Annotated in this window: 50 protein-coding genes and 1 pseudogene (1 of these 51 only partly in view); 19 read left to right on the forward strand and 32 right to left on the reverse strand. The window is 67.2% G+C overall.

The features are described from left to right. The 3 genes from AC1D3B_RS30585 to AC1D3B_RS30595 all read right to left on the reverse strand — a co-directional run. A partial coding sequence (locus tag AC1D3B_RS30585) for a DUF2950 family protein (RefSeq protein WP_478194435.1) occupies positions 1-233 on the reverse strand: 233 nt, incomplete at its 3' end. A gap of 12 nt (positions 234-245) precedes the next feature. Continuing rightward, positions 246-1,697 (reverse strand): DUF3300 domain-containing protein, encoded by a 1,452-nt coding sequence (locus tag AC1D3B_RS30590; protein ID WP_478194436.1) that lies wholly within the window; start codon positions 1,695-1,697, stop codon positions 246-248. Positions 1,698-1,808: 111 nt separating this feature from the next. Then, complete coding sequence (locus AC1D3B_RS30595; RefSeq protein ID WP_478194437.1) at positions 1,809-2,657, reverse strand: hypothetical protein; 849 nt, start codon at positions 2,655-2,657, stop codon at positions 1,809-1,811. Positions 2,658-2,793: 136 nt separating this feature from the next. Between AC1D3B_RS30595 and AC1D3B_RS30600 the strand changes: the two genes are divergently transcribed. Beyond that, positions 2,794-3,936, forward strand: a complete 1,143-nt coding sequence (locus AC1D3B_RS30600; RefSeq protein ID WP_478194438.1) for an NAD(P)/FAD-dependent oxidoreductase — start codon at positions 2,794-2,796, stop codon at positions 3,934-3,936. A 55-nt stretch (positions 3,937-3,991) separates the two neighbouring features. Here AC1D3B_RS30600 and AC1D3B_RS30605 read toward each other — a convergent pair whose 3' ends face one another. After that, on the reverse strand, positions 3,992-4,180 hold the full coding sequence (locus AC1D3B_RS30605) for a hypothetical protein (protein ID WP_478194439.1): 189 nt from the start codon (positions 4,178-4,180) through the stop codon (positions 3,992-3,994). Positions 4,181-4,354: 174 nt separating this feature from the next. Between AC1D3B_RS30605 and AC1D3B_RS30610 the strand changes: the two genes are divergently transcribed. Then, a complete protein-coding gene (locus AC1D3B_RS30610) occupies positions 4,355-4,582 on the forward strand; it encodes a hypothetical protein (protein ID WP_478194440.1) in 228 nt (75 codons plus the stop codon). 22 nt (positions 4,583-4,604) lie between these two features. On the opposite strand, the gene AC1D3B_RS30615 is transcribed toward AC1D3B_RS30610, so the two are convergent. Further along, positions 4,605-5,672 (reverse strand): lipocalin family protein, encoded by a 1,068-nt coding sequence (locus tag AC1D3B_RS30615; protein WP_478194441.1) that lies wholly within the window; start codon positions 5,670-5,672, stop codon positions 4,605-4,607. A gap of 229 nt (positions 5,673-5,901) precedes the next feature. Beyond that, entirely contained in the window at positions 5,902-6,285 is a 384-nt protein-coding gene (locus AC1D3B_RS30620) for a hypothetical protein (RefSeq protein WP_478194442.1), read from the reverse strand. Positions 6,286-6,375: 90 nt separating this feature from the next. Between AC1D3B_RS30620 and AC1D3B_RS30625 the strand changes: the two genes are divergently transcribed. The 3 genes from AC1D3B_RS30625 to AC1D3B_RS30635 are packed head-to-tail and all read left to right on the forward strand — an operon-like array spanning position 6,376 to position 8,643. Next, entirely contained in the window at positions 6,376-7,257 is an 882-nt protein-coding gene (locus AC1D3B_RS30625) for a S1C family serine protease (protein WP_478194443.1), read from the forward strand. 26 nt (positions 7,258-7,283) lie between these two features. Continuing rightward, positions 7,284-7,631: a response regulator transcription factor gene (locus tag AC1D3B_RS30630; RefSeq protein ID WP_478194444.1), complete on the forward strand. Its 348-nt coding sequence runs from the start codon at positions 7,284-7,286 to the stop codon at positions 7,629-7,631. A gap of 7 nt (positions 7,632-7,638) precedes the next feature. Next, positions 7,639-8,643, forward strand: coding sequence for a S1C family serine protease (locus AC1D3B_RS30635; protein ID WP_478194445.1), 1,005 nt, complete (start codon positions 7,639-7,641; stop codon positions 8,641-8,643). On the opposite strand, the gene AC1D3B_RS30640 is transcribed toward AC1D3B_RS30635, so the two are convergent. The 4 genes from AC1D3B_RS30640 to imuA form a co-directional block, all read right to left on the reverse strand. Further along, positions 8,629-9,798: an aromatic ring-hydroxylating oxygenase subunit alpha gene (locus AC1D3B_RS30640; RefSeq protein WP_478194446.1), complete on the reverse strand. Its 1,170-nt coding sequence runs from the start codon at positions 9,796-9,798 to the stop codon at positions 8,629-8,631. The genes AC1D3B_RS30635 and AC1D3B_RS30640 overlap by 15 nt on opposite strands. Before the next feature lie 131 nt (positions 9,799-9,929). Continuing rightward, on the reverse strand, positions 9,930-13,301 hold the full coding sequence (locus AC1D3B_RS30645) for an error-prone DNA polymerase (RefSeq protein WP_478194447.1): 3,372 nt from the start codon (positions 13,299-13,301) through the stop codon (positions 9,930-9,932). After that, on the reverse strand, positions 13,294-14,703 hold the full coding sequence (locus AC1D3B_RS30650) for a Y-family DNA polymerase (RefSeq protein ID WP_478194448.1): 1,410 nt from the start codon (positions 14,701-14,703) through the stop codon (positions 13,294-13,296). Before AC1D3B_RS30650 ends, AC1D3B_RS30645 begins: the two co-directional genes overlap by 8 nt. Continuing rightward, the gene (gene imuA / locus AC1D3B_RS30655) at positions 14,669-15,478 is read right to left on the reverse strand and encodes a translesion DNA synthesis-associated protein ImuA (RefSeq protein WP_478194449.1); all 810 of its coding nucleotides are present in this window, start codon (positions 15,476-15,478) and stop codon (positions 14,669-14,671) included. Before imuA ends, AC1D3B_RS30650 begins: the two co-directional genes overlap by 35 nt. 301 nt (positions 15,479-15,779) lie before the next feature. On the opposite strand from imuA, the gene AC1D3B_RS30660 reads away from it, so the two are divergent. After that, entirely contained in the window at positions 15,780-16,601 is an 822-nt protein-coding gene (locus tag AC1D3B_RS30660; RefSeq protein WP_478194450.1) for an aldo/keto reductase, read from the forward strand. Between the two features lie 11 nt (positions 16,602-16,612). Here the strand turns inward: AC1D3B_RS30660 and AC1D3B_RS30665 are convergent, their stop codons facing one another. The 6 genes and pseudogenes from AC1D3B_RS30665 to AC1D3B_RS30690 form a co-directional block, all read right to left on the reverse strand. Beyond that, positions 16,613-17,590 (reverse strand): Bug family tripartite tricarboxylate transporter substrate binding protein, encoded by a 978-nt coding sequence (locus AC1D3B_RS30665; protein ID WP_478194451.1) that lies wholly within the window; start codon positions 17,588-17,590, stop codon positions 16,613-16,615. A gap of 37 nt (positions 17,591-17,627) precedes the next feature. Further along, complete coding sequence (gene ilvD / locus AC1D3B_RS30670) at positions 17,628-19,346, reverse strand: dihydroxy-acid dehydratase (RefSeq protein ID WP_478194452.1); 1,719 nt, start codon at positions 19,344-19,346, stop codon at positions 17,628-17,630. A 113-nt stretch (positions 19,347-19,459) separates the two neighbouring features. Further along, a pseudogene (locus tag AC1D3B_RS30675) lies at positions 19,460-19,891 on the reverse strand (aconitase X swivel domain-containing protein); the annotation flags it as partial. Then, positions 19,888-21,180, reverse strand: a complete 1,293-nt coding sequence (locus AC1D3B_RS30680; protein WP_478194453.1) for an aconitase X — start codon at positions 21,178-21,180, stop codon at positions 19,888-19,890. The gene AC1D3B_RS30680 and the pseudogene AC1D3B_RS30675, both read right to left, overlap by 4 nt. Next, positions 21,164-22,018, reverse strand: coding sequence for an IclR family transcriptional regulator (locus AC1D3B_RS30685; RefSeq protein ID WP_478194454.1), 855 nt, complete (start codon positions 22,016-22,018; stop codon positions 21,164-21,166). The genes AC1D3B_RS30680 and AC1D3B_RS30685 overlap by 17 nt, the downstream gene beginning before the upstream one ends. Positions 22,019-22,093: 75 nt before the next feature. Then, positions 22,094-23,554 (reverse strand): FAD-dependent oxidoreductase, encoded by a 1,461-nt coding sequence (locus tag AC1D3B_RS30690; protein ID WP_478194455.1) that lies wholly within the window; start codon positions 23,552-23,554, stop codon positions 22,094-22,096. A gap of 152 nt (positions 23,555-23,706) precedes the next feature. On the opposite strand from AC1D3B_RS30690, the gene AC1D3B_RS30695 reads away from it, so the two are divergent. After that, positions 23,707-24,699 (forward strand): Bug family tripartite tricarboxylate transporter substrate binding protein, encoded by a 993-nt coding sequence (locus AC1D3B_RS30695; protein ID WP_478194456.1) that lies wholly within the window; start codon positions 23,707-23,709, stop codon positions 24,697-24,699. A 35-nt stretch (positions 24,700-24,734) separates the two neighbouring features. Then, the gene (locus AC1D3B_RS30700) at positions 24,735-25,736 is read left to right on the forward strand and encodes a Bug family tripartite tricarboxylate transporter substrate binding protein (RefSeq protein WP_478194494.1); all 1,002 of its coding nucleotides are present in this window, start codon (positions 24,735-24,737) and stop codon (positions 25,734-25,736) included. A gap of 12 nt (positions 25,737-25,748) precedes the next feature. On the opposite strand, the gene AC1D3B_RS30705 is transcribed toward AC1D3B_RS30700, so the two are convergent. Then, positions 25,749-26,627 carry an alpha/beta fold hydrolase gene (locus AC1D3B_RS30705; protein ID WP_478194457.1) on the reverse strand — a complete coding sequence of 293 codons (879 nt, stop codon included), beginning with the start codon at positions 26,625-26,627 and terminating at the stop codon, positions 25,749-25,751. A 26-nt stretch (positions 26,628-26,653) separates the two neighbouring features. Beyond that, positions 26,654-27,478: a DODA-type extradiol aromatic ring-opening family dioxygenase gene (locus AC1D3B_RS30710; RefSeq protein ID WP_478194458.1), complete on the reverse strand. Its 825-nt coding sequence runs from the start codon at positions 27,476-27,478 to the stop codon at positions 26,654-26,656. A gap of 113 nt (positions 27,479-27,591) precedes the next feature. On the opposite strand from AC1D3B_RS30710, the gene AC1D3B_RS30715 reads away from it, so the two are divergent. The 4 genes from AC1D3B_RS30715 (at position 27,592) to AC1D3B_RS30730 (ending at position 33,381) form a co-directional block, all read left to right on the forward strand. Then, positions 27,592-29,463, forward strand: a complete 1,872-nt coding sequence (locus AC1D3B_RS30715; RefSeq protein ID WP_478194459.1) for an ABC transporter ATP-binding protein — start codon at positions 27,592-27,594, stop codon at positions 29,461-29,463. A gap of 340 nt (positions 29,464-29,803) precedes the next feature. Beyond that, the gene (locus tag AC1D3B_RS30720) at positions 29,804-31,174 is read left to right on the forward strand and encodes a DUF2868 domain-containing protein (protein ID WP_478194460.1); all 1,371 of its coding nucleotides are present in this window, start codon (positions 29,804-29,806) and stop codon (positions 31,172-31,174) included. Between the two features lie 2 nt (positions 31,175-31,176). Continuing rightward, positions 31,177-32,601: a GTPase/DUF3482 domain-containing protein gene (locus AC1D3B_RS30725; RefSeq protein WP_478194461.1), complete on the forward strand. Its 1,425-nt coding sequence runs from the start codon at positions 31,177-31,179 to the stop codon at positions 32,599-32,601. Between the two features lie 36 nt (positions 32,602-32,637). Then, entirely contained in the window at positions 32,638-33,381 is a 744-nt protein-coding gene (locus tag AC1D3B_RS30730) for a glutamine amidotransferase (RefSeq protein WP_478194462.1), read from the forward strand. Between the two features lie 267 nt (positions 33,382-33,648). Here AC1D3B_RS30730 and AC1D3B_RS30735 read toward each other — a convergent pair whose 3' ends face one another. Together AC1D3B_RS30735 and AC1D3B_RS30740 are read right to left on the reverse strand one after the other, a co-directional pair. Next, complete coding sequence (locus AC1D3B_RS30735) at positions 33,649-34,323, reverse strand: DsbA family oxidoreductase (protein WP_478194495.1); 675 nt, start codon at positions 34,321-34,323, stop codon at positions 33,649-33,651. A gap of 50 nt (positions 34,324-34,373) precedes the next feature. Next, the gene (locus AC1D3B_RS30740; RefSeq protein WP_478194463.1) at positions 34,374-35,327 is read right to left on the reverse strand and encodes a LysR family transcriptional regulator; all 954 of its coding nucleotides are present in this window, start codon (positions 35,325-35,327) and stop codon (positions 34,374-34,376) included. 149 nt (positions 35,328-35,476) lie between these two features. On the opposite strand from AC1D3B_RS30740, the gene AC1D3B_RS30745 reads away from it, so the two are divergent. Both AC1D3B_RS30745 and uraD read left to right on the forward strand, forming a co-directional pair. Then, positions 35,477-36,811, forward strand: coding sequence for an MFS transporter (locus AC1D3B_RS30745; protein WP_478194464.1), 1,335 nt, complete (start codon positions 35,477-35,479; stop codon positions 36,809-36,811). Further along, positions 36,808-37,350 (forward strand): 2-oxo-4-hydroxy-4-carboxy-5-ureidoimidazoline decarboxylase, encoded by a 543-nt coding sequence (uraD, locus tag AC1D3B_RS30750; RefSeq protein WP_478194465.1) that lies wholly within the window; start codon positions 36,808-36,810, stop codon positions 37,348-37,350. The genes AC1D3B_RS30745 and uraD overlap by 4 nt, the downstream gene beginning before the upstream one ends. Positions 37,351-37,374: 24 nt before the next feature. Here uraD and AC1D3B_RS30755 read toward each other — a convergent pair whose 3' ends face one another. The 9 genes from AC1D3B_RS30755 to AC1D3B_RS30795 are packed head-to-tail and all read right to left on the reverse strand — an operon-like array spanning position 37,375 to position 46,542. Next, positions 37,375-38,139, reverse strand: a complete 765-nt coding sequence (locus AC1D3B_RS30755) for an alpha/beta fold hydrolase (RefSeq protein ID WP_478194466.1) — start codon at positions 38,137-38,139, stop codon at positions 37,375-37,377. After that, positions 38,136-39,344, reverse strand: a complete 1,209-nt coding sequence (locus AC1D3B_RS30760; RefSeq protein ID WP_478194467.1) for a multidrug effflux MFS transporter — start codon at positions 39,342-39,344, stop codon at positions 38,136-38,138. Before AC1D3B_RS30760 ends, AC1D3B_RS30755 begins: the two co-directional genes overlap by 4 nt. Beyond that, complete coding sequence (locus AC1D3B_RS30765) at positions 39,341-39,763, reverse strand: carboxymuconolactone decarboxylase family protein (RefSeq protein WP_478194468.1); 423 nt, start codon at positions 39,761-39,763, stop codon at positions 39,341-39,343. Before AC1D3B_RS30765 ends, AC1D3B_RS30760 begins: the two co-directional genes overlap by 4 nt. Further along, positions 39,760-40,971 carry a 3-carboxy-cis,cis-muconate cycloisomerase gene (pcaB, locus tag AC1D3B_RS30770; protein WP_478194469.1) on the reverse strand — a complete coding sequence of 404 codons (1,212 nt, stop codon included), beginning with the start codon at positions 40,969-40,971 and terminating at the stop codon, positions 39,760-39,762. The genes AC1D3B_RS30765 and pcaB overlap by 4 nt, the downstream gene beginning before the upstream one ends. Before the next feature lie 8 nt (positions 40,972-40,979). Continuing rightward, positions 40,980-41,813, reverse strand: a complete 834-nt coding sequence (locus AC1D3B_RS30775; protein WP_478194470.1) for a shikimate dehydrogenase family protein — start codon at positions 41,811-41,813, stop codon at positions 40,980-40,982. Further along, the gene (locus tag AC1D3B_RS30780; RefSeq protein ID WP_478194471.1) at positions 41,810-42,697 is read right to left on the reverse strand and encodes a sugar phosphate isomerase/epimerase family protein; all 888 of its coding nucleotides are present in this window, start codon (positions 42,695-42,697) and stop codon (positions 41,810-41,812) included. The genes AC1D3B_RS30775 and AC1D3B_RS30780 overlap by 4 nt, the downstream gene beginning before the upstream one ends. Positions 42,698-42,722: 25 nt before the next feature. Next, a complete protein-coding gene (locus tag AC1D3B_RS30785) occupies positions 42,723-44,234 on the reverse strand; it encodes a carboxylesterase/lipase family protein (RefSeq protein WP_478194472.1) in 1,512 nt (503 codons plus the stop codon). Next, positions 44,234-45,580, reverse strand: a complete 1,347-nt coding sequence (locus AC1D3B_RS30790; protein ID WP_478194473.1) for an MFS transporter — start codon at positions 45,578-45,580, stop codon at positions 44,234-44,236. The genes AC1D3B_RS30785 and AC1D3B_RS30790 overlap by 1 nt, the downstream gene beginning before the upstream one ends. A 38-nt stretch (positions 45,581-45,618) precedes the next feature. Then, on the reverse strand, positions 45,619-46,542 hold the full coding sequence (locus AC1D3B_RS30795) for a shikimate dehydrogenase family protein (RefSeq protein ID WP_478194474.1): 924 nt from the start codon (positions 46,540-46,542) through the stop codon (positions 45,619-45,621). A gap of 181 nt (positions 46,543-46,723) precedes the next feature. Here AC1D3B_RS30795 and AC1D3B_RS30800 point away from each other — a divergent pair, with 181 nt between their 5' ends. Further along, entirely contained in the window at positions 46,724-47,509 is a 786-nt protein-coding gene (locus AC1D3B_RS30800; protein WP_478194475.1) for an IclR family transcriptional regulator domain-containing protein, read from the forward strand. A 19-nt stretch (positions 47,510-47,528) separates the two neighbouring features. On the opposite strand, the gene AC1D3B_RS30805 is transcribed toward AC1D3B_RS30800, so the two are convergent. The 3 genes from AC1D3B_RS30805 to AC1D3B_RS30815 form a co-directional block, all read right to left on the reverse strand. Continuing rightward, positions 47,529-48,938 carry an MFS transporter gene (locus tag AC1D3B_RS30805; protein ID WP_478194476.1) on the reverse strand — a complete coding sequence of 470 codons (1,410 nt, stop codon included), beginning with the start codon at positions 48,936-48,938 and terminating at the stop codon, positions 47,529-47,531. A gap of 217 nt (positions 48,939-49,155) precedes the next feature. Then, on the reverse strand, positions 49,156-49,845 hold the full coding sequence (locus tag AC1D3B_RS30810) for a hypothetical protein (RefSeq protein WP_478194477.1): 690 nt from the start codon (positions 49,843-49,845) through the stop codon (positions 49,156-49,158). Between the two features lie 23 nt (positions 49,846-49,868). Next, entirely contained in the window at positions 49,869-51,275 is a 1,407-nt protein-coding gene (locus AC1D3B_RS30815) for a selenium-binding protein SBP56-related protein (RefSeq protein ID WP_478194478.1), read from the reverse strand. 305 nt (positions 51,276-51,580) lie between these two features. On the opposite strand from AC1D3B_RS30815, the gene AC1D3B_RS30820 reads away from it, so the two are divergent. From AC1D3B_RS30820 to AC1D3B_RS30835, 4 genes are all read left to right on the forward strand, one after another. Then, positions 51,581-52,822 (forward strand): ROK family protein, encoded by a 1,242-nt coding sequence (locus AC1D3B_RS30820; RefSeq protein ID WP_478194479.1) that lies wholly within the window; start codon positions 51,581-51,583, stop codon positions 52,820-52,822. Then, positions 52,815-54,362, forward strand: coding sequence for a sugar ABC transporter ATP-binding protein (locus AC1D3B_RS30825; protein WP_478194480.1), 1,548 nt, complete (start codon positions 52,815-52,817; stop codon positions 54,360-54,362). Before AC1D3B_RS30820 ends, AC1D3B_RS30825 begins: the two co-directional genes overlap by 8 nt. Before the next feature lie 21 nt (positions 54,363-54,383). Continuing rightward, a complete protein-coding gene (locus tag AC1D3B_RS30830; protein WP_478194481.1) occupies positions 54,384-55,397 on the forward strand; it encodes an ABC transporter permease subunit in 1,014 nt (337 codons plus the stop codon). 149 nt (positions 55,398-55,546) lie between these two features. Next, positions 55,547-56,283, forward strand: partial view of an ABC transporter substrate-binding protein gene (locus AC1D3B_RS30835; RefSeq protein WP_478194482.1) — the 5' portion only. It continues 202 nt past the right edge of the window; 737 of the gene's 939 nt are visible here — the first part of the coding sequence; its start codon is at positions 55,547-55,549; its stop codon lies off the right edge, out of view.

The following is a 56,283-nucleotide window of genomic DNA, read 5'->3' on the forward strand; positions in this document are numbered from 1 at the left end:
TCGGGCACGAAGCGGCGCCAGTCGGGGCCGAGCACGGTTCGCAAGGCGACCACATCGCTGTGCGCAATGGCGTCGACGAAGGCCTGCGCCGCGGCATCGGGTGTCGGATAGGCCTTCTGCGCGAACGAAGATCCCGAGGCCAGCGACAGCGTGATCGCAACGGCAGCCGCACAGGACTTGAAAGTGGCGTGGAGGGACATGGTCCGGCCTTTCTGGTGGTTGGATGGCGTCATGCGAGTCTCCCGTCAGCGTCGGCCACCGCCGCCGCCGCGGCCACCACCGCCGCCGCCGCCCATTCGCGCGCCGCCGCCGCCACCGCCTCCACCGCTCATGCGTGCGCCGCCCCCTCCGGCGCTCGGGCGTGCACCGCCTCCGGAGCTTGCGCGAGCGCCCCCTCCGCCATGGTTCTGTGACATCGATTGGCGGCTGGCATCGCCGCGACTCGCCTGCTGGCGGGCCTGTCCACCGGCGTCGCCTGCACCGCGCAGGGCGTTGTCGCTGCCGCGCGAATTCACCCGGGACAGCCCCTGGTCGGCGCCACCGCGGCCGCCTGGCCCTCCTGCGCCACCCCCCGCGCTGGGTCGATCGCGTTCGCCCGCGCCGCCCGCCCCAGGCCTGCCGCCATCGGCACCGCCCGCGCCTGGCCGGTCCCGGCCCGCGCCGGCTGCGGCGTTCTGCGCACGTTCGCGCGTGGCCGGATCGTTGCGAAGCTGGTTGCGGCCCTGACCCGGATCCATGCCGCGCTGCTGCAACTGCGATTGCGCCTGCTGGCGCTGCGCATCACGTGCCGCAGTGTCGCGTCCGCGGTAGTCGGCGCGCTGGTTGGCGCCGGCCACGTTCTTCCCGAACTGCTGCCGGCTGGCCGAATCCCGGTAAGGCACCCCGCGCCGGTTGGCCGCGTTGTGCTGGAAGTTCGTCTGGCTGGCGTTGAGCTGCCGGCTGGCGTTGACGCTGTTGTAGCGGTTCACGTTCACGTTGACGTTGCCGCCGCCCCAATTTGCATTGCCCCAAAGCGCCGCGGTGGCCGCCACCCCGACGCCGAAAGCGATGCCGGTCGCAAGCGCTGCGCCGGGGTAGTAATAGGGCGCCGGTGGGTAGTAGTACGGCGGGTACGCTGGATAGGGCCATGCGCCGTACACCACGGTCGGGTTGTACGCAGGCACGTAGACCACCTGCGGATTCGTCGGCTCGATCTTGATCACCGTCTGCTGCGTCTGCGGCTCCTGCTCGACGATCACCTTCTGTTGGTCGGAGTTCTTGAGGCTGCCCGTCTTCTGCGCCTGGGCGCGCAGCCGCTGCGCCGAGTCGAGCACATCCTTGGACGAGGCAAGAAAGGCATCACCCAGGTTCTGCACCCAGTCCGGCTGGTCGCCCATCATCTGGAGCACCTGCGGAAACGCGACGAGCGACTGCACGCTCGGGTCCCAGGGCTGGTCGGCCACTGCCTTCAAGGCAGCGTCGCCCCTCTGGTCCGGGTGGGCCTTGGACCATTTGGCCGCATCGGCGACATCCGCCGGATACGTCGCGGCCATCAGCACCTGCGACAGCAGCGAATCGGGGTACAGCGCGATGGGCGCCATCATCTGATCGAGCTGCTCGCGGGAAAAGGTCGGCGCCTGCTGCGCACCGGCCAGCGCGGTGAGCAGCGAGGCGGCGAGCATCAGGGTCCGCGCAAACCGGACGGCGAAGGCACGCATGTCGCATCCTTGTTCAGGGCGGAAACGGCCCTGCAGGGCGCAGCATAGAAGGCCCATCCGCGCCCGGCTATTGCACCTAAGGGCAGCGTCCGGGCGGCTCGGCCCGGAGGATCAGCCCGCCAGCTCTGCGAGCAGGTCCTGGGCTTCCTCGTCGAAACCCGCTACCGGCTGCGCCTTGGCCAATGCCATCCACACCGGGAACGGCAGGCGCGGAAGGGCGCGGTGCACGGCCGATCGCGCCACCACGAGCCGATCTCCCTGCGCGACCAGCACGCCGCATTCCGAGGGGATCTCGTCGGGTTCGCCGACGGGTCTTCCCTTGGCGTCGCAGCCCAGCACGTACCAGCATTCGCCGCCCAGATCCAGATACGCTGCGCGCTTGTCGGGCTTGCGCAGGTCGCTCAACAGGTCCGCCCTGTTGACCTTGACTTCGTGAACGATCGGCTGCGCATAGGCCTCGACGCTGGTGTTGCGAATGGAGAACACATCCGGCCGCGCGATGCACCAGCGAGGCTTGCCGCCCTCTTCCGCGGCCGGCAGCCGTGCGCGCAGGCTCAGCCCGCGCCACGCCACGCGACCTGCGCGCGTCATCTCGCGCGCGACCTGCTCCACGAGCGCCTCGTGCCGCGACAGCACGGCACGATTGACGACCAGGCTGGTCGCGATGTGCGCGATGCCGGCATCGGACACCCGCACCGTCTCATGGCCGTGCCCCGATCGCACGCGCTCCAGCAGGCCGGCCGCCAGCAGGTCGACCTCGATGGCGTCGCAGCAGGGCCAGCCGGCCGATCGATACACCTCGCGCAACCGTCGCGCATGCACGCGTCCCAGTGACGCCGCGCCCGGAGGCGGATCGGCGACCGGTGGCGGCGCGCCGGGTTCGACGAGCGGTGGATCGGACGGCGGCGGGTCCACCGCGGGCGCGGGCGGCGGCGTGGCCGGAGGCGGCGGCGTCGGCAAGTCGGGCGCCGGTGGCGGCGGGCCGATCGGGGGGGGGGGGGGGGGGGGTTAGCGAAAAGAAGACGGCCGCGATGCCCCGAGGGGTGTATCCGCAGGTATTCACTACACTGCGCCGCATTCGAATCCAACAGCCGCCATGACTTCTTCTTCGTCCCCGGTGCAAGCCGACTTCCTCATCATCGGCGGCGGCATTGCCGGCGCTTCCGTCGCGTACTGGCTCGCGCCGCACGGCCGCGTGGTCATGCTGGAGCGCGAGGCACAACCCGGCTACCACTCCACCGGCCGCTCGGCGGCGCTCTTCATGGAGAGCTACGGCACGCCGCAGGTGCGCGCCCTCACGATGGCGAGCCGCGCGTTCCTGCAGCATCCGCCGGCAGGCTTCGCCGAGCATCCGTTGCTGACGCCGCGCGGCGCGATGATGGTGGCCGGCCCCGGACAGTCGGCCCAGCTCGAGGAACACTGGCAGGTGCTGCATGCCATGACGCCCGATGCCCGACGCCTGAGCAGCGAAGAGGCCTGCGCGATCGTGCCCGCGCTGCGGCCGGAGCGACTGATCGGCGCGGTGTACGAACCCGACGCCGCGGACATGGACGTGCATGCCATCCATCAAGGCTATCTGCGCGGCATGCGGCAGGCTGGCGGCAAGCTCGTGTGCGACGCGGAAGTGACCGCCATGGAGCTTGCGGGGGATCGGTGGCGCGTCGACGCAGGCGGCGCGGTGTACGAGGCGCCAGTCGTCCTCAACGCCGCCGGCGCATGGGTCGACGCCATCGCTCGACTGGCCAGCGTGCGCCCGCTGGGCATCGAGCCGCGTCGCCGTTCGGCCTTCATCTTCGCGCCGCCCGAGCACATGGACATCAGCGGCTGGCCGCTGGTGCATGGCGCCGACGAGGACTGGTACATCAAGCCCGACGCCGGCATGCTGCTGGGCTCGCCGGCCAATGCCGATCCGGTGGATCCGCAGGACGTGCAACCCGAGGAAATGGACATCGCCCTCGCGATCCATCGCATCGAGGAAGCGACCACGCTCTCGATCCGCAGGCCCACGCGCACCTGGGCCGGGCTGCGTTCGTTCGTGGCCGACGGCGACCTGGTCGGCGGTTTCGACGACGAGGCACCGGGCTTCTTCTGGATCGCCGCACAGGGCGGCTACGGCATCCAGACCTCGGCGGCGATGGGCGAGACCTGCGCGGCGCTGGCACGTGGCCTGCCCGTGCCTGCGCACCCGGCTTCCTTCGGGATCACGTCGCAGATGCTGGGGCCCGCTCGCCTCCGGTAGCCGCGCCCTCAGGCCCGTGCTTCCAGCACCGAACTGCGGACCGCATCCATCGAAGCTAGAAGAACCCGAGGCCGGCGACCACCATCAAGGTGATGCCGGCCGATACGCTGGCCCAATGCGCCACATTCGCGAAGAGATCCCAATCGCTGTAGCGGTCCTCGGCGCTTTGCACGAAGAACTCGGCGATGGGGTCGACAGTCCCGCTCTCGCCATCGATGTTCGGTCCTTGAACGTCCAGAATCATGGTTGCCACCTCGTGCATCGATGCTAGGGCGGTGGCGAAATCCGTTCGATGAAAACGACAGGCAGCATTGATGCGACCGAAACATCAATCAAAAGCGGTCAGGTAACCCACGCCGGTTGGCTTTCCGAAGCAGAATCCAGATGCATCAGGATGAACCCCAGCTGGAGGGACAAGATGGAACTGGAAGATCTCAACGCGCGGGTCCGGGCGCTCGAGTTGCGAGCCGTCGCCCAGACGGCGGCGATCGCGGTGCTGCTTCAGGAGCAGCCGAACGCGTCGGCCAAGCTGCACCTGGTCGCCGAGCACCTTGTCGACGCGCCGCCGATCCCGATGTCCGACGAGGACCTGGTCAAGGTGGCAGCGTACATACAGGCCATGCTCGGGGGTCCCTGGATCGATTGAGCGCAGGGAGTGGCTTCCCGCTTCACTGCCCTTTCGCCTGCTTCGCACTCAGCCGGTCGTACCCGCTCAACTCGAGGAAGCCTTCCCCCCCGACGTCTCCCGTGGCCTTGACCGCCCCTTCCCAATAGACGTTCCCGCTCGTCCCGCCCGAATCGAATTCGCTGTCGGGCACGAAGGGCTTGATGTCCAGCACGCCCGACGGCAGCTTGACCTTCCACTCGATCGGATACGCGATGCCCGTCCTCGGACTCGTCCACGTGCTGCCGGGCACCAGCGCGACTTGCCCCGGCTGGATCGGGACCGCACCCTTGGCGTTCGAGATCGTGCCCGCGGTCATGACGTTCCGGCGATCCATGTCGAACAACTCGTAGAGCATGACGTCGGACCCGTCCGCCAGGTGCAGTGCGAACCAGTTCCAGCCCAGGGTCAGGACATCGAATTCGCCCCACTGGTGGTCGAACCAGACGTCGCCGCTCACCTGCAGCGGCTTGCCGCCGACGACGATGGTGCCCTGCGCCGGGAGGCGCGGGCGCGAGTAGTAGTAGCTGATCCCGCTCTTGCCGAAGTCGAGCACGCCCGGCGTCTCCGAGCCGGGCGCGCGATGGGCGACGGCCGCGCCCGAATCGCCCAGGTCGAAAGCGATGGAGGCGCCGTCGAAGCTGGCCCGCAGAAGATGGGACGGCGGCGTCGCGGTGACCTGCCACTGCGCCTGCCTGAAATCGAAGCCGTTGACGACACCTGATGCGGGGACGCCGGCGGTGCGGACCTGGTTCACGAAGCGCTTGCCGCTCTGGAGATCGGTCAACGCCGCGTGCATGACGGTGTGCTTGATGAGCCCGTTCGCTACGAAGACGACCAGGTGGAACGCATAGCGCTCGCCCGTCTTCGCACCGAGGATGCCGTTGTAGTACCACCATTCCATCGCGGAGCCATGCGGCGCGTCGTCGGCGGGCAGACGCAGCGGTGGGAGCGCGGCGGTCCGCTCCACCGGCTTCTGGCTTGCCTCGGACGGCGCGGCGAGCGCCGGCACCGGCTCGGGCGGGGAGAGATAGACCAGGCTCGCGACGACGAGCACGCCGACAACCACCATTGCGGCGAAGAATGCCGCCAGGCCCTTCTTCCGCCTCCGCCCCCTGTAGGAGCGCGAGCCGCCAGAGGAAGAACGCCTCTGATTCTTGCGAGAGGGATCATCGGCATCCATGTCTGTACATCCTTCAACCTGGCGGGAGATTCATGCGACCGCGCAATGATGCACCGAAGTGCGCACGGCGACGATGCTAAATGCCGATCATGACGCCACGCACCTCGGCGCGCGGCGCTCAGATGGCGCGCCACGCATCGAGGCAGTGAGCCGCGAGCGCGGTGACCCAGAAGGGCTCACTCGGATCGAAGGCCAACCCGTACAGCGGACTGACTACAAAGCCCGCCTTCTCGAACGCCGACGGATCGTTCGCGCGGACGAAAGATGCCAGCGCGGCGAACGGCACGGCCACGTTGCCGAGGTTCACGACCTCCGCCTCCAGCGTGATCTCTTCCAGCCTGCCGCAGTCCTGAAAGCGGAAGACGACCGATCCATAGTCCATCTCGTTGAGCCCGACGCCGTTTCGGCAGGTCCTCGCGGGCACGCCGCGCAGCTTCACGACCTCCTCCCTGGAGGCCGAGAACGACGTTTGGTCGACACGAACGAAGGGTTCGAGATTCATGGCGTCGGCCAGTATGCACACCCTGCCCATCCGGGCAGTAGCGCCCGCCCCTTGTGCCTTCACACAATGAAGCCATCTAAGGAGCTCCTCATGGCCGACTCGATGTCTTCATCTCTCGAACAACTGTCCACGGCGATGGCCGATGCGGTGGCCGCGGCAGCCGGCAGCGTGGTGGCGGTACACACAGGACGCTCGCGTTCCAGTGGCTTCGCCTGGCGCGACGGACTGGTCGTCACCTGCGACGAGGCCTTGCCCGACGACGCGGAAGTGACGGTCCATCTGCCCGGAGGCGCAAGCACGAGCGCGAAGCTCGTCGGGCGGGATCCCGGCACCGACATCGCGCTGTTGCGCGTGGAAGGGGCATCGCCCTCCCTGATCGTGTTCGATGCGGCACCGGTGCGCACAGGCGCCATCGCGCTCGCTGTCGGCTCGCTGGCTGGCACGCCTGTGGCAGCGGCCGGTGTGGTCTCGGTGTCGGCCCCCGCCTGGCGCAGCCTGCGCGGCGGCGAGATCGATGCGCGGATCGAACTCGGGTTGACACTGCGGCGCCTCGCCGAAGGCGGCCTCGCGCTGGACGCGCAGGGCCGCGCCATCGGCATGAACGTGTTCGGGCCGCGTCGGCGCGTGCTCGTCATCCCGGGCGCGACGGTCGATCGTGTCGCAGCGCAGTTGGCCGCGCATGGCCGGGTGCCGCGAGGCTATCTGGGCGTGGGCCTTCAGCCGGTCAGGATCGAGCCCGAAGGCGTCGGTGCGATGGTCATGGCGATCGACCGCGATGGTCCGGCTGCGACCGCAGGCCTCCACCAAGGTGACGTGATCGTGGCCTGGAACGGTGAGCCGCTTCGCAGCGTGCAGGCGCTCCTGCGGGCGCTGGGTCCGGCCAGCGTTGGCACCGTCATCACGCTGTCTTTGCGGCGCGCGGGGCAATCCGTCGAGGCGAAGATCACCATTGGCGAAAGGCCGGCCGATTGATCAAGCGCGGCGTCACGGAACCGATCGTGATCGCGATCGACATCGCCGATGCGGAACTGTCGGAGCGCCTGCTCGCGTCACTGGCGGACGTGCCCGGCGTGCGTGTCGCGCAACGCGGCGAGCCGGCCGATGTTGCCGTGGTGCCCGCGGACGCAGCGCCTGCCGCCCCTGCCGATACGGCGCTGACCCCGCGCGAGCTCGAAGTGCTGGCGCTGATGGCCGAAGGCGCTTCCAACAAGTCCATCGCGCGTCGGCTGGGCATTTCGATGCATACGGCCAAATTCCACGTCGGCTCGCTGCTCGACAAGCTCGACGCCACCGGCCGCACGGATGCCGTGGCGCAGGCGGTGCGGCAGGGTGTCATCCATCTTTGAGAAAACCATGTTCGACGACTCCACACCCTCCCCCTCCGTCGAAGGCAGCGCGCCTCAACTGAACCAGGACGCCCTCATCGACGCCTATTCGCATGCGGTCGCAACAGTGGCCGACACTGTCGGTCCGGCCGTCGTACGCGTGCAGAGCGGCACGGCCGGCCGGCGTGGCGGCCTGGGCTCCGGCGTGGTCATTGCAGGCGACGGATTGGTGCTCACCAACAGCCATGTCGTCGGCGGCGCGCGGCGCGTGCGCATCGGGCTTGCGGAAGCGGCCGGAGACAAGGAAGCCGAAGTGCTCGGCGACGATTCCGCCACCGATCTCGCGCTGCTGCGCGTGGAGCTTCCACGCGGCGCGGTGACCGCGACGCTCGGGGATTCGAAGATGCTCCGGCGCGGCCACTTGGTGGTGGGCATCGGCAATCCGCTCGGCTTCGAGTCGACCATCACGGCCGGCATCGTCTCGGCGCTGGGTCGATCGCTGCGATCGCAGAGTGGGCACCTGATCGACGATGTGATCCAGACCGACGCCGCGCTCAACCCCGGCAACTCGGGCGGCGCGCTGGTGGCGGCATCCGGCCAGGTGGTGGGCATCAACACGGCCATGATCGCGGGCGCCCAGGGACTCGCGTTCGCGGTGTCGAGCAACACGGCGCGCTTTGTGATCGGCGAGTTCATCGCGCATGGCCGGGTGCGGCGCGCGCATCTTGGCATCGCCGCGCAGACCGTGCCTCTGCCAAGGCGCGTGGCGCTGGCCGTCCATTCGGGCGCCAACGCCGTGCGCGTCGGCGAAGTGCAGCCCAGTGGCGCCGCGGACCTGGCCGGCCTGCGCGTGGGCGACATCCTCATCGCGCTGGACGACGTGGTGGTCGGCGGTGCCGACGACCTCTTGCGCCTGCTCGGATCGGACCGCATCGGGCGTCCGGTGGAAGTGTCGCTGCTGCGCGATGGCCGGCTCGTCACACGGACGGTGACGGCGCAGGAGCGACCCGTGCCGACTTCAACGCGGCGGTAGACCGGGCGCCTGGGCGATCGCCGCCTCGACGTCGCGGTGGAACTTCGCCGAGCACCACTCGGTGGCGCCGAAGTGCAGCACTCGGTTCACGCCGCTGGCCAGCGTGGACTGTGCCGAGACGCCGAGCGCGAAGTCTTCGTCGAGCGCGCTCCAGAACGAATCGATGTTCTTGCGCCAATAGTTCACCGACTTCTCCGTCTTCGGCATCTCGGGAATCAGCGTGCTACCGAGCACCCGTGAGCTGCCGATCCCTTCGGGCAGCACCGTGAAGACATTGGCATGGTCGCCCTCGTGCAGGATGAAAGTGGCCGGAAAGAAGAAATAGATGATGTTCGAATGCGGCCCCACCTGCCATTCGCTCGTCGCCTGGTCGCGCAGGCTCTCGATGCTGCGCTTGGGCAGGAAGATGCGATGGTGCTGGCCGTCGTGATCGGCCATCAGCAGGTTGTCGTAGAACAGCGGCGCGATGCTGTCTCGATGGGCGTACTGGAAGTGGTAGGTCTCCAGGTTGGCTTCGAAGGGAATCTTCCAGTTCGCGGCATTGGGGAATTCGCGCCGGTGAAAGGGAATCCAGCTGTCGTAGCCCCATGAACGCAGATCCGTGCCGAAGCGGCCCAGCCAGGCATCGATGTCGAGCACTGCGTCGTCATGGTTGTTCGCCACGTGCGGAACCACCCAGACGAGGCCCAGCGCCTCGGCCGCGGGCAGGCGCGCCAATGCGCAATCCGAAGCCGGTGCATGCGGGAAATCCTCGCCATGCGGCCGCCCGCGCAACGCACCGTCGAGGCCGTAGGTCCAGCTGTGATATGGACACACAAGCACGCGCTGGCTGGACGCACCCGGTGGCTTCAGCCGCGCGCCGCGATGCCGGCAGGCGTTGATGAAGGCATTGATGCGGCCCTCTCCGTCGCGCACGATCAGGAGAGGCAGGCCTGCGACGTCGACGGCCAGCGAATCGCCCGGTTGCGCGAGCGAAGCGGAGGGGCACAAGGCGAGCGGGTAGCGACGGAAGAGGACTTCCACTTCGCGTTCATAGCGCTCTGGGTCCAGATAGCGCTCGACGGGGCTCGCAGTGGATTCGCCGCGTTCGCTGCCTTTGCTATCGATAAGCGCCATGGCGCGCCGGATCAGCGCGACCTGTTCCGCATGAAGCATGAATAGACCTCGGTTTGTTGCTCGCCTCCGCCGCATCATTCCAGAAATACCGCGGATCCGGCTCCGCCGGTCCGCCGGTATTGCCCCCTGCAAGGGGGTGGAGAGCGACACGAAGTGCGCGAGCCTGGGGGTTAGTGAAAATCCCGACTCTTGTTGACCTCGGCAAGACGTCCGAGCATTGGTGTGAGGTCCCTGAACCCCGTCGCCACCAGATGCCTCACCTCGCCCCCGCTGTCCACGTCCCGCTGCCATGTGCCTTGCACCGCCAGCAGCGTCGACTTGAGCAGCGGCTCGCGCCAGGCTTCGATCACGTGGCTCCAGACGATCACGTTGACGTTGCCGGTCTCGTCCTCGAGCGTGACGAAGATGGTCCCCTTGGCAGTCTGCGGGCGCTGGCGGCCCTTGACGATGCCGCAGGCGCGCACGGTCTGGCCGCTGGGCAGCGAGCGCAGTTGCTCCGCGCTCATCAGGTTCATCCGGGCGAGCCGTGAGCGCAGCAGTGCAAGCGGGTGACGGCGCAGCGTGAGGCCGAGCGAAACATAGTCGCCGAGGATCTCTTCGCCCTCGGGCGCGGCGGGCAGTTGCAAGGCGGGCTCGTGGATCGGCACACCCTTGAGCAAGGCGGGTGCGCGGCGCTGGGCGGTGGCGTCCCACACCTGCTGGCGGCGATGGCCCGAGAGCGACATCAATGCATCGGCGGCGGCCAGTGCGGCCATGTCCTTGGCGTCGAGTTCGGCGCGCAATGCCAGGTCTTCGGCGCTGGTGAAAGGCGACTGCGCGCGTGCGGCGAGCAGTCGCTTGGCGCCAGCCTCGCTGAGGCTACCAACCAGCTTGAGACCCAGGCGCACGGCGGGCTGATTGGGACGGCCCGTGCGCTGGGCGAATTGAGGGCTTGTGCCGGGCGGGGACTGCCCCCATCCCGACCTTCCCCCAACGGGGGAAGGAGAAACTGGTTCGAGGGCGCTCTCCAAGTCACTCGCCGTGACATCGACAGGCCGCACCTCCACGCCATGGCGCCGCGCGTCCTGCACGAGCTGCGACGGGCTGTAGAAGCCCATCGGCTGCGAATCGAGCAGCGCTGCCAGGAAGCAGGCGGGCTCGTGGCGCTTGAGCCAGCTGCTGACGCAGACCAGCAGTGCAAAGCTCGCAGCATGGCTTTCGGGAAAGCCGTAATCGCCGAAGCCGAGGATCTGCTTGAAGATCGATTCGGCAAAAGCGGGCTTGTACCCCTTGCGAAGCATGCCGTCCACGAGCTTGTCGTGGAACTTGCCGAGGCCGCCCTTGCGCTTCCATGCGGCCATGGCGCGGCGCAGTTGATCGGCTTCGTCGGCCGTGAATTGCGCAGCGATCATGGCGATCTGCATCACCTGCTCCTGGAAGATCGGCACGCCCAGCGTGCGCTCCAGGGCAGGCCGCAGCTCATCGTTCTCATAGAGGATGGGGAGCCTCTTGCGCACCCGATCGCGCTGCTTGAGGTAGGGATGGACCATGCCGCCCTGGATGGGCCCCGGCCGCACGATCGCGACCTCGATCACGAGGTCTTCGTAGCTGCGCGGCTTCAGGCGCGGCAGCATCGACATCTGTGCCCTGCTCTCGATCTGGAAGACGCCGACGGTATCGGCATCGCAGATCATGTCGAACACTTCGTGGTCGTCGTTGGGAATCTGGTGCATCTGCAGCGTCGTTCCGCGCCACTGGTTCATGAGTTCGAGCCCGCGTCGGATCGCGCTGAGCATGCCCAGCGCGAGCACATCGACCTTGAGCATGCCCATGGCCTCGAGGTCGTCCTTTTCCCACTGGATGACGGAGCGGTCTTTCATCGAGGCCTTTTCCACCGGCACCAGGCGCGTGAGCCGCGTATGGGTGAGCACGAAGCCGCCGACGTGCTGGCTCAGGTGGCGCGGGAATCCCTTGAGCTCGCAGGTGAGTTCGATCCACTGCTGCAGCTTGAGCGGGTCTTCCTGCACCTCCGCGCGCAGGGCCGCGGCCTGCAGTTGCTCGCCGAGCACGGTCTCGTCGAACCAGTAGTGGTCCTTGGCGAATTCGTCGACCAGCCGCGCATCGACGCCGAGCGCCTTGCCCACGTCGCGCAATGCGCTGCGCGAGCGATAGCAGATCACGACTGCGGCGATGGCGGCGCGCTCGCGGCCGTACTTCTCGTAGATGTACTGGATGACCTCTTCCCGCCGCTGGTGCTCGAAGTCGACATCGATGTCGGGCGGCTCGTGGCGATGACGGCTCAGGAAGCGCTCGAACAGCAGGTGGCCCGTGTCAGGATTGATCGAGGTGATGCCGAGGCAGTAGCACACGGCCGAATTGGCCGACGAGCCGCGGCCCTGGCAGAGGATGTCTTGCGAACGGGCGAAGCGCACGATGTCCTCGACGGTGAGGAAGAACATCTCGTACTCGAGTTCGAGGATCAGTTGCAACTCGCGCTCGAGCAGCCGGGACACCTTCTCCGGGATGCCTTCCGGATATCTCCCCCGTGCGCCTTCCCAGGTCTTGCGCACCAGCGTCTGCGCCGGCGTTTCCCCGTTGCCCACGCTTTCGAGCGGGTACTTGTAGTTCTCCCGGATCACCTCGGGATCGAAGTGGCAGCGCTCCGCCACCCGGAGCGTGTTCGCGAGCATCTCGTGGGTGTAGAGCCCGGCCAGCCGCACGCGCAGCCGCAGGTGCCGCTCGGCATTGGACTGCAGCGCGAAGCCGCATTCGGCCACGGTCTTGCCTTCGCGCACGGCCGTGAGCACATCCTGCAGCGGCTTGCGCGCGCGTGCATGCATGTGCACGTCACCGGCTGCGACGAGTGGTACACCGGCACGCTCGCCCGCCTCGACCAACGCGACGAACCAGAGGTCGTCGTCGAGTTCGTTGAGCATCTCGACCGCGAGCCAGAGGTTGTCGCTGAACAGCGTCTTCGCCGCCGTCAGGTCTTCGTACAGCGTGGCGACATCGACCTCGCCGCCGGGCTGTCGATGGGGCACGAGAAGAATCTGGCAATGCTGCAGCGAGGCGACATCGCTGCCGTCCCAGCTCACGCGGTATTCGCCCTTTGGCAGTTCGGTGGTGCGCGCGGCGGTGATGAACTCGCAGAGGTTGCCCCAGCCTTCGGTGTCGTTCGCGATCACGACGAGCCTGAAGCGCTCGAAGCGGAATTCGCTGCCGAACAGCAGGCGGAAGTCCGGGTTGCGCGGGATCGGCGGCTCCTCGGGATGTTCGCGCTCGTAGGTGTCGAGCTTGGCGGGCAGTTCGCGCAGGCCGACATGTGCGCGGACCACGCCGGCCACCGAGCATTCGTCGGTGATCGCGAGCGCCGCATAGCCGAGCTGGTAGGCGCGTTCGACCAGTTCCTCGGGCGTGGATGCGCCGCGCTGGAAGCTGAAGTTCGTCAGGCAGTGCAGCTCGGCATACCCAGGCAGGCCCGGCACGGGCGGTTGCCGTTTCGGCAACGCATGCATCGGGGCGAGCTTGAGCGCCAGGATCTTCTTGTCGCTGAGTTCAGGCATAGAGGCCTTGCAGGTACCAGCGCACCTCGTCCGATGCAAAAGAGGCTGCCGGGCGCTCGCGGAAGATCCAGACCAGGCCGGCCTCGGGGCTTTCGGCGACGTAGTAGTCGCGCACGGCGGGGCGACCACCGTCTTCCACGCCACCCCACCAGCCGGCCTCGACCCGCTGCGGTCCGATCAGGCGGCGCAGCGGTCCGCGGTAGCACGGGCGCTCGCCATCCATGTCGAGGCGCACCGGCTCCGCCAGTAACCAGGCAGGGTAGATGGCATCACCCCCAGGCTCGCGGACTTCGTGTCGCTCTCCACCCCCTTTCAGGGGGCAACACCGATGGCCCGGCGAAGCCGGTTCCACGGTGTTTCGCGAAGGGGTCTCGCTGCGCTGACCTGGCTTGCTGGCTTGCAAGGCGGGGTGCCATGTTTGTTTGCGTTCGGGGCGGTGATCGGCCTGCGGCTTGGGCATGAGCACCTGCTGGGGGCCGAGCCTCGCGCTGAGTCGTTCGACCATTTCATGGAACCTGTCGCCCTTGCGGTTGTCCTCGGGCAGGAAGCTCGCGCTGGCGCCGGTCCACGGATCGGTTTCGAGCGAGCGCAGCCGCAGCCAGCTCGCGGGTGCGGCGAGCGTGGTGAGCGCCAGTTTCTCGGCCAGCAGGCGGCGCAGGTGCGCCATGTCCTGCGTGGCCTCGGCAGTGCGCACGGTGATGTGCTGGTGCGGCGGCAGGTTTACGCCGTTGAGGCGCTTGAGGTCGAGTGTCCATTGCAGTTCGAGCGCGCGCGCGCCGCGCTGACGGGCGCGCAGCCAGATCTGCAGCGCCGACAGCAGGCGGTTGGCCGACCACATGAGTTCGGGTGCGCCTTCGGCCAGTGCGGGCAGTTCGAGCTTCTGCTCGAACACATCGGGCAGCGTGAGCCAGCGATGGCTTTCGGGGCGCAGGCCGTAGGCCGCATCGAGCGCCGTACGCAGATCCTTGCCGAAGCGCCGCGTGAGACCGCCGCGCGGCAGTGCCGCCACGTCGCCCCAGCTGCGGCAGCCAAGGTGCGCCAGCACCTCGAGGTGATCGCGCGCAGCGCTCAGCGTGTCGAGCGGCAGGCCGGACGGCACATCGGCCGGAGGTTGCTCGCCGCGCGCGAACATCCGCAGCCGCGCGAGCGCGATGAGGCAGGTCGCGCCCTGCGCCTGCTGCACGCGCACCGGTGCGGGATTGAGGCTCAGGATCTGCCGCATCAGGCCCAGCCGGCCGCCCCACAGCCGCTCGCAGGCGGACACCTCGAGCAGCAGCGCCTCGTCGACCCAGGTGACGCGCGGGGTGAACTGCAGCGCCCACCAGCCGAGCGCCTCACCGGAGGGCATGGGCTTTTCGTTCTCCGCCTCAGGCTGCGGCCAGCGCAACGCGATCCAGTGCATGTCGTTTTCCCTGGTGGAGGTCGATGCGCACCACCGTTGCCGCGCTGTCGCTGTCGCTTTCGTGCAGCACGCCTTCCTGTTGCCGGCGCAGCTTGCGCCGTAGCTGGCTCGCCGCCAGCAGCGCGGCCATGCGTTCGCTGCATGCCGGGAGCTGGATGGGCGAGGCCAGCGGCGGACCGCGGCGCTTGAGGATGTGAAGGTCGAGCCGCGACCTGTCTTCCTCGCAGAGCGCTACCTGCAAGCGCAGACGCGCCGGCGACGTGGAAGACGCAGAACTCGCCGGCCGAAGCACGAACAGCAGGGCTTCGTGCTGCGCCGCCGCAAGCTGCAGCCGCCGCAGATCGCCCATGCGCGCCTGCGGCAGCCACGCCAGCACGGCGGCCACGTCGGCGCAGCGCAGCGCCTGTTCGCACGCCCAGAGCCGTGCGGCGGCGGCTTCGCTGCGAATCCACAGCAACGATTCGACCGGCAAGCCGTGCGCCGACAGCGAAGGGCCGAAAGGTTCGTGGGGCGCGCCGATCAGCGCCACCGGCCCGGTGCCGGCCTGCACCGCTTGCGCCAGGGCCGGCAGCAGCAGTTGCCATGAATGTGCCTCGGGCGCGGACTGCAACAGCTCCGTCATCGCCCCGACCGGCCAGCCGCCACCCGGCAACTGCGCATCGAGCACGGCATGGCCGGTGGCAATGACCTGCGCATCGGCCATGCCCAGCTCATCCCCGCGCCAGACCTTGTGCCGCGCGGAGGGTGAGAAAGAGTCGAAGGAAGGGAGGCCCATGATGAATTGAATGACTGTATTTTTATACAGTATTCTTGGCTCACATCACGATTTTTTGTCCACACACCCTTCATGCCTCTTCGATTCCATTTATGGGATAAATTGCATGTCAGCACATGAGCTGACATGGACATCGTCCGCGCTCGAATGAGGGCAGCCGAAACACTGGCCAAGGGAGACTTCCTTCGTGACGCCCTCATTCGCACTCACCCGCAGCCGCCTTCTGCGCCTGGGCGCCGCACTGTCGCTCTCCGCCGCATGGCCGTTCCGCGCATCCGCCCAAACCCCGGGAGCCGTCCGCATGAACACCCGCCCCATCCCCTCCACCCGAGAAGCCCTGCCCGTGGTCGGCTGCGGCACCTGGATCGGCTTCGACGTCGCGGCCGGCAGCGCCGAGTACCAGCGCCTGCCGGGTGTGCTCGATGCGCTGTTCGCCGCGGGCGGCAAGGTGATCGACAGCTCGCCGATGTACGGCCGCGCCGAAGCGGTGACCGGCGAACTCCTGGCCGCGTCGAACCAGCGGGCCAAGGCCTTCCTCGCGACCAAGGTGTGGACCAGTGGCCGCGACGCCGGAATCGCCCAGATGGAACAGTCCTTCGCGCGTCTGCGCACCGACCGCATCGACCTGATGCAGGTGCACAACCTCGTCGACTGGCGCACACACCTCAAGACCCTGCGCGGCTGGAAGGACAAAGGCCGCGTGCGCTACATCGGGATCACACACTACACCTCATCGGCCTACGCGGAGGTCGAGGCCGTGCTGCGCGCCGAGAAGCTCGACTTCCTGCAGATCAACTATTCGTTCGACGCGCGCGAAGCGGCGCAACACCTGTTGCCACTGGCGGCGGAACGCGACGTGGCGGTGATCGTCAACATGCCCTTCGGCGGTGGCGGCCTGCTGCGGAGACTGCGCGACAAGCCCCTGCCCGCCTGGGCCGGCGAGATCGGCTGCACGAGTTGGGCGCAGGTGCTGATCAAGTTCGTGCTCAGCCATCCCGCAGTGACCTGCACGATTCCCGGCACAGGCCGGCCCGAGCACATGGCGGACAACGCGGCGGCCGGCGCGGGCGCGTTGCCGGACGCGGAGTTCTGGCGGCGCAACGCGCCCACCATCGGCGGCTGAAACCGCGGTCGCTACTGCTCGAACTTCAGCTTGTGTTGCCTGACGGTCGACCCGAAGGCGTCGTACTGCGTGCGAAAGAAGGCAGCGAACTTCTCCGGGCTCATTCCGTAGCCTTCAAAACCCTGCTGCACGAGTTGCTCGCGCACCTCGGGGCGTTGCAGCGTCTTCTGCAACTCGCTGGAGAGCTGGTCGAGAATCGCCGTCGGCAAGCCCGGCGGTCCGAAGAAGCCCGCCCAGGGTGTGATCGTGAGTTTGCCCAGCCCCACCTCGCTGGCCGTCGGCACGTCGGGCAGCAACGCACTGCGCTGCGGTTGCAGCGTAACCAGCGCGCGGACGCGCCCCTCCTTCACGAAGCTGGGCGCCAGGGTGCCCGTGGTGAACATCATGTGGATCTGCCCGCCCAGAAGATCGGTCATGGCCTGCATGTCGCCCTTGTAGCGCGCGTTGACCACCTTGCGTTCGCCCAGCAGTTGCAACATCGCGAGCTCGGATGCGCTGTTGCTCGAAGCCGAGTTGTAGCCGCCGGGCTTGGCCGCGACCATCGCCAGCAGTTCGTTGACACTCTTGACCGGCAGGTCCGAGGGCACCACGAGGAACATCGAGAACTGGCCTGCCGAACTGATGGGCGTGAAAGACTTGAACGGGTCGTAGGGCGGATTCGGCCGCAACGTGGGCGCGGCCACCATGGCCGTGTTGGTGCCCATGAGCAGCGTGTAGCCGTCGGGTGGCGCGCCCGCCACCGCCTGCGCCGCGAGGATGCCATCGGCACCGGGCCGGTTCTCCACGATGACCTGTTGCCCCAATTGCTTGGACAGGCCCTGCGCGATGATGCGCGCGAGCGCGTCGGCGCCGCCGCCCGGCGCGAAGCCGACGATCATTCGCACCGGCTTCTGCGGATAGACGTCCGCGCTCCACGCCGCGGTCCCCGGCACGGCCAGCACGCCGCCAACGGCCATTGCTGCCCAATGATTGAAGCTTCTGCGTTGCATGTCTGTCTCCTTGCGCGTCGCGCCGGTTGGGTGAGACCTACTCCAGCGGCGTCGCAGGCTCGGTGCGGACGAGCACCGCCCCCTGCGACAGCGCGCCGACGTTGCGGCGGTACTGCTGCAGCCATCCGATGTCGTGGACCGGCGCCGGCGCCTTCCAGTTCGAACGGCGGATCTGGAGCTGCTCATCGGTCAGCGCCACATCGAGGCGGCGGCGGTCGAGGTCGATGGTGATGCTGTCGCCGTCTTCCAGCAGTCCGAGCGGGCCGCCTGCCGCTGCCTCGGGCGACACCTCGGCCACCACCAGCCCCTTGCAGACGAGACCTGACAGATGTCCGTCTGTCAGGAGCGCGACCTCGTCGCCCAGACCGGCACCGTCGATCGCGAAAACTACGCGGGATGCGCCACCCCCCATCGCCGGGCCGCCGCACACGCCGGCACCGCGCATCACCACGACGTGGCCAGGACGGATGGCTCCTTCCTTCAGGGCTGCGATGGCACCGTCGGCACTCCAGAAACACAAGGCCGGGCCGGTGAAGCACCGCACCTTGCGCTCGACGATGCCGGTCTTGATCAGGCCCGACTCGGGTGCAAGATTGCCGCGCAGCAGCACGATCGCCGGATGCGGGGCCACCGGACTGTCGATGGGATGGATCACCTCGGGGTTCGCCACCGTGGCGTGTCGCAGGTTGTGGGCGACGGTGTGGCCGGTCACGGTGAGCCCGCCGGTGTCCAGCAACGGCTCCAGTTGCTTCATGAGCGCGAGGCAGCCGCCCGCGGCTTCGAACTGTTCGATGGTGTGCTCGCCAATGGGCCGCACACCCGCGAGCACCGGCGTCGCGGGGCCCAGGCGTTCGAAAAGGCCATAGACGTCCACGCCGCATTGCCCCTCCGTCGACACCGCCTGCAGATGCTTGGCCGTATTGAGCGAACCGCCGACGGCCAGCACCGCGCGCACCGCGTTGGCGAAGGCACCGGGCACGAGGATGTCGCGGGGCTTGAGGTCATCCCACACCATCTGCACGATGCGCGCACCGGCTGCACGCACGTCGGCCATCATCTTCGGGCTCAGTGCCGCCACCGGCGCGCTGCCGGGCAGCGCCATGCCGAGCGCTTCGCAGACGATGTGCATCGAATTCGCGGTGCCCAGGCCCGAACAAACGCCCGGGCCGCGAATCGCCTCGCGGCTCATGCCCACCAGTTCCTCCACCGGCAGCTTGCCGGTGACCGCATGCATCGCGCCGATGAACACTTCCTCGATGTCCATGTGATGGCCGCGATACTCTCCGCTGGGCTGGTAGCCGCAAGGGACCAGCAGTGTCGGAATGTTCAGGCGCGCCGCGGCCATGAGTTGGCCCGGCACGGTCTTGTCGCAGGAAGTGAGGCAGACCATGCCGTCGAGTTGCGCGCCCTCGACCGCCACTTCGATGTCATTGGTCACCAGGTCGCGCGCGGCCAGCATGTAGGCGCCACGCGCGCCCGCGCCGGTGATGAAGTCGCTGGGCGCGGCAGTGCGGATCTCGAAAGGCACGCCGCCCGCCGCGCGGATCGCGGCCTTGATCTCGGCCGCCACCTTGTCGAGATGGCTGAAGCAGGCCGCGAGTTCGGATGAGCTGTTGACGATCGCGATCTTGGGCTTCTCGCAGTCCTCCTCGGGGATGCCGAGCGCTCGCCAGTGCGCGTTGCGCACCGACCAGAGATAGGAGCCGCGCGGGAAGTTGCTGCGCAGGGGACGAGGTGTGGTCATGGGTTGGGTCATGGTGTGATTTCCCCCTTCGTGAGGCACCGCGGAACTGGCTCTGCCAGGCCGCTGGTGTCGCCCCCTGCGAGGGGGTTGGCGGCTACACGAAGTGAGCAAGCCTGGGGGTGGTCCTTTTTCGTGATTTCGACCACGCCGCGGTCCGCATCCACGCGCACCCAGTCGCCAGTTTCGATGCATTCGAGCGGGTCGCGGTCGAAGTCGGTCAGCGAAGGCGCATGCGTCACCACGGCGCCGAGCGCGATCTTGGTGGTCATCTCGTTGAACAGCATCGCCGCGGGCGCCGTGCCCATCAGCCTCGCGAGATGGAACATCGCCGACCAGCCCGAGGACCCCTTGGCGCCCGGGAATACCAGCACCTTGCCCGCGAAGGATTGGCCGCGCAGTTCATGCCGCGTCTCGACGATCGTGCCGGTGCGGGGGTCGATGCCGCCCCAGCCCGAAATGCGGTCGCGCGTGACGAGCGCCTCGCCCTCGACGACACCGCCCACCACCTTGCGGCCTTGCAGCGTCAACAGGGCCTTCTCGGCGAATGCGGCATTCATGCGCCGCCTCCGTTCCAGCGCCCGGTACAGGCGGCATCGATGCACTCCGCCGTGGTGCCGAACCAGGCCTGCACGCCGAGAATCGCGGGGAGGTAGTGCGCCTGCTTGGCGGAGTCGAGCGCCACGGTCCGCGTGCCCTTGGGCACGGCGCGGCTCATGGCCGAGCAGCTGTCGGACATGATGATGCCGCCCGCGTCCTCGATGATCTTCGTGTAGCCGTTGCGGTCGGCCAGCGACTTGATGGCGCGCGGCGTGAAGATCCACAGCTCGCAGTTCTCATGCACCTTGCGGCCTTCGATGAGCTGAGCAGCCTCCCAGATCTGCTCGATCGTGTAGTGCGGACAGCCCAGCATCACGTACTGGATCTCGGCGTCCCTGCCGGTGGCGTTGATCTTCTCGTAGGTGGCGCGGCGCTCGGCCTCACCGTAGCGCAGCACCTCGACCGGCGCCTTGCCGCCGAGCGCCTGCTCCAGCGTCAAGGCCTCCGGCGTGACGCCGACGATGTGGTACATCTCGACGCCCCCCGACGACGAGGCGGCCGCACCGAAGTGCTTGAGCCGTGGCAGGTTCGGCACGCGGCCGATGCCGCGCCGGCTGTGGATCACCGGCACGCGCTCCTGGACCCGGTCGCCCATGTAGTAGCCGAGCAGGCCCCAGTCCTGCACGGACTCGACGTCGATATCGAGCTCCACCACATGCGAGGCCAGACGGTTCTCGTCGAGGTGATAGCCCCAGTACGGAATGCGCCCGGTCAGCATGGCCGCGCCAGTGCTCTCGCGGCCTTCGGTGTTGGTGCGCGCGCCGAGCACCGAGTTGCAATAGACCACCGCCGAGGACTCCATCCACGCGCAGTGCTCGCCGCGCGTCGGGATGTTGCCCACCTGGTAGGGCGTGCAGGTGTTCATGATCTGCGCGCCGAGGCCGGCGGCATGCCGTTCGCTTCGGTTGTAGAACTGGACGATTTCCTCGCTCACTCCCATGCGCTCGGGCTGTCCGGGATCGAAGCCGAGCTGCAAGTGGCTGGTGAAGGTCTTGAACTTCGGGATCGTCACCACCTCCTGGCTGTCGAGGCTGAATTCGGAGAACACCGCATCCATGCCGCCCTTGTCCAGCGCGAAGTCGCGCTGGAAGGGTGTGCTCGAAGTGATGGTGGCGCAGACGTTGTGCGTCTCGACCAGGCGCTCGGCGCCGAGGGCTTCGCCGTAGCGCATCAGCAGGTCCATCGCCTTCTGCGCGGCCGGGCCGTCGCGGCCGTCCAGCATGGCTTTCTCTTCATCGCTCAGGTACATGGCTTGCCTCTGTTCCCGGCACGTGGCCGCCGATGTTGCGTGCGATCTCCAGCGCGATCTCGCGCAGGCGCGGCGCGAATTCGTTGCGCAGTCGCTCCTCGGTGAAGACGAAGGCCGCGCCGCCGCAGTTGAGCGCCATGATCTCGTTGCCCGGACCGACCAGGGGCACCGACACCGAATTGATCTCGCGATGGAATTCGCCGAGCGACAGGCAGTAGCCCAGCCGCTTCGCCTCGCCGATGGCGGATGCCATGCCCGGCGCCAGGGTGTCCCATTCCGGGCCGCGCAGCAGGCGCAGCGAATCGACGAGTTGCGTACGCGCGGCATCGTCCAGCGCCGAAAGGTAGGCCCTGCCGAGCGCCGAATTGGGCAAGGGCGCGCGCGAACCCACGTCCAGCCGCGGCGCGAGCATCGAAGTGCGCGGGCGGCAGGCCTCGATCAGCACCATCTCCATGCCGTCGCGCACCGCCAGGTAGACCGAAGCGCCCACCCCCTCGGCCATGGCCTGCATGCTGGGCCGCGCCACTGCACGCACGTCGAGGCTGCCGAGGAACACCCGCGCCAGCGAGACCACGCCGGGGCCGAGCATGAAGCGATCGGCGACGGGCGCGGCCTTGAGCATGCCCTGTGCGAGCAGGGTGGCGACCAGGCGATTGACGGTCGGCCTCGGGATGCCGGTGATGCGCGCCACTTCGGCGTGGCCCAGCACCGGGCGCTCCTCGCTGAAGCAGCGCAGCACCGAGATGCCGCGTTCCAGCGCACTGACGGTATCCGGGCGATCGGCCCGCGATTCGGGCTCGGCGGGGTTGGCGAAGGTGTCGGTCTTGTCTGCGGGCATCGGGAAATCCTTGAAGGTGTTCCCCGCCATTGGAGCAGTCGCTGCGCCCCCGGTGTGATTCACGGCGGACATGATTCAGGCGACCGCGATGCGGCCTCCGGCTGCAAGGTCGGTCTCCTCGCCGGCCTCAGCACCGGGCCGCAGGTACACGCCCTGCTGCAGCAGGGCCGCCTGCAGGGCGCCGATATCGACCGCCCGCGGCGCGATGCGTCCTTCAGCCGCGAGGGCGGCGGCCGTGCCGGCAGCCTGGCCCGTGATCCAGCACTGGGGAATCTCGCGCATGAAGCCGTGCGAATTGCGATCACACGAAATGTGACGCCCGCAGGCGAGCAGGCCATCGAGCTGCCGGGGCACCAGTGCGCCGTAGGGGATCGAGATGTTGGGGAACTTGGGCGACACCGCCGGCGACACGCCCACCTCGTCGGCCAGCGGCCGGCCCTCGGGCCACTGGCTGCGCAGCACCGCGCCGACGCCGCTCAGTCTTCGTGCGTGGCGCACGCCGATCTGTGGAGCGCTCAGCAACATGTAGGCGCTCTCGAAGCCCGGCGCGTGGGCCCGAAAGTAGTCGAGATGAGCAGCCATCGCGCGGTGGGATCGCACTTCCACCGCGGTCAGGTCATCCACGTCGAGCGCCGAGTAGCCGGACTGGCGCGGCCCCATGAACAGCGCGATGTCATTGCGCCAGGATACAAAAGGACGCTCGAACAGGCCGAGCTGCTCCCGCCCGCGCGCCATGAAAGCGGCGAAGGCCTCGGGCTGACCGGCCTTGAACTCGATCCAGCGATTCATGTCCACGCCGCCGAACAGCCAGGAGGTGTTCATGCAGTGGTGCACGTCGGCCTCCTCGATGTCGTTCACGAAGGCCGCGCCTGCACGTGCGAACAGGTCGCCGTCGCCAGTGGCGTCGACCACCACGTCGGCCATGATCGCCATGCGGCCTTCCTTGCTCTCGAACACCACGCCCTTGACCACGCCGTCCTGCACGATGGGCACGGCCGCCCACGAGTGATAGATGAGCTTGACGCCGCGCTCCACGACGATCTCCTGCGACAGCAGCTTGAGCCGCTCGGGATCGATGGTGGGCGACCACGTGACGATGCCGTGATAGGCGGCCGTGCGGTGTGACCAGTGCGCGGCCTTCCGGGCGTCCTGCGAGCCCCAGTCGCCGCGAGCGGGACCGGCGACAGCATCCACGGGCAGGCGGTCGAAGAGCTCTTCGGCGAAGCCGCGGATGACCAGCTTGCCTTCCCAGTCGGTCATGCGATCGATCCAGATCACCAGGCCGCCGGTGGAAAGACCGCCCAAATGGTTGTAGCGCTCGAGCAAGGCGACGTCGGCGCCCTGCCGGGCGGCCGCTGCCGCCGCCGCCGTGCCCGAAGGGCCGCCGCCCACCACCAGAACGCCACAGCGGTGGTAGATCGGAATGTCCCGGCCCGGCTCCGACCACGCGCCGTGGTCGGGCCGCTCGACACGGCCATCGCGATCGAAGATGTCGGAGCTGAGGATGCGCTCATCGGTGCGGACGACGGTTTTCATGAGTTCGTTGATTGCCAGATCATTTCATCGTATTTTGGACTTCAAGTTCATTTAGTCAACAAATATGGTGCAACTTCAGGGTTTACCATGACATTTATCTAACATTAATGATTTGATAGTCCATAAAATCTAACGAAAAGTTGGAGACAGTCATGGACGTTCTGGATGGTTCACGGCGCACCTTCGCCATGCTGGCGGGCGCCGCCCTGCTGACCTTCTCGCCGCTTGTGGTGGCGCAGGCGTTCCCCGTGAAGGGCAAGCCGATCCGCATCGTGGTGGGCTTCACCGCTGGAGGCGGTACCGACGCGCAGGCGCGCATCGTGGCGCAGAAGCTCGGCGAGGTACTGGGCACCGGCGCGATCGTGGACAACAAGCCCGGCGCCAGCACGATGCTGGCTGCCAGCGAAGTGGCGCGTGCGGTACCGGACGGCCATACCCTGCTCTATGCGCCTTCGTCGACCATGGCGCAGAACCCGCACACGCTCTCGCAGGTGCCGTACGACCCGTTCAGGGACTTCACCCCCATTTCCATGGGCGGACGCGGTCCGCTCGTGCTCTCGGTCAGCAGTACCGTGCCGGCGAACAATGCCCGTGAACTGGTGGCCTACGTCAAGGCCCATCCCGGCGAGGTCAGCTATGCGTCCTTCGGTGCCGGGACTTCGTCGCACATCTACGGCGAGGCCTTCGCCCAGCAGGCCCGGCTGGATGCGGTGCACGTTCCTTACAAGGGCGGCTCCGACGCGGCGAAGGATCTGATCGGCGGCCGGGTTCAGTACATGTTCGACTCGGCTTCCTCGGCCATCATCGCCGCCGGCACCGGCAAGGTAAAGATCGTCGCGGTCGCTGCGGCGGCCCGTATCCCGGCGCTGCCGGACGTTCCCACGCTCGCCGAGCAGGGCGTGGTCGGGCTCGACCTGCCGAGTTGGCTCGGCTTCTACGGGCCGGCGCGGATGCCAGCGCCGGTGGTCGCCAAGCTGAATGCGGCGCTGGCGCAGGTCCTGGCCATGCCGCAGGTCCGGGACCTCTATCGCCAGGGCGGCTACGAGGCAGCAGCCACGACGCCGGAAGAGTTCGCCAACATCACCCGTTCCACCTACGACCGCTGGGGCGCCCTCGTGCAGCAGGTCGGCCTGACGAAGCAATGAGAGCGGCAGACCGCCGCACCGAAAGCCCCATGACCATGAAGTTGACAATCGCCACCGCCATCACCCGTCGCAGCGCTACCGCCTGGATCGCCATGTGCCTCGCCTCCTCCGCAGCCATGGCCGGGTCACCGCCGTTCCCGGAGAAGGGAAGAACCATCCGTATCGTGCTCGGCCTGGCAGCAGGTGGGGCTTCGGACGCGCAAGCGCGATTCGTGGCCAACAAGCTGACCGACGTGCTGCAGACACCCGTCATCGTCGAGAACCGGCCGGGGGCCAGCTTCATCCTCGCGACCGAGGAAGTGATCCGCGCCGCGCCCGATGGCTACACGCTCATGTACGCACCATCGTCCGTGGTGGCACAGAACCCGCAGACGCTGGCGCAGGTGAGGTACGACCCGTTCAAGGATCTGACGCCCATCTCGCTCGGCGCCCGCGGTCCGCTGGTCCTGACCGTGCACGCCAGCGTGCCCGCGAAGACCGTGCCCGAACTCATTGCGTACATCAAGGCCAACCCCGGCAAGCTGGGCTATGCATCCTTCGGCACCGGAACTTCGTCGCACATCTACGGCGAGGCCTTCGCCCGGCAGGCCGGGCTGGATGTGGTGCACGTGCCGTACAAGGGCGGCTCCGACGCGGCCAAGGACTTTCTCGCAGGCCGTGTGCAGTACTACTTCGATGCGGCGCCCAATGCGATCCAGAACGCAGCGACCGGCAAGGTGCGCATCCTGGCCGTGGCCGCGCCGCGCCGCAGCCCGATGCTGCCCGACGTGCCCACCATGACGGAACAGGGCGTGACCGGACTCGACATGGCTAGCTGGCTCGGCTTCTACGGACCGGCGCGCATGCCCGCGCCGGTGGTGACCCGCCTCAATTCGGCGCTGGCACAGGTGCTGGCCATGCCCGCCACGCGCGAATTCTTCCGCCAGGGCGCGTACGAAGCCGAATCATCGAGCCCCCAGCAACTGGGCGAACTCACCCGGCAGACCTACGACGAATGGGGCGACATCATTCGCAAGCTCGGGCTGACGAAGCAGTAGCCCGCGTGTGATTCAGGCGAGGAAACGCAGCAACTGTGCGTTGACCTCATCCGCGCGCTCGAACTGCGCCCAGTGGCCGGCGCCGTCGATCACCACGGCTTCGCGCTGCGGGTGGCCGGCTGCGAGTTGCGCAACGAGCGGGCGCGAATCGGCGGTCACGTCGTATTCGCCCCAGATCAGAAGCTGCGGCCCCCCGATGGCATCCAACGCCGCTTGCAGACCGCCCGCGAGCGAAATCTCCTTGCTGCGGAAACGCGTGCCGTGGCAGGAGATGTCGTGGATCGCGAAGGCCAGTGCATCGATGGTGGCCTTGTCGTACAGCATCAGCGCGGCCAGGTTGTGCAGAAGCGCCGCACGTTCCTGATCGCGATCCTCGGCGGCGCGCCAGTTGACCATCTCCACCGACATGCGGCGCAGCGTGCCGTGTCCGCCGCTGCCCAGCAGGGCCAGCCGGCGGATGCCGCCGCGTCGGGCGCCGAACTTGGCAGCCACGAGGCCGCCGAAGGAGAAACCGCCGAGATCGATCTCGGTCTGCTCGCCGATCAGGCTATCCAGCGTTGCGGAGAGCGCATCGAGCAAGGGATCGACCGGCGCCTGGCCCGACGCCGGTTTCGGCGGCGTGTCGGAGTCGTGGAAGCCCGGCAGGTCGGGCAGCCACAGCGTGTGCTGGGCCGAGAGCGCCTCGACATTGCGCAGCCAGTGCATCCAGCTCCCATGGCCGCCGTGCAGCAGCACCAGCGGCGGATGCGTAGCGTCATTGCCGAAGCAACGCCAGTGCACGCGCACGCCGCCATGCTCGGCATCGTGGTGACTGGCCAGCGCATCGATGCGCGCGATCAGCCGGAGCGCATCGGCTTCCGCGTGGGGGTCGAAGGTCGAGAAGTAAGGCACCGGTGCATTGTGCCGCGCACCGGCGTTCAGGCCGCCGCAGAACCAAAGCGAAAGCTCGACACGGCAATGCCGCCCATGAAATCGTCCTCGTGGTAGATGCGCTCCCCGTCTTCGCCATCGGCGGCGCCGACCGCGACCATCAGCGGTATCAGGTGCTCTTCACGCGGATGCGCGATGCGGGCTGCAGGCGCGGTCGACCATTGCAGCAATCGGTCGACCCGCTGCGCCGGCGTGGCGCCGACCACCGCGTCGTCCAGCCAGTCGTCGAAGGCCTTCGACACATCGCGCGCCTGCGGGCCGAATGCCCGCAGGTTGTGATAGCTCAGGCCGCTGCCGACGATCAGCACGTTCTCGTCGCGCAATGGTGCGATGGCACGGCCCAGCGCGATGTGCTCGGCAGGATCGAGTCCGCGCCGCAGCGACAGTTGAACGACCGGCACGTCCGCCTTCGGATAGATGGCAACCATCGGCGAGAAGGTGCCGTGGTCGAAGCCGCGCTCGGCGTCGATCCGCGCAGGCAGGCCTGCCGCCTCGATCAATCCCTGCACGCGGCGAGCGAGTTCGGGCGAGCCGGGTGCGTCGTAGTGCACGCGGTAGGTGTGCTCGGGGAAGCCGCCGTAGTCGTAGATCATGGGCGGCTGCGGATTGCCCATCACCGTGAAGGCGGACTCCTCCCAGTGCGCGGAAATCATCAGGATCGCGGCCGGCTTGCGACCGATCTGGCGCGGCATGTCGGCCAGTGCGGCTTCCAGCTTGTCGTAGGTGGGGCCCATTTCCTTCTTCATCCATGGCCAGGGGCCGCCACCGTGGGAGATGAAGTAGGTTGGAAGGGTCGAGAGTTGCGTGCTCATGGAAATGCTCCTTGGGCCTCAGTCTAGCGATGCGGGCCGGCCCGGCCATAACCCCTTCCGCGCGGAACGGCCCGGCCGCCGGTACAGTGACGCCTCACTGGAGACAGCCTGCCTTGTTCCGTTTCTTCGAAAAACTTCTTCATCCCTACCCACCCGCCGAACCGGCCCTGCCGCCGCACGGGCTCGCTCCTTTCCTCTGGGCGTGCACCCAGGGCCTGCGAGGCAAGATCGCCGCGATGGCCCTGCTCACCGCAGCGATGTCGGCCTTCGAGGCGCTGCTGTTCGCCATGATGGGACGCATCGTCGACTGGCTCGGCGACCAGGTGCCGGCGCGCCTTTGGGAAGAGCGCGGCACCACGTTGATGTGGCTCGGCTTCGCCCTGCTCGCGAGCATCGCGGTGGTCGCGTTGCAGACCATCGTGAAGCACCAGACACTGGCGGTCAACCTGCCGATGCGGCTGCGCTGGAACTTCCATCGTCTCATGCTCGGCCAGAGCATGGCGTTCTACCAGGACGAGTTCGCCGGCCGCATCACGGCCAAGGTCATGCAGACCGCGCTGGCAGTGCGCGACACGATCTTCGTGCTGGCCGACGTGCTCGTCGCGATGGGCGTCTATGTCGCCACCATGATCGTGCTGGCCGGCGCCCTCGACCAGCGACTCATGCTGCCCTTCCTGATCTGGATGGCGCTCTACATCGGCTCGCTGGTGTTCTTCGTCCCGCGCCTCGGCGAGGTCGGCAAGGCGCAGGCCGATGCGCGCGCGCTGATGACGGGCCGCGTGACCGACGCCTATACCAACATCGCCACGGTCAAGCTCTTCTCGCACACGCAGCGCGAGGCTGGCTTCGCGCGCGCGGCGATGAAGGAGTTCATGCTGACCGGCTACGGCCAGATGCGCCTCGTGAGCGCCTTCGAGGTCGTGAACCACACGCTGAGCATGGGCCTGACCGCCGGCATGGCGGGCACGGCGCTCTGGCTCTGGTCGCAGGGCGCGGTCGGCGTCGGCGCGGTGGCCGCCGCGACCGCGATGGCGCTGCGCCTGCAAGGCATGTCGCACTGGATCATGTGGGAGATGACCAGCCTGTTCGAGAACATCGGTACCGTGCAGGATGGGATGAAGACGCTGTCGCGCCCGCGCACCGTCCTCGATGCGCCGGATGCGCGCACGCTGGAGGTGCCGCGCGGCGAGGTGCGCTTCGAGCACGCGAGCTTCCGCTATGGCGACGGGTCGCGACGCGTGATCGACGACCTGACGCTCACCGTCGCACCGGGCGAGAAGATCGGCCTGGTGGGCCGCTCCGGCGCGGGCAAGTCGACGCTGGTGAACCTGCTGCTGCGCTTCCACGACCTGGAGGGCGGCCGCATCCTCATCGACGGCCAGGACATCGCCCATGTCACGCAGGACAGCCTGCGCGCGCACATCGGCATGGTCACGCAGGACACTTCGCTCATGCATCGTTCGGTGGCCGACAACATCGCCTACGGCCGGCCGGACGCGAGCGAGGTCGCGATCCGTGCCGCGGCGGCTCGCGCGGAGGCGCACGCCTTCATCGAGACCCTCGGCGACCCGAACGGGCGCCGTGGCTACGAGGCGCATGTCGGCGAGCGCGGCGTCAAGCTCTCCGGCGGACAACGCCAGCGCGTCGCCATCGCACGCGTGATGCTCAAGGACGCGCCGATCCTGCTGCTCGACGAGGCCACCAGCGCGCTCGACTCCGAGGTCGAGGCGGCCATCCAGGCCAGCCTCTATCGCCTGATGGAAGGCAAGACGGTGATCGCGATCGCGCACCGGCTGTCGACGATCGCGGCCATGGACCGGCTGATCGTGCTCGACGAGGGGCGCGTGGTCGAGGAAGGCGATCACAAGTCGCTGCTGGCGAAAGGCGGGCTCTACGCGCGCCTGTGGGCCCACCAGAGCGGCGGCTTCCTGGGAGACGGCAGCGACGAGGAAGATTACATGGCGGAGGAGCCGTCAACGGTCTGACTTGCGAGTCCTACAGTGCACGGTGACGCCCGCCGACATCGAAATCCCGGCGCGATGGCAAGCTGGAATCGTCTTCAACAAAGAGGGGTTTCCACCGTGAATTCCATCATCTACATCGTCGGTCTGGTCGTGGTCGTTGTCGCCGTCCTCTCTTTTTTCGGGCTTCGCTGAGAACACCATTTCCTCTTGCACAGCTTCCCCCGGGCACGGGGTTGTCGGGGTCGCCGGGCGGCCCCTTTTTTCATGGGCGATCGGCCGATCTGGCACGGGCATAATTTCGCGCTCCCCTCCGGTGCGCCGGCATTGCTCAGTGTTGTAAAGGAAGCCGTTGAACCCCGTGGTGCCCCCCTCTTCGTTCCAGGATGCGACGATCACCGAGGCGGTGCAACTGGTCGAGGAAGCGGGGCCGCTCGACGATGCGCAGGCCATGCGGGAGGCGATGCGGCTTCGGCAAGACCCCGTCGCCCGCATCGTTGAACGTGCGCATGTGCTCGGCCAACGCATCGGGCTTCAGGAGGCGTTGACTCACGCACGGGCCTGGTCGCCTTGGGTGCTGCTGGGACTGGTGGCGATCATCGTCATCGCAGGGCTTACGCTGGCCGGCAACGTCCTCGGCGGCGGCGAGAGGCAGATCAACGTCGTCGTGGCGCTCACCGGCCTTCTTGGTTTTCATCTCATCACCTTGGTGCTCTGGCTCCTCGGCCTCATCGTTCCACTGGGCTCGATCAACGTGTCCTTTGGCGGGCTTTGGCTGGCGCTGACGGCACGTGTCGCGGGCGGCAAGCGCGGGCAAGCCCCGGTTCTGCTGCGCGCCGTGACGCGGCTGCTGAACCGAGCCCGGCTGCTGCCCTGGGCACTGGGCTTCGTGAGCCACGCGATCTGGACGCTTTCGTTCGCCGTGGTGCTTGCGGCCATGCTCTTTGCGCTCGCGTTTCGCAACTACACGCTGAGTTGGGAAACCACGATCCTCGAGCCCGATTTCTTCGTGCACAGCGTGCAGTTGCTCGGTCGCGCACCTGCATGGCTGGGGTTTCCGGTGCCCGACGCGCAGGCCATCCTGTCGCCGCTAGCGGCCGCCTCGGGCCAGCGTGCCTGGGCCTTGTGGCTCACGGGCTGCATCGTGGTCTACGGCCTGCTGCCGCGCGCGGCGTTCGCCCTGTTGAGCGCGGCCGTTTGGCAAGCGCGCAAGGCGGCGCTGCGGCCCGACGTGTCGCAGCCCTACTACCGCAAGCTGTTCGCGCGCTTCGATGCGCTCTCACCGCCCCGCATCGTCGATGCCGATCCCGGCTACCAGCGGCAGGAGGTCCCCCACAGCCTTGCCGTCGGTGAGACCACCGACACGTTGATGGCCATCGGCTTCGAGTTGCCCGATGAACTCCCCTGGCCACCGGCAGCGCTCGACATGCGCGGCGCACAGGCGATGCGCATCGACGGTAGCGCGGGCGCGATACGCGAAGCGCTCGACGCGCTGGCCCGGTTGCGCCCTCGGCGCGTGCTCGTCGGCTGCCATGCGGCGTCCAGCCCGGACCGCGGCACCGAGCGCTTCCTGCGCGAAGTCATGTCGGTGAGCGGACAGTGCCGCCTGTGGGTGTTCGGCGCCGCAACGGACGACGCCGCCCGCCAACGCTGGCAGGCCTGGCTGGCCGATGCCGGACTCGACGGCCTTCACTCCGGCGACGCACTCGAACCGCTGCTGCACGGATGGGCCTGAGCATGAACAGGTCCGACATGCCCATCCGCATCGCCGTCGTCGGGCATACCAACGCGGGCAAGACCTCGCTGCTGCGAACGCTCACGCGTCGCGTGAACTTCGGTGAGGTGTCGGAGCTGCCCGGCACCACGCGCCACGTCGAATCGATCGACCTCATGGTCGACGGCGCGCCCGCGGTGCGCTTCTTCGACACGCCGGGGCTGGAGGATGCCGTCGCACTGCGTGAGCATCTCGAAGCATTCGACAGGAGCCTGACGCCGCCCGATCGCATCCGCCAGTTCCTCCAGGGCCCCGAAGCCCACGGCGCATTCGAGCAGGAGGCCAAGGTGCTTCGTGCACTGCTCGACGTGGATGCGGCGTTCCTCGTCATCGATGCGCGCGAACCGGTGCTGCCCAAGTTCCGCGCGGAGATCGAGCTGCTGAATGCCTGCGCGCGGCCGGTGCTGCCAGTATTGAATTTCGTCGGCCGTCCCGCGAGTCGCGAGGCCGCATGGAAGGAGTTGCTCTCGGCGTACGGACTCCATGTCGTGGTTCGCTTCGACGCGGCAGCGCCCTTCGTCGGCGCAGAGCGCGATCTCTATCGCGATCTTTCAACCCTGTTGCGCGACAGACGTGCGGTGCTGGACAGCGTCGCCGCTTTTCTAGAGGCCGAGTTCACGCAACGTCGGCAATCGGCGAGCACCCGCATCGCTGAACTGCTGGTCGATGCGACGTCGATGCGTCGCACGGCCTCCGCCACCGAATTCGCGCAGGCCGAAGGTCGCCGGCGGCTGGTGTCCGAACTGCAGAAGTCCCTGTTCGACAAGGCACAGCGCTGCGCCGACGACCTGCTCGCGCTCTACGGCTTTCGTGAAGGCGATGCGGACGAAGCACCGCTGCCGCTGGTGGAAGGTCGATGGACCATGGACTTCTTCCATCCCGAGGCACTCAAGGACGCCGGCATCCTGCTCGGCAAGGGCGTGGCCGTCGGCGCGGCGGTGGGGGTGGTTGCGGATCTCGCGCTGGCCGGTCTGTCGCTCGGCGCGGGCGCGGCGCTGGGCGGTGCGATCGGCGGTGCGGTATCTCAAGGGTTCGGGCCGTTGGGCCGCAAGCTCGCCAACAGGTTGCGCGACGTGCATGAACTCACGGTGGAAGACCGCGTGCTGTTCGTTCTCCTGAGCTGGCAGCTCCGGCTGTTGCGGGCGCTGGAACAGCGCGGCCACGCGGCGGTCGAACGGATCGATACCGGCGCCGGTGCGACGAACGCGACGGATGCCGCCCACCAAACGATCGCGGACGTGGTCCGGGCCGCGCAACCGGCGCGCAGTCACGCGGACTGGGAAGCCGGTGCTCGTCTGCGCTGGCGCGAGGCGCCGCAACGGCAGGACCTCGTGGCACAGGTGGCGCAGCATGTTGCCGGCGCCATCGAGGTCGTTGGACGGAATTGAGCTGCGTGCGTTCGGGACTGCGGCATGATCGCGGGCATGGAAGATCTCTCCCCTCGTCCATTGGCGATCATCAAGCTTGGCGAAACCTTCGATGCGCTGCGCGAAAGGCGTGGCGATTTCGAGCACTGGATGGCAGCCGGTCTCGGCGATACGCGCTTGCCGGTCGTGGTGCTCGATCCGCGGCGCGGCGACACGCTGCCGCGGCCCGCCGAAATCTCGGGCGCCATCGTCAGCGGCTCGCACGCGATGGTGTCGCACCGCGATCCATGGAGCGAAAGCACGGGGGCGTGGCTCGCGCAACTCGTCGCCAGCGGTACACCGGTGCTGGGCATCTGTTTCGGTCATCAACTGCTGGCGGATGCGCTGGGCGGCGAGGCCGGGGACCATCCGGGAGGCATCGAGATCGGAACGGTCCAGGTCGAACTCACGCCGGAAGCGGCCGACGATCCGTTGATGCACGATTTGCCGCCTCGCTTCGATGCGCACGTGGTGCACCGCCAGAGCGCGCTACGGCTTCCCGAGGGCGCCGTACGACTGGCGGGCAACGACTTCGAGCGCACGCAGGCGTTTCGCATCGGCGAGAACGCATGGGGCGTTCAGTTCCATCCGGAGTTCGATGCGGACATCATGCGTGGCTATGTGGATCACCTTGCCGGGCCGCTGCGTGCAGAAGGGGTTGATCCTGATGCGTTGCGTGGACGGGTGACGGGTACTGTGAATGCTGCTCGCCTGCTTGGGCGCTTTGCTCAAATCGCCGAAGAGCACGATGCTGCGGCCTGATTTGGGATCTGTTTGCGTTGGGGAGAGCGCCCGGTAGGCGGTGCGGGCCGGTCGACCCCGCTACGCCGGCCCTTCGGGCTCCCTTCCGGTGCTCGCTTCAGGCGGGGTCCGCGCAAACTCGCTGCGCTCAAACACGCGCGGCCCTTATCCGCCTGAAGCTGCGCTCCTCAGCGGCGCAGAGGGGTCGCCCAGCCCGCACCGCCTACCGGGCTCCGTGAGTGATCAGCGGTTGTGGCCCGACGACGCCACCCCAACCCCTACCGGAATTCAGGCAACAGCCACCCCAGAAGCCGCAGCCCCGGCGATCTGCCGCAACGCCCGCTCGAAGATCTCCACCGGTTGACCGCCAGAAATCAGGTGCTGATTGTTGATGATGATGGCCGGCACCGAATGAATCCCGGCATCCGTGTAGAGCCGCTCTCGTTGACGCGTCTCGGTAGCGAACTCGTCGCTGTCGAGAATCGCCCGCGCCCTCTTCGGATCAAGGCCGGACTCGCTCGCAAGGCGCACGAGCACTTCCGGGTCGGAGGGGTTCTCACCATCGGTGTGGCAAGCCTTGAGCAATGCCTTCTTCAAGGCGACCTGCTTCGCCACGTCTTCAAGTTCCGCCCAGTGAAGCAGACGGTGCGCGTCGAAGGTGTTGTAGACGCGGGAGCGCCCTTCACTTCTGAACTCGAACCCGACCGCCGCACCTCGCGCCCGGATCCCTTCGCGGGCCTGCGCCTGTTGCTCGCGCGTGGAACCGTATTTCTGATTCAGATGCTCGTACGCGTCCTGGCCCTCGGGCGGCATCTGCGGATTCAACTCGAAAGGCTGAAAGCGCAGTTCGGCGGTCACGTCCGGCGCGACGTTCTTGAGGGCGGCTTCGAGCGAGCCCAGGCCGACGGCACACCAGGGGCAGGACACGTCGGATACGAAATCGATATGGAGTTGGGTAGGCATGGCACGGATGATGAGGCCGGTCGCGCATCTTTCAACCACCCCGGCGTCGATCACCCCACCGTCTTTGCGCCATCTTGGGTGACCAGTTCGCGTCCGAACTGCGCCACCAGGCTGCGCAGCCAGCGATGGGCGGGCGAGTGATGCACCCGGTCGTGCCAGAGCTGATAGAAGCGCATACGAGGAAAGCCTTCCGGCGCCTTCAGCAGCGCCAACGGCAACAGTTGCGCGTGGTATTCGGCGAAGTGCCGCGCGGTCGTGAAGATCAGTTGCGTGCTGGCCGCGATCGACGGCGCGAGCCCGAAGTACGGCACCTGCACGCGCGCATCGCGACCCAGTCGGCGCTCGCCCAGATAGGTCTCGACCACGCCGCGCTGCGCCATCGCGTAAGGGACCGGCACCACATGACCGGCTGCAAGATAGTCCTCCTCGCGGAGCTGCGTGGCGCCCTGCGCCAGCGGATGGTCGCGCGCCATCAGGCAGACCAGTTCGTCTTCCAGCAATAGCGAGATATGCAGATGCTCGGGCGGCGAAGGCCAGTTGCCGATCACGAGATCGAGTTCGTCGTCACCGAGCGCGCGTTCGAAATCGAAAGTCGGGCCTAGGGCGCGAAGCTCGATGCGGCAGTGCGGCGCCTCGACACCGACGTGCTGCGCCAGCCGCGCGATCCATGACGGGGCGATGTAGTCGGGCGACGCGATCCTGAACCGCTGCTCGGCATGGGCCGGGACGAACTCATCGGGTTCGACCAGCAGCGCCTCCAGTTCGCCCAGCGCCCGTCGCGCCTGGGTCGCAAGGCCCGCTGCCCGCGCGGTCGGCACCATCGTCGTGCCGTCGCGCACCAACAGGGCGTCCCCGAATATCTCGCGCAGCCGCTTGAGCGAACCGCTCACTGCCGGCTGCGTCTGTCGCAAACGGGCCGCGGCGCGCGACACGCTGCGCTCTTCCACCACTGTGGCGAGCACGCGCAGCAAGTGACCGTCGAGCAGATCAACGCCGCGTTGCATGGTGTTTTCCCGTAGTCGCTGTCTATCGATATGTCCGATGCAGTCTATAGCGAATCACATGCCGCGGCGGTATCGACAGGTCGGGGGTCGGCTGGCCCAATCCCCAGACCCCTTCGATGACCCCCAATGACCCGCCAAGGAGATTGTTCATGGCCACCCTGGAAGTCCCGCAACACGCAGCGCCCGTCGCGCCGCCCAGCGCGCTCGACGCGGCGTACAGCCGCATCACCTGGCGCATCATTCCATTCATCTTCGCGCTCTGGGTCCTGGCCTGGGTCGATCGCGTCAACGTCGGCTTCGTCAAGCTCACCATGCTCGACGAACTGGGCTGGAGCGAGGCGGTGTACGGACTGGGCGCCGGCATCTTCTTCCTGGGCTACTTCTTCTTCGAAGTGCCGTCGAACCTGCTGCTGCAGAAGATCGGTGCGCGCAAGACGATCATGCGCATCACCATCGGCTGGGGCATCGTCTGCGTCGCGACCATGTTCGTGAAGACGCCGGCGATGTTCTATTTCCTGCGCTTCCTCATGGGCGTGTTCGAGGCCGGCTTCTATCCCGGGATCATCCTGTACCTGACCTACTGGTACCCGAGCGAGCGGCGCGCCAAGGCCTTCGGCATCTTCATGTCGGCCTCAGCGATCGCAGGCGTCCTGGGCGGCCCACTGGCCGGCACCATCATGAACAACCTGCACGGCATGAACGGCTGGTCGGGCTGGCAGTGGGTGTTCCTGATCGAAGGCATCCCGTCCGTGCTCGCAGGCTTCGTGACCTGGTTCTACCTGACGGATCGCCCCGAGCAGGCCAAGTGGCTCACGGCCGAACTGCGCCGCCTGGTGCACGAGGACATGGCGCGCGACAGCAAGGCGCTCGGTCATCGCGAAGAGAGCCTGATCGCGTCGCTGAAGGACCGCCGCATGTGGCTGCTGATCCTGATCTTCTTCTGCATCATCGCGGCCAACTCGTCGCTGACCTTCTTCGGCCCGTCGGTGGTCAAGGAAGTGGGCTTTACCAATCCCGCGACCGTTGGCTGGATCATGGCCTTCTCGTACCTCTGCGGCGCCGTCGGCATGATCTGCAACGGGCTGCACTCCGACCGTCGTCAGGAGAGCCGGCTGCATTGTGCTTTCGCGGCGGCCCTCGGCGCGGTCGGACTCGCGCTCACTGCCCTCTTCATGAAGCAGAGCCCGATGCTCGCGCTGGCGGCTCAGACCCTCGCCATCGTCGGCACCATGAGCGCGATTCCAGTCTTCTGGCAGCTGCCGGGTCGCTTCCTCGCCGGAGCGGCTGCTGCGGGCGGCGTGGCGCTGATCAATTCCATCGCCAATCTCGCCGGCTTCGGCGCACCCTCGATGCTGGGCGCCATCAAGGCCTCGACCGGCCTGCTGTCCCCGGGCCTCTTCATCGTGGCTGCGGTCGAAGTCTGCGCGGCAATTCTCATCATCGCGTTCGTGCCGCGCTTCGCGAAGAAGGCGGTGACCCAATGAGTGCAGTACTTGCTGTCGAAACACCGGCGTTGACGCTGGCCGACATCAACCAGCTCGACCGCGTGCGCTTCGTCGCCGCGCTGGGCGGTGTGTTCGAGCACTCGCCATGGGTCGCGACCAATGCGTGGGCCGAACGGCCGTTCGCGAGCATCGACCAACTGCACCGCACGATGATGGACGTGGTCCGCGCAACGTCCCGCGAGGTGCGCATCGATTTCCTGCGCATGCATCCGGAGCTGGCAGGCAAGGAAGCCCAGGCGGGCACGATGACCGGCCATTCGACGACGGAGCAAGCCGGCCTCAATGCGCTCAGCCGCGAACAGTTGCAGACGCTGCGCGCGCTCAACACCGCGTACGCGGCGAAGCATGGCTTTCCCTTCGTGATCGCAGTGCTCGCCAACACCCGCGCTCAGATCTTTGAGGCCTTGCGCATGCGCACCGAACGGGACACCGACACCGAACTCGAAGCCGCGCTGGACCAGATCGCGATCATCACGCGGCTGCGGCTCGGGAGGCTGCTGGCCACGCCGGTCATGTGACCGAGCAGACGCTCCGGCGGCGGCTCAGAGGCTGCGCCAGAAATCGACGAGCAGTTGCGTGAACTCCACCGGCCGCTCGACCGCGCTCAAGTGCGCCGCTTCGATGGTGGCCAGGCGCGATCCCGGAATGGCCGCCACCATCGCCTCGGACATCGAGGGTGGCGTGGCCTCGTCAAGGGTACCGGCAATCACCAGCGTCGGCACCGCGATGCGACGGTTGCTGTCGCGGAAGTCGATGGCGGCGACCGCATCGCAACTGGCGATGTAGCCGGCCGCGTCGGTGCGCACCAGCGTGTCGTGCAGAACTCGCGCGGCGGCGGCGCCTTCCGGCGTGGAAACATAGGCCGGCGTGAGCCATCGCGCCACGGCGCCCGGCGCGATGGCCGCGACCCCTTGCGCCTGCACGGTCTCCACGCGCGCACGCCATGGCGCAGCGTCGGGATAGTGCGGCGACGAATTGGCAATGACCACGCTCTTGAGCAGCTTCGGATGCGCAGGCGCAAGCGCTTGCGCGGTCATGCCGCCCATCGAGAGACCCACGAAATGCACCGGCTCTCCCTCCGCCTCTCGCTCGATCACCTCGGCCGCATCGTCGGCCAGGGTCTGCAGCGTGAACGGGCCGGCGACAGTCTCGGATGCGCCGTGGTTGCGGTGGTCGTAGCGCACCACGGTATGGGCGCGTGCCAGCAGGGCGGCGACGCCGTCCCACATATGGAGGTCGCAACCCAGCGCGTGACTCAGCACGACGATCGGGCCATTGCCCTCGCGGACGACATTCAAACGGGTCATGGTGTTTCCTTTCGTGGATGAGTGATCGGCAGACGCGGCAGCCAGAAATAGGCGATCAGCACCAATGTGAGACCGGCCAGCGCCATCGGCACCACCATCGGCCAGGCGCCGTTGCTGAACTGGGGATTGACGAAACTCGCGGCGATCTGCCCGACGACGAACGCGACCGCCATCATCGCAAAGCCCGACCACGATACCGCGCGTCCGGCCAGGTGGGGCAGGTCGCCGACGGCACCCGCCTGGCCGCAAGGTTGATGAAGGCCATGGCCGATGCAGTAGATCGCATGGCCCAGCAGCAGCGGCCACACCGACATGAGCAGCAGCCAGCAGCCCAGCGCTTGCAGCGACGGCCCCGCAACGCTCAGCAGCGAGCCCATCTGCACCGTGCGCACCGCACCGTGGCGCGTGAGCAGGCGGCGGCACATCGTCGTGCTGAAGATGTAGACCAGCGACCCACCCGCAGGAATCCAGCCGTACCAGGCCGGCGAAAGCCCCAGGTAGCTGATGTAGACCATCGGCGACAGCAGCAGGAAGCAGAACAGGCCGCCGTAGGTTGCGGCAGCGAGAGAGGCCCATGCGCGAAAACTTTGGCTCGCGAAGACTTCGCGCACGCTGCCCTTCGCCGCGGAGGGATCGGCCGCCTTGACCCGGGTTTCGGTGAACCCGCGAAAGCAAAGCGCCCACAGCACCAGCGCATAGATCGCCATGCCGCCGAGGACCCAGCGCCAGCCCGTCGCCTGCACCAGGTAGGCGCCCAGCACCGGCGCGATGAGCGCGACCACGCCAAGACCGGTCAGGCCGCGCGCCATGACATGCGGCCCTTCGTGCGCCGGATAGAGATCACGAACCGCCGCGCGCGCGCAAACCAGGATGGCTGCCATCGAAAAACCTTGCAGCGCGCGGCAGCTCACCAGCATGGGGATGCCCGGCGCCACCGCGCAGCCCAGCGCGGCGATCGTGTAGCACGCCAGGCCGGTCAGGAGCACCGGACGACGGCCGAAGCGGTCGGACAGCGGCCCACACGGCAGTTGCCCGAACCCGAAAGCCAGGACGAAGACGGTGAGGCTCGCGCTGGCGGACCCGAGGTCCTGCGCAATGGCCGGCAGCGCCGGGAGATAGCTGTCGGTCGCCACCGGCTGGGCGGCGAGCAGCAGCGGCAACAGCAATGCGAAGGAGATGCCGCTGCGCGCGGCAGCCCCGGTCACTTGGGTGCGTCCGCGAGCAGGCCCTTTTCGCGCAGGATGCCGGTCGCGATGCCGAACGCATGGTTGGCAACCGGCACGCCGCAGTAGATCGCGGCCATCATGATCACTTCCTTGATGTCGTCCGGCGTGAGTCTCGATTCGGGCGGGCCGTCGAGCGCCGCGCGCACGTGCATCGCGAACTCCTCGTAGGCGTGGATGCCGAGCATCATCGACAGCACCATGTACCGGCGCGTCTTGTCGCCCAGTGCGGGACGTCCCCAGATGTCGTTCCAGGCGTGGCGGGTGATGAGTTCCTGGAACTCGCTGTTGAAGTCGTTGCGATTCGCCAGCGACCGGTCGACCCAGGCGTCGCCGAGGACTCGCCGGCGATTGACGAGGCCCGATTCGTAGTCGGGGGCCGGGGTTTCGGGAGAAGTCATCGTACGGTGTCCGGTGTGTTGAGTTGAGCCTGCAGTGCCAATGCCTGCGCCAATGCTGTCGCGCCGGCCGCTTCGGCCAATGCGGGATCGAACCATTCGTCCGCGGCATCGCGCGGCAATTCCGCGCGCAAGCGGTCGATATTGGAACGCATGCGCGTGACGTCCACCTGCAATCCGGGCAATGCACCCGCGAGCGCCCGCGCGCTGCCGTGCGCGGACATCAGCAGTTGCGGCCACTCGGCCAACTCGGCCTGCCACGCACCCAGCGCGCGCTCGTGCTCCTGCGGCATCGCGGCCAGCAGCGCCGCCACGCGCTGGGGCGCACGATGCGCCGCGGCGAGCGCGACCATCGATGCGACCGGATTGCGCTTGTGCGGCATCGCCGAAGAGCCGCCGCGCCCCGGCTCGCTGGGCTCGGCGAGTTCGCCGACCTCGTACTGGCCCATCAGCGAGATGTCCTTCGCGATCTTTCCGAGGCTGCCGACCATCAGGCCGAATTCGCAACCGAGCGCGATCCATTCGTCGCGTTGCGTGTGCCAGGTCGCGCCGGGATCGCCCAGGCCCAGTGCCTGGGCCATCTGACTGCGGACTTCGGGCCCCTGCCCTTTCATTTGCGCCAAGGTGCCGACGGCGCCTCCGAGTTGCACGTTCAGCGCGTGCCGGGCCGCTTCGCCGATGCGCGTCTTGCTGCGCACCAGCGGCGCCGCCCAGCCCACGCACTTGAGTCCGAAACTGGTGACCGAAGCAGGCTGCATCAGCGTGCGCGCCAGGATGGGCGTGGTGGCATGGCGCTGCGCATGCTGCAGCAATGCCTGCGCCGCCTTGGAAAGATCCGCTTCGATCAGCGCAACGGCCTCGCGCGTGACGAGGGCCATCGCCGTATCGATCACGTCCTGGCTGGTGCTGCCGAAATGCACGTAGCGCACGGCCTCGGCGTTGAAGAGGCCGACGGCCTCCTTCAGGCTCTTGATCAGCGGGATCGCGACGCTGCCGGCGCGGCCGCTGTCGCGCACGATCTTGGCGACGTCGAACAACTCGACCTTGCAGCTTCCCACGATGGAATGCGCGGCCGACTCGGGAATCAGCCCGACCTGCGCCTGCGCGCGCGCGAGCGCCGCTTCGAAGCGAAGCATGGCGTCGACGAAATTGCGGTCGCTGAATGCGCCCAGTGTTTCGGACGTGGAGAGAAAACCTTCGAAGATGCTCATGGGAGTGATCAGTAGGCGAGCGTGGCCACGGCCCGCAGCTCTTCCGGCGTGGCCGTGCCGTAGCCGAAGAATTCAAGATAGGCCGGGATCATCTCGAACAGCATGTCGGTGCCGACCTGCACCATGCAGCCCTTGTCGCGCACGGCGCGCAGGAGCGGCGTGTATTCGCTCTTCATCACGACTTCGCCGACGAAGGTGGTCGGGGCGATGCGGGCGACGTCGAAGGGAAGCGGGTCCGCCTCCTTCATGCCGAGCGGCGTGGCATTGACGATCACGTCGAAGCCCGCGGGATCGCTCGATCCGGTGGTGACCTTCAGCTTCGGATAGTGCGTGCGCAGCCGTCCCGCGAGTGCCTCGGACGATGCAGCGTGCGCATCGAAAAGCGCCATCTCGGCGACGCCGGCCGCAGCCAGCGAAGCCGCGATGGCCGAGCCCACGCCGCCGCTGCCCGACACCAGCACGCGTGCGCCTTCGAGCGGGCGCCCCTTGCGCAGGACGCCGCGCACGAAGCCCGCGCCGTCGAACTGGTCGCCCAGCAAGGTGCCGTCGGGGCGCTTCAGGATCGCGTTGCACGCGCCGGCGATCTTCGCGGTGGGCGTGACTTCGTCGACCAACGACATGGTCGTGATCTTGTGCGGCATGGTCACCAGGGCGCCCCGGATGTTGGTGAGGCGGAACACCGAGGCCAGCACCCCGGCGTAATCCTCGGCCTTGACGCCCATCGGCATGACGACCGCATCGATGCCCTGCTTGTCGAACCAGGGGTTGTAGATCATGGGAGCCTTGAAGCTCTCCGTCGGGTAGCCGAGGTGGGCGATGAGGGTGGTCTTTCCGGAAATCATGATGTTCCTTGGTAGGCATACGCCGGCACGCCGCCGGTCACATGCGATTCGCTGATCCAGCGCGCGCTCTTCATGGCGCGCCGGCCGATGACCATGGGATCGGAATTCACGTAGTCGTCGTTGAACACTTCGAAGGTGTAGTGCCCGCGATAGCCCTTGTCCTCCAGCAACTGCACCAGGTCGCGCACGTCGTGCAGGCCTTCGCCCGGAAACAGGCGCTGGTGGCGGGCAAGTTCGATCATGTCGGCCTGGCGATCGCTGTATTCGAAGAAGTAGTCGGCGAGTTGCACCAGGAAGATCTTCTCCACCGGCACCTCCGCCAGTTGCGCGAGCGTCTCCGGCGTGTCGTCACCGTGCACCGACATGTGGAAGAAGTCAAGATTCAGCCCGACGTTCTCGCGGTCGCAGCGGCGCACGATGTCCCACGCCTGGTGCCAGCGGTTCGTGTGGCGGCCCCAGGAGAGGGCCTCGTAGCAGATGCGGATGCCGAGCGGCGTGGCCAGGGTGGCGAGGGTTCGCAGGTCCTCGGCCGCGCGGTCGGGGTCGTCGATGGCGAGCGGGGACGTGGTCGAGCAGCACAGCAGCAGGTCGGTATTGACCAGCGACATCTGACGCAGTTGCTCGCGCGCCATTTCAAGCCGGTGCGGACGCATCGCGTCGGGCGCGCACTCGAAGTCGCGCAAGGGCTGGAAATCGGTGACCTTGAGCCCGCTGTCCTTCACCAGTTGCGCGGCCTTCTCGACGCCGGCCGGGTGGTTGATGAGGTCACGCGCCCACAGCTCGACACCCGCGAAGCCGGCCGCCTTCATGCATTCGAGCTTGTGGCCGAGCTCACCGCCCATGGTGACGGTGTTGAAGCCGAAGCGGTCGAGTGCAATGGCCATGGATCTCTCTATCTGAACGATTGGGTCAGGCGATGAAGGAAAGGTGTGCGCGGCGCGGCACCTCGACGAGTTCCGACTCGGGCTTGAGTTCGAGCATCGTGGGGCTGCCCTCGTCGAACAGCGGCCACTGCGGCAGGCCGTCGACGTTGGGGTTGCCCGTCTTCGCGAACTGGCACCAGTAGGCCTGCATCAGCGCAGTCACGCGATCGTCTTCCTTCCCCCAGTCGCGCGAGAGTTCGCGGGTGGTGCCGAAGACGTAGGGATACTCCGAGCTGTGGAACACGCCGAGCTCCGTCGCGGGATCGGCTTCGCGATAGGCCTGACCGACTTTGAAGGGCTGCATGTGCGCGAAGTGATAGAGGTAGGTGGGTGCGATGTGCGCCTGCGCACACGCGGCGGCGTACACGCCTCCTGCGAAGACTTCATCGCCGAACAGCGCCCTGCTCGACTTCACCGCCTCCGCATCGCTGCCTGCCGGATAGAACGCTTCGGCCGCTGTGGCGCGCTCGCCGAAGCGTTGGCGCAACTGCGCCCGGAAAGCCTCGGCGCCGGACGCGGCCGGAAACGTGGTGCCTTCATCGCGATTCCAGCCGGTCAGCAGCGGCACGGCCTGCTGCTCGCCCGCCGCAAAGATGTCGGCCAGTGGCTTTGGCAGAAATTTGCCATCGGCGATCGGCATGAATCGAGCAGACTGCGCGAGGTAATGTTCGAGCAGTTCATCAGCGCGCAAGGCGCGCAGCGAAGCGACAGTGCTGGCGCCTGCGCCTTCGGCGAATCGCACGCCACGCTCCTCGGCCTTCGCGAGATTCCCCGTGGGGCTGATGCCAAAGCTCTGCGCGATCGCGTGCCTGAAGAGGCCTCGCGCCTCCGGCGATGCCATCAGCGCGATGACACCATGGGCACCCGCGGACTGGCCGAAGACTGTCACCTTCGCGGGATCGCCGCCGAACCCCGCGATGTTGCGCTGGACCCAGCGCAGTGCCGCCGCCATGTCCAGCAGTCCGTAGTTGCCCGATGCGCCCCCTGCTTCTGCGCTCAATTCGGGATGCGCCATGAAGCCGAAGGGGCCAAGGCGGTAGTTGATCGTGACCAGCACGACACCCTGCTGCGGCAGGTTGCCACGCACGAAGACCGGGTTGGCCGCGGAGCCCTGCTGGAATGCGCCGCCATGAATCCACACCATGACCGGCAGCGCTTCGCCCGGCGTCTTCGCAGGCGTCCACACGTTCAGGTAGAGGCAGTCTTCGCTCATCGCCTGCGTGCCGGCGAACTCGGCGTAGACCGAGTCGGGCGTACGGCCCGGCTGCACGCACTGCGGCGCGAAGCGATCCGCCTGCCGAACGCCCTCCCAGGCCACCACCGGTGCCGGCGCCCGCCAGCGCAGGTCGCCCACCGGCGGCGCGGCGAACGGAACGCCCAGGTAGGCGTGCACGCCCGTCTCCGCGTCGGACACGCCGGCGACCAGGCCGCCTTCAACCTGGACCGTGGTGTCCATGGTGACGGCGAGCGCCGATGCCTGGGGGGATTCGCGTCGCATCAGACCTTCGCCTTCGGGTTCTTGCCGAGTTCGTGCATCGGCACCTTGTAGGTCTCACGCGCCGTGGAGATGGCGATCGCCGCGATGATTGCGGAGATCGATGTCAGCGCAGCCACAGGCATCCAGCCGTTCGGGCCGTCGCCCAGGATCGCGGCGCTGATGCTCGGCGCGAAGCCGCCGAGCGCAAAGCCGATCTGCGTGCCGATCGCCATGCCGGAGAGGCGCACGCGGGTGTCGAACATCTCGCCGTAGAGCGAGGGCCAGATCGCGTTCGACGCGCTGTAGACGATGCCGGAGGTCAGCAGGCCGAACACGAAGATCAGCGTCAGATCCCCCTTGCTGATGGCCCAGAGCGTCGGCCAGATCAGCACCGCGCAACCCAGTGCACCGAAGATGAAGACCGGTTTACGGCCGATTCGATCGGACAGGATGGCCCACAGCGGGATCGCCGCCAGCGCGACGACGTTGGAGCACACCAGCAGCGTGAGCATCGTGGCGCGCGGGATGTGCACCGTGTTCACCGCATAAGAGAGGACGAACAGGCCGAAGATCGTGCTCACGACCGACACCAGCGCACCGAAGATCACGCGCAGTACAGCGGGCGTGTGGTCGCGGAACAGGACGGCCGCGGGCAGCTTGACGGTCTCGTTGGCATCGGCCTCTTCCTTGAAGGCCGGTGTCTCGGGCAGCGTGCGCCGAACCCAGAAGCCGACCGCCACAACGACCGCGCTCAGGAAGAATGGAATGCGCCAGCCCCAGGACAGCAACTGGTCCTCCGGCAGCGCGGAAATCGGCAGGAACACGATCGTCGCCAGGATGAAGCCCATCTGCGTGCCGCTCAGCGTGAAGCTCGTGAAGAAGGCGCGACGATGGTCGGGTGCATGCTCCAGCGTCATCGAATTGGCACCAGCCTGTTCGCCCGCCGCCGAGAGGCCTTGCAGCAGGCGCAGGATCACCAGCATGATCGGCGCCGCCATGCCGACCTGGTTGTAGGTGGGCAAGGCACCGATGAGAAAGGTCGAGATGCCCATCAGCAGCAGCGTGAAGGTCAGCACCTTCTTGCGGCCGAACTTGTCGCCGATGTGGCCCATGAAGAAGGCGCCGATCGGGCGCGTGATGTAGCCCACGCCGAAGGTCGCGAAGGCCGCCACCGTGGCGAGCTTGGGGTCGACCGACGGAAAGAAGATCTTGCCGAACACCAGCGCGGCCGCCGTGCCATAGATGAAGAAGTCGTAGTACTCGACGGCACTGCCGATCCAGCTTGCAAAAGCGGCCTTCCTGGGTGTCTTGACGACCTCGGGTTCACGCGACCGGGATGCGTCGGCGGGGCTCATTGTGATGGCCATGGTTTCTTGCCTCTCCTTGTAATGGGCGAAAAGCGCTTTCAGGCCACGCTGGCCGAGTGGTAGCGCAATGGGTGGTGAATCTCGTCGGCCATCGAGGCCGGATAGATGAGTTCGCGCAGGAAGTTCGCGTCGTGGCGGACGCCGTTCGCCGCGTCCTTGTGACCGAAGAAATCGAGGTGGTGCGGCATTTGCTGGATAAGCATCTCGAATCCGGCCTGCGCGTTGAGTCCTCGCTCGCGCGCGGCGCGCACCAGGGGCGTGGGCTGGCTGCGCAACAGGATGTCGAACAGCGCGGCGTGCGCGTCCATGCGGGCGACGTCGACAGGCAGAGCGTCGTCCGGGGACAGGCCGAGCGAGGTCGCGTTGACAACGAGGTCGTAGCCCGCCGGGTCGTTGCTGTCGACGGCAACAGTGTTCGCATCGAAGAATGAATCGAGCTTGGCCGCAACGCCGGCGGCTTTGCCGGCCGAGGTGTCGTAGAAGGCGATGTGCTCGGCACCGTTGACCGTGCCGCCCTCGGCCAGCGCCACGCCGATCGCGGCCGCGCTCACACCGGCACCGAGGATCAGCACGCGCTTGCCGCGGAAAGGGATGTTGTAGCGGTCCAGGGCGCCGATCAGGCCTTCGCCGTCGAACAGGTCGCCTTCGAGTTCGCCGTTGTCGATGCGACGCACGACGTTGACCGATCCCGCCACCCGGCCGAAGAGACCGCAGCCATCGAGCAAGTCGACCAGCAAGGGCTTGTGCGGCGGCGCGATCGCCATGCCCCGCACGTTCTTTGCGAGGAAGGCCGCCTTGACGAACACCGCCAGATCGCGACGAGGCACCTGCACTGGCGCCATCACCGCGTCGATGCCGAAGCGTTCGAATACCGCGTTGAACATGCGCGGAAGGCGCACGTTCTTCACAGGGTCACCAGGGAGCAGGTAGAGGGCGGTGCTGCCGACGATGGAAGGGAACATGGAGGGTCTCGCTTCTTCGGGATTTGTTCGACTATCGCGCGATTCGAAGGGAAGCGACGCTAATGTAGTTTCCGCTGCGGCAACTTGGCGTCGAGTCGGTTGACAAAAATGCGATCATCGACCAGTCATGATCGATAATCGGACGAATTCAGGGTATCCCCCAGATCTGCCGAAGCATCGCATGACTACAGACCTGTCCCCCGCCCCGCCGGGCCTCGACAAGCGCGACTGGATCGCCGGCCTCGAGCGCGGCGTGTCGATCATCGAAGCCTTCGATGACGCGCATCCCCGCATGACGGCCAGCGAGGCGGGCCAGCGCACGGGCATGACCCGCACCGCCGCGCGCCGCTACCTGCTCACGCTGCAGCACATGGGCTATGTGGCAAGCGACGGCAAGCTCTTCTGGCTCACGCCGCGTGTGCTGCGGCTCGGGCAGTCCTATCTCGAATCCGCCCGGCTGCCGCGCATCGTGCAGCCCTTCCTCCAGCGCGTGGCGGCCGGCACGCACGAGATTGCCTACCTGAGCGTGATGGATGGCGATGAAGTGGTCTACATCGCTCGCAACGGCCCCAACCGCAGCATGAGCACCGGGTACGTGCTGGGGGCGCGCGTGCCGGCGCAGGTGACGGCGGCGGGGATGTTGATGCTGGCGATGCGCAGCGACGAGGAACGCGTGGCTTGGCTGGAAGCACGCGAATTGGCAGTCTTCACGTCGCACACCATCTCGAGCAAGGAGCGCATGAAGCTCGAACTCGCGCGCATCCGCTCCCAGGGCTGGGCGCTGTCGGAGCAGCAACTGGACCTCAACTCGCGCGGCATCGCGGTGCCGCTGCGCGATCGGCATGGCGATCTGGTGGGGGCGCTCAACGTGACGATGCCGATGGGTCATGAAAGCAGCGAAGACGCGGTCGCCCGCGTCTTGCCGGTGCTGCGCGAAACCGCGCAGGCGATGCGGAGTCTGATCTGACTCCGGTGCGGTCAGCGTTTTACGCGACCGCCTTGGCCAACCTCGCGTCCGCCAGCGTCCGCGCACGCATCTGCTCGTAGTCCGACTTGGGCACCGGCACCGCGTTCGGGTCACCGAGGTCCTTCATGTGGATACGGTAGGTTTCCCGTGCGCTGAGGACTGCAAGCGCCGAGATGACCGTGATGCCGAAGGTGAGCGCGCCGATCGTGAGCGGGATGTTGGTCGCGCCGGGGGGCGCTACGGCGACGAAAAGTGCGGGCAGCAAGGCGGTCACGGCAGTGCCGAGGTTCTGCGAGATGGCCATGGCCGAGCAGCGCGAACGCGTCGGGAACAGCTCCGGATAGAAGCTCGGGAACACGGCGTTGTAGCCCTGGTAGACGATGCCCCACATGAGCAGCGACATGACGATCGCCAGCGGCACGTGGTGGATGCTGATCGCATAGAGGTAGCCGAAGGACAGCAGTCCGGAGCCGAGCGCACCGATGATGATCGGCGGCTTGCGGCCGATCTTGTCGGAGAGGTTGCCCACGTACGGAATGACGATCACCGCGAGGATGTTGCCGAGCACCGGAATCCAGAGGTAGATGTCTTTCTCGAAGCCGATCCCGTAGGCGGGTTGCACTGCGTAAGCTGCACCGAAGACCGTCGCGACCACGGGGATGACGTTCATCAGGGCTGCGCAGATCACGCGGAGCATGTCGCGCCAGTTGTTGGTGAGCGCCTCGACGATCGGCGCCTTCTGCACTTCACCCTGACGGACTTCCTCGGCAAAGGCAGGGGTCTCGTCGACCTCGCGGCGAATGATGTAGCCGGCAACGATCACCACGAAGCTCAGCAGGAACGGAATGCGCCAGCCCCACGAGAGGAAGGCGTCCTGCGGCATGTAGTGCGCCAGCGGCAGGAACACGGCGGCGGCCAGGATCTGGCCGGCCTGGACGCCCTGCAGGCTGAAGCTGGCGAAGAAACCGCGGCGGCCGAAAGGTGCGTGCTCAAGGATCATCGAGCTGGCGCCGGAGATCTCGCCGGCCACGGCGAAGCCCTGGATCAGGCGCAATGCAACGAGCAATGCCGGTGCGAGCAGGCCGACCTGCGAGTACGTCGGCAGCAGGCCGACCGCGATGGTCGAGAAGCCCATCAGGAACATGCACACGATCAGCACGTGCTTGCGACCACGCGTGTCGCCCCAGTGCCCGAGCACGAAAGCGCCGATGGGCCTGGCGATGTAGCCGACGCCGTAGGTGGCCAGCGACGCGATGATCGCGATCCTCGGATTGCCCGACGGAAAGAAGATCTGCGGAAAGATCAGCGAGGCCGCAGTGGCGTAGATGAAGAAGTCGTAGTACTCCAGCGCCGAGCCGATCCAGCCGCTGGCGGCGGCCTTGCTCGACTGGTGTCGGCCTTTCGGCTCGTGGTCCTTGGGGTTGCTCATTTGTCTCTCCGATAGGGGTGGTTCGAATGGGTGCGAAGAATCGGGACAGATTCAGTCGATGTGCGATCACCGATGACTGAAGCCGCGACTGTGAGGCGGCGAGGCCTTCTTCACAACGCTCCAGGACCATCGACCGATCGATCATCGAACGCGCCTGTACACTGTTCGCACGCAGTCAGGGTTTGTCCCGACCATCCGCGGCCGGCGCAACCGCCGATCAGGCAAAGACTGCCGTGGCAATGGCGGCAGCGCCCGACGCGATCAGCGCCACGGCCCAGACCACGTCCAGATCGATCCAGGCGGCGCGCAGGGCCCGCAAGCCCAGGAAGCGATAGACGATCCACGCAATGCCCAGCCCGGAGCCGATCATCGCCACGCTGTGAACGAGCGAAACCGTGACCGCGATGCCGACGCTCGAACGCATCAGGGCCATCATGGACGTGTGATCGAAGACCGGAAGGGACGCGCCTTCGGTCACACCGACCGATAGCGGTTCGCACAGCCCGATGAGGACCGGCAGCAGCATCAACGCGGCGCCATGGGCGGTCGCCATCAGGAAGGACCACAGCGCCAGTTGCGTCGGTCGGATGCGCCCCGCCCAACGGTGGCGATGCGGCAGCACCAGCCGCGATACGCCGAACAGCATCACCAGCGCGCCGACGCCGATGCGGATTTCCTGCCCCCACTGCAGCATCCACGCGAGCATCGCGAACGGCACCAGCACGAGCGCCATTGCCAGCAGGTGGCCGAGGCCCAGAGGCACCCAGGTCGCCAGGACCGCCGCATTGCGCTTTTCGCCCAGGCCGTTGGCCACCGCCAGCGGCCAGCCCATGGCCGGATTCAGGCCGTGGAAGACGCCGATCGCCACGACGCCAGCCCAGAGCGACGCAGTTGCCGCGGTGCTCACGAGGAACCCCGCATCGGACCGGCTCAGGCCGACGGGTAGCAGAAGGAATCGGTCGAGCAGTCGCCGCCCTGCAGACGGATCTGGTGCGCGCCGTACTCCGCGCCGAAATCGACGACGAACTTCTTGTCGAGCTCGATGCCGCCGTCCTTGCCGACGTTGCACATGACTTGCCGCCCCGGTATGCCGTCGGGATAGAACTGGGCATCCCACTTGCTGTAGAGCGAGTTGGTGAAGTACACGCGCTTGCCGTCGCGACTGACCTCGGTCATCTGCGGGCCGCCGCCGAAGGCGGAGCCGTTCGGATGCGGCGTGTGCTTCGCGATGCCGCCGATGCGCACGCTGCCGGCCAGGCGCGGGTTCATCGGGTCGGACACGTCGTACTGGCGCAGTTCGCCGGTGCCCCAGCAGGCCACGTAGAGGAATCGATCGTCCAGGGAAAGGTCGATGTCGCTGATCAGCGGCGGGACGGCGCCGAAGCCCTTGAGCAGATCGGGCAGGAGGGACGCGTCGGCGGGTTCCGGCGGAATGACCGCGGTCTTCTTCGCATGGAACTTGCCGCCTTCGCGCCACCAGGTCCAGATCGAGCCCTCGAGGTTCGTGGTGTCGACCACCACGCCGACGAAGCCGTATTCGCGCGTCGGATCGTGCGCGGGCCGGATCTCCAGCGCCATCTGGTGGTTGGCGCCCAGGTCGATGGTCTGCACATGGCGGCGCGCGCGCAGGTCCCAGAAGTGAAGCTGGTGGCCGTAGCGATTGCCGAGCAAGTCTTCGGCGACGATGCCGTTCTCGAACTGTGGCGGCAGGCCCCATTCGCTCGAAACCATGTAGTCGCGCGGAAGGTTCCACCAGAAGTCGTAGTGCAGCTTCTGCGGGCCACGCTCGATCTCCCACTTGCCAAGGATCTCGAAGCTTTCGCAGTCCATCAGGAACACGCCGGGCGGGCCGTCCGTTCCGTCTGCGCCGGCACCGCCGAGGGTGCTGATGTAGAGGCCCTCCGGCCCGCAGTGCACGGTGTGCGGACGTGAATAGCCGGTCTTGCGCACGACCTCCTCGGGCTCGATCGTCCGCACGATCGTCGGGCGCGCCGGATCGGGCTGCGTGTCGACGATGTAGACCCGCGACGAGCGTATGCCCGGAATGATCAGGTAGCGCCGCTTGAGGAAGGCATGCCCCGACATCGGTGACAGCGCCGAGCTGCAGGCATTCCAGCCGAAGTGGTGGAACTCGTCGCCGCGGTTCGGCATGTCGAGCCGGTACAGCACCGTGCCGTAGGTCTTGGAAGCCGGATCGACGTCGACGACGGCCAATGCATCGGGCCGGGAGGCGTCGGGTGAAAGGAGCGCGGTGTAGGCGATGCGCTCGGGCTCGGCTTCCATCGCGAGGCGTGGAGAGGGATGGAACGTGGGGTCGGTTCGCAGCGATTCGAGCATGGCGGGCTCCTGCAAAAGTTTCGAAGCGACGTGGGGCGCGAAAGCATTCAGCCCGGCTTGGCCGCGCGCCAGTATGCGCGCCGCGGCCCACCAACGGTAGCCCTTGGATGCATCACGACGTGAGCACCGATACCGTGATGACGCCGACTTGCCGCTGGAATGCCGCAGCAGCGTCGAATACATACTTTCTTGCATTTTTCCGGGTTAACCCTCAACGCCCTGCATCGACTCGCTCCTACCATTTATTCAACTTGAATTAATTAATGGCGCCGCGGTTTCTACCGAGGTGGCAAGGAGACAAGCCAGTGAAATCCAAGGGCCTCGGTCGAGGTACGAACTCGGTCAACCTTCGCCTCTACAACGAGCGCACGCTGTTGCAGCGTCTGCGCCGTGCGGGCGAGGCATCGAAGGCGGATCTCGCGCGCTGGGCCCAACTGACGAACACCGCCGTCGGCAGCATCGTGCAGTCACTGGAGGAATCGCGGCTGATCGAACCGGCCGGCCGGCGCCAGGAAGGCCAGCGCGGCCAGCCCGCAGGGCTCTACCGCATCAACCCCGAGGGCGCCTACGGCATCGGCGTGCGCCTGGACCGCACCAGCATCGAAACGGTGCTCATCAATCTCGGCGGCAAGATCCTGGCCCGGGAGGCGCACGATTTGCTGCTGCCCCACCCCGACGAGGCGCTCGCGCTGGTTCGCAAGGACGTCGGCCGGATGCTGAGCGTGCTTGCCCCCCCGCAACGCCACCGCCTCATGGGTGTCGGCCTCGCGCAGCCCTACAACCTCGGAAGCTGGCTGCGCGAACTCGACCTCAAGGCGGACTTCCGCGTCTGGGACGAAGTGGACTTCGGCACCTTGCTGTCCCAGGCGATCGAACAGCCTGTCTTCAAGGAAAACGACGGCAACGCCGCAGCGATCGCCGAAACGTTCTTCGGCGTCGGCCGCGAGGAGGACGACTTCCTCTACGTCTTCATCGGCGCGGCACTCGGCGCAGGCGCGGTGATCGGCGGCGAGAGCCTGCGCGGCAGCAGCGGCAATGCGGCCGACCTCGGGCTGATGCCCGTGCTGCCCAGTCGCCTGCCTTCTGCACCAGTGTCCGACCGGCCGTGGGACATCCTGCTGTCGCGCGCCTCACTCAATTCGCTCGCGCGCCATCTGCGGCATCACGGCATTGCGATACAGGGCCACGCCGACCTCGAGGACTGCGTCAAATCCGGTCGCGTCGAAGTGCACGAATGGCTCGATGACTGCGTCGATGCGCTGGTGCCCTCCCTTCGTGCATCGCTTGCCGTACTGGACCTGCCCGCTGTGGTTGTCGACTGCGACATCGACAACGGCATCGTCGACGAGTTGATGAAGCGCATCGACTCCGGCCTGCGCCTGATCGCGCCAGAGGCGCGGCAGACCCCTCGCATCCTTCGTGGCACCTTCCGCGCCGATGCCGGCGCGATCGGCGCCGCCAGCTTGCCCATGTTCTTCAATTTCTCGCCGCGCGCCGACGTCCTGCGCGGTCGCCCACACGCCAACCAGGAGACGGCCAATGCCTGAATCCCCCACTGCGCTGCTCGAACTGCGCAAGATTTCGAAAACCTTTCCCGGTGTCAAGGCGCTGCAGGATGTCCGCCTCAGCGCCCGCGCTGGCCATGTGCACGCACTGATGGGCGAGAACGGCGCAGGCAAGTCGACGTTGATGAAGGTGCTTTCGGGCGCCTACATGCCCGACCCCGGTGCCGAGATCCTGATCGACGGCAAGCTGGTCCACATCGACGGCCCGCTCGCGGCAAAGAACCTCGGCGTATCGGTGATCTACCAGGAACTGAGTTTGGCCGCCAACCTGACCGTGGCCGAGAACATCTACATGGGCCGGCCCTTGCGTCGCGGCGGCCTGGTGGATCGCGCCGGAATGGCGGCCGCCTGCGAGGCCACCCTGCAGCGGCTCGGCGCGGATTTCGTCGCCGCGACCCGTGTCGCGACCCTCTCGATCGCCCAGCGCCAACTCGTGGAAATTGCCCGCGCGGTGCATTTCGATTGCCGCATCCTGGTGATGGACGAACCCACCACGCCGCTGTCGACGCACGAGACCGACCGCCTCTTCGCGCTGATCCGCCGCTTGCGCGACGAAGGGCTCGCGATCCTCTACATCAGCCACCGCATGGACGAGATCGACGAGCTCGCCGACGAAGTCACGGTGCTGCGCGACGGCACCTACGTCGGCACGCTGGGCCGCGCCGAACTCTCGCGCGACAAGCTCGTGAAGATGATGGTGGGCCGCGACCTGTCGGGCTTCTACCGCAAGGAACACCATGGCCAGCACACCGGCGCCAAGGCGCTCACGGTGCGCGGACTCAGCGACGGCCGGCGCGTGCATGGCTGCAGCTTCGAACTGCATTCGGGCGAAGTGCTCGGCCTGGCCGGTCTGGTCGGCGCAGGCCGTACCGAGTTGGCGCGCCTCATCTTCGGCGCCGATCCACGCACCGGCGGCGAGGTGTCGCTGAACGGCGCGGGCGCGGTGCTGAACATCACCCAGCCGATCGACGCGATCCGCTCCGGCATCCTCTATCTCACCGAGGACCGCAAGGGACAGGGCTTGTTCCTGGACCTCTCGGTGCGCGACAACATCAACGTGATGGTGTGCCCGCGCGATGCGAACGCGGGCGGCGTGATGGACGGCAAACGCGCGGCGAAGCGGGCGCGCGACGCCATCTCGCAGCTTTCAATCCGCGTGGCCTCGGCGCGCGTCAACGTCGGGTCGCTCTCGGGCGGCAACCAGCAGAAGGTGCTGCTCGCGCGCCTGCTCGAACTCGCACCGCGCGTGCTCATCCTGGACGAGCCGACACGCGGCGTCGACATCGGAGCCAAGAGCGAGATCTACCGCCTCATCGACGAACTCGCACGACGCGGCGTCGCTGTGCTCGTGATCTCGAGCGAGCTGGCAGAGGTCGTCGGCATCTGCGACCGCGTGATCGTGATGCGCGAGGGCCGCCTCGTCGGAGAGGTCGGCGGCGGAAGCGGGCAGGCCATCACCCAGGAAAACATCGTCGCGCTCGCCACCGGCGCGGTTCCCACCCACACCCCGACGCTGCACTGAGACGGCCCCAGGAGACATGCAATGAACAAGCAGACATCGCCCGCCATCCCGGCGGCGGAGAACCCCGCCCTCCCCTCCGCGCTGCGCGGCGCCACGGGCAAGGAAATCATTCGCGCGCTCGGCATGCTGCCTGTGCTCATCCTGCTGTGCATCGGGTTCAGCTTTGCCAGCGAGAACTTCTTCAGCCTGCAGAACCTGTCGATCATGACGCAGCAGGCCTCGATCAACATCGTGCTTGCGGCCGGCATGACCTTCGTGATCCTCACGGGGGGCATCGACCTGTCGGTCGGCTCCATCCTCGCTGCGTCCGCGGTGGTGGCGATGCTGGTGTCGAACTTCCCGCAGTTCGGCATGCTGGGCATCGCCGGCGGGCTGGCCTGCGGACTGTTGTTCGGACTGGTCAACGGCATCCTGATCGCCTTCGTCAAGCTGCCGCCGTTCATCGTCACGCTGGGCTCGCTCACTGCGGTGCGCGGCATTGCGCGACTGATCGGCAACGACGCGACGGTTTTCAATCCGCAACTGCCCTTCGCGTTCATCGGCAATGGCGAAGTGCTGGGCGTTCCCTGGCTTGTGATCATCGCGTTCGCGGTGGTGGCGCTGTCGTGGTTCATCCTGCGACGCACGGTGCTGGGACTGAACATCTACTCGGTCGGCGGCAACCCCGAAGCCGCGCGCCTCGCGGGGATCAAGGTCTGGGCGGTGCTGCTGTTCGTGTATTGCACCTCGGGGCTGCTCTCGGGACTCGGCGGCGTCATGGCCTCGGCACGGCTCTATGCGGCCAACGGATTGCAGCTCGGCGCCTCGTACGAACTCGACGCGATCGCGGCGGTGATCCTGGGCGGCACCAGCTTCGTCGGCGGCACCGGCTCGATCCTGGGCACGCTGATCGGCGCGCTGATCATCGCGGTACTCACCAACGGCCTGATCCTGATGGGTGTCTCGGACATCTGGCAGTACATCGTCAAGGGCCTCGTGATCATCGGCGCCGTCGCGCTGGACCGCTATCGCCGCAAGGATTCCGCGAGGACATGAGTACACCCCCAGGCTCGCGCACTTCGTGTCGCTCTCCACCCCCTTGCAGGGGGCAACACCTGCGGGCCGGCGGAGCCGGTTCCGCGGTGTTTCCCGAATTTCCGACTCCACTCTTTGAGCATTTCAACCACCAACCCCAGGAGACTCTCATGCGCAACAAACTCTTTGCCCTCGCGGCCATTGCCGCCGCCTTCGCGATGCCTGTGGCCCATGCCCAGCAGAAGGAATTCAAGAACGTGGGCATCACGCTCGGCTCGATGGGCAATCCCTTCTTCGTCTCGCTCGCCAAGGGCGCCGAGGCAAAGGCCAAGCAATACAACCCGGCCGTCAAGGTGACGGCCCTGTCGGCCGACTACGACCTGAACAAGCAGTTCTCGCAGATCGACGGCTTCATCTCGGCCGGGGCCGACCTCATCCTCGTCAACGCCGTGGACGCCAAGGCCATCGAACCCGCGCTGGTCAAGGCGAAGAAAGCCGGCATCGTCGTCATCGGCGTCGATGTGGCAGCCAACGGCTCGGATGCGACCGTGCAGACCAACAACGTGCAGGCTGGTGAGATCGCCTGCCAATTCATCGTCGAGAAGCTCGGTGGCAAGGGCAACGTGATCATCCAGAACGGACCGCAGGTGTCGGCGGTGATCGACCGGGTCAACGGCTGCAAGACGGTGCTCAAGAAGAGCCCCGACATCAAGGTCCTCTCGGACGACCAGGACGCGAAGGGTTCACGCGAGGGCGGACTCAACGTGATGCAGAACCATCTCACGCGCTTCCCGAAGGTCGATGCCGTCTTTGCCATCAACGACCCGCAGGCCATCGGCGCCGACCTCGCGGCCAAGCAACTCAACCGCAAGAACATCGTCATCACCTCCGTCGACGGCGCACCGGA

The organism is Variovorax sp. P5_A3, from assembly GCF_056400665.1.

Bases quoted from the DNA above. Each gene is read 5' to 3' on its own strand.
- AC1D3B_RS30825 (WP_478194480.1), top strand. From the start codon at position 52,815: ATGCCTGAATCCCCCACTGCGCTGCTCGAACTGCGCAAGATTTCGAAA.
- AC1D3B_RS30665 (WP_478194451.1), bottom strand. From the start codon at position 17,590: ATGCAACGCAGAAGCTTCAATCATTGGGCAGCAATGGCCGTTGGCGGC.
- AC1D3B_RS30685 (WP_478194454.1), bottom strand. From the start codon at position 22,018: ATGCCCGCAGACAAGACCGACACCTTCGCCAACCCCGCCGAGCCCGAA.
- AC1D3B_RS30795 (WP_478194474.1), bottom strand. From the start codon at position 46,542: ATGTTCCCTTCCATCGTCGGCAGCACCGCCCTCTACCTGCTCCCTGGT.
- pcaB (WP_478194469.1), bottom strand. From the start codon at position 40,971: ATGAGCATCTTCGAAGGTTTTCTCTCCACGTCCGAAACACTGGGCGCA.
- uraD (WP_478194465.1), top strand. From the start codon at position 36,808: ATGAGTGCAGTACTTGCTGTCGAAACACCGGCGTTGACGCTGGCCGAC.
- AC1D3B_RS30740 (WP_478194463.1), bottom strand. From the start codon at position 35,327: ATGCAACGCGGCGTTGATCTGCTCGACGGTCACTTGCTGCGCGTGCTC.
- AC1D3B_RS30635 (WP_478194445.1), top strand. From the start codon at position 7,639: ATGTTCGACGACTCCACACCCTCCCCCTCCGTCGAAGGCAGCGCGCCT.
- AC1D3B_RS30700 (WP_478194494.1), top strand. From the start codon at position 24,735: ATGAAGTTGACAATCGCCACCGCCATCACCCGTCGCAGCGCTACCGCC.
- AC1D3B_RS30625 (WP_478194443.1), top strand. From the start codon at position 6,376: ATGGCCGACTCGATGTCTTCATCTCTCGAACAACTGTCCACGGCGATG.
- AC1D3B_RS30710 (WP_478194458.1), bottom strand. From the start codon at position 27,478: ATGAGCACGCAACTCTCGACCCTTCCAACCTACTTCATCTCCCACGGT.
- AC1D3B_RS30830 (WP_478194481.1), top strand. From the start codon at position 54,384: ATGAACAAGCAGACATCGCCCGCCATCCCGGCGGCGGAGAACCCCGCC.
- AC1D3B_RS30610 (WP_478194440.1), top strand. From the start codon at position 4,355: ATGGAACTGGAAGATCTCAACGCGCGGGTCCGGGCGCTCGAGTTGCGA.
- AC1D3B_RS30650 (WP_478194448.1), bottom strand. From the start codon at position 14,703: ATGCACTGGATCGCGTTGCGCTGGCCGCAGCCTGAGGCGGAGAACGAA.
- AC1D3B_RS30730 (WP_478194462.1), top strand. From the start codon at position 32,638: ATGGAAGATCTCTCCCCTCGTCCATTGGCGATCATCAAGCTTGGCGAA.
- AC1D3B_RS30680 (WP_478194453.1), bottom strand. From the start codon at position 21,180: ATGTACCTGAGCGATGAAGAGAAAGCCATGCTGGACGGCCGCGACGGC.
- AC1D3B_RS30765 (WP_478194468.1), bottom strand. From the start codon at position 39,763: ATGACTTCTCCCGAAACCCCGGCCCCCGACTACGAATCGGGCCTCGTC.
- AC1D3B_RS30640 (WP_478194446.1), bottom strand. From the start codon at position 9,798: ATGCTTCATGCGGAACAGGTCGCGCTGATCCGGCGCGCCATGGCGCTT.
- AC1D3B_RS30615 (WP_478194441.1), bottom strand. From the start codon at position 5,672: ATGGTGGTTGTCGGCGTGCTCGTCGTCGCGAGCCTGGTCTATCTCTCC.
- AC1D3B_RS30645 (WP_478194447.1), bottom strand. From the start codon at position 13,301: ATGCCTGAACTCAGCGACAAGAAGATCCTGGCGCTCAAGCTCGCCCCG.
- AC1D3B_RS30790 (WP_478194473.1), bottom strand. From the start codon at position 45,580: ATGGCCATCACAATGAGCCCCGCCGACGCATCCCGGTCGCGTGAACCC.
- AC1D3B_RS30605 (WP_478194439.1), bottom strand. From the start codon at position 4,180: ATGATTCTGGACGTTCAAGGACCGAACATCGATGGCGAGAGCGGGACT.
- AC1D3B_RS30780 (WP_478194471.1), bottom strand. From the start codon at position 42,697: ATGGCCATTGCACTCGACCGCTTCGGCTTCAACACCGTCACCATGGGC.
- AC1D3B_RS30660 (WP_478194450.1), top strand. From the start codon at position 15,780: ATGAACACCCGCCCCATCCCCTCCACCCGAGAAGCCCTGCCCGTGGTC.
- AC1D3B_RS30600 (WP_478194438.1), top strand. From the start codon at position 2,794: ATGACTTCTTCTTCGTCCCCGGTGCAAGCCGACTTCCTCATCATCGGC.
- imuA (WP_478194449.1), bottom strand. From the start codon at position 15,478: ATGGGCCTCCCTTCCTTCGACTCTTTCTCACCCTCCGCGCGGCACAAG.
- AC1D3B_RS30725 (WP_478194461.1), top strand. From the start codon at position 31,177: ATGAACAGGTCCGACATGCCCATCCGCATCGCCGTCGTCGGGCATACC.
- AC1D3B_RS30745 (WP_478194464.1), top strand. From the start codon at position 35,477: ATGGCCACCCTGGAAGTCCCGCAACACGCAGCGCCCGTCGCGCCGCCC.
- AC1D3B_RS30800 (WP_478194475.1), top strand. From the start codon at position 46,724: ATGACTACAGACCTGTCCCCCGCCCCGCCGGGCCTCGACAAGCGCGAC.
- AC1D3B_RS30590 (WP_478194436.1), bottom strand. From the start codon at position 1,697: ATGCGTGCCTTCGCCGTCCGGTTTGCGCGGACCCTGATGCTCGCCGCC.
- AC1D3B_RS30695 (WP_478194456.1), top strand. From the start codon at position 23,707: ATGGACGTTCTGGATGGTTCACGGCGCACCTTCGCCATGCTGGCGGGC.
- ilvD (WP_478194452.1), bottom strand. From the start codon at position 19,346: ATGACCCAACCCATGACCACACCTCGTCCCCTGCGCAGCAACTTCCCG.
- AC1D3B_RS30785 (WP_478194472.1), bottom strand. From the start codon at position 44,234: ATGCGACGCGAATCCCCCCAGGCATCGGCGCTCGCCGTCACCATGGAC.
- AC1D3B_RS30690 (WP_478194455.1), bottom strand. From the start codon at position 23,554: ATGAAAACCGTCGTCCGCACCGATGAGCGCATCCTCAGCTCCGACATC.
- AC1D3B_RS30735 (WP_478194495.1), bottom strand. From the start codon at position 34,323: ATGCCTACCCAACTCCATATCGATTTCGTATCCGACGTGTCCTGCCCC.
- AC1D3B_RS30620 (WP_478194442.1), bottom strand. From the start codon at position 6,285: ATGAATCTCGAACCCTTCGTTCGTGTCGACCAAACGTCGTTCTCGGCC.
- AC1D3B_RS30775 (WP_478194470.1), bottom strand. From the start codon at position 41,813: ATGATTTCCGGAAAGACCACCCTCATCGCCCACCTCGGCTACCCGACG.
- AC1D3B_RS30805 (WP_478194476.1), bottom strand. From the start codon at position 48,938: ATGAGCAACCCCAAGGACCACGAGCCGAAAGGCCGACACCAGTCGAGC.
- AC1D3B_RS30815 (WP_478194478.1), bottom strand. From the start codon at position 51,275: ATGCTCGAATCGCTGCGAACCGACCCCACGTTCCATCCCTCTCCACGC.
- AC1D3B_RS30755 (WP_478194466.1), bottom strand. From the start codon at position 38,139: ATGACCCGTTTGAATGTCGTCCGCGAGGGCAATGGCCCGATCGTCGTG.